The 43330-nt window shown below is 40.4% G+C and carries 33 protein-coding genes (1 of these 33 cut by a window edge); 30 read left to right on the plus strand and 3 right to left on the minus strand.

Going from position 1 to position 43330, the window contains the following annotated elements; all coding sequences use genetic code 11:
* Positions 1–1146: the 3' portion of a deoxyguanosinetriphosphate triphosphohydrolase gene (locus HPK16_RS04865; protein ID WP_181675881.1), read on the plus strand. The gene continues 255 nt to the left of window position 1, outside the view; 1146 of the gene's 1401 nt are visible here — the last part of the coding sequence; its start codon lies off the left edge, out of view; its stop codon occupies positions 1144–1146.
* Between the two features lie 17 nt (positions 1147–1163).
* Positions 1164–1856 carry a hypothetical protein gene (locus tag HPK16_RS04870; RefSeq protein WP_181675882.1) on the plus strand — a complete coding sequence of 231 codons (693 nt, stop codon included), beginning with the start codon at positions 1164–1166 and terminating at the stop codon, positions 1854–1856.
* A 263-nt stretch (positions 1857–2119) separates the two neighbouring features.
* Here the strand turns inward: HPK16_RS04870 and HPK16_RS04875 are convergent, their stop codons facing one another.
* A complete protein-coding gene (locus HPK16_RS04875; protein WP_181675883.1) occupies positions 2120–3274 on the minus strand; it encodes an ROK family transcriptional regulator in 1155 nt (384 codons plus the stop codon).
* 146 nt (positions 3275–3420) lie between these two features.
* Here HPK16_RS04875 and yicI point away from each other — a divergent pair, with 146 nt between their 5' ends.
* From yicI to HPK16_RS04940, 13 genes are all read left to right on the plus strand, one after another.
* Positions 3421–5688, plus strand: a complete 2268-nt coding sequence (yicI, locus tag HPK16_RS04880; protein WP_181675884.1) for an alpha-xylosidase — start codon at positions 3421–3423, stop codon at positions 5686–5688.
* Between the two features lie 57 nt (positions 5689–5745).
* Positions 5746–7131: a glycoside-pentoside-hexuronide (GPH):cation symporter gene (locus HPK16_RS04885; RefSeq protein ID WP_181675885.1), complete on the plus strand. Its 1386-nt coding sequence runs from the start codon at positions 5746–5748 to the stop codon at positions 7129–7131.
* Positions 7132–7367: 236 nt separating this feature from the next.
* Positions 7368–7787: an SRPBCC family protein gene (locus HPK16_RS04890; RefSeq protein ID WP_181675886.1), complete on the plus strand. Its 420-nt coding sequence runs from the start codon at positions 7368–7370 to the stop codon at positions 7785–7787.
* Positions 7780–8244, plus strand: a complete 465-nt coding sequence (locus HPK16_RS04895; protein WP_181675887.1) for a MarR family winged helix-turn-helix transcriptional regulator — start codon at positions 7780–7782, stop codon at positions 8242–8244. Before HPK16_RS04890 ends, HPK16_RS04895 begins: the two co-directional genes overlap by 8 nt.
* Before the next feature lie 657 nt (positions 8245–8901).
* Positions 8902–9141: a hypothetical protein gene (locus tag HPK16_RS04900; protein WP_181675888.1), complete on the plus strand. Its 240-nt coding sequence runs from the start codon at positions 8902–8904 to the stop codon at positions 9139–9141.
* Between the two features lie 267 nt (positions 9142–9408).
* Entirely contained in the window at positions 9409–9801 is a 393-nt protein-coding gene (locus HPK16_RS04905; protein ID WP_181675889.1) for a nuclear transport factor 2 family protein, read from the plus strand.
* Positions 9802–9978: 177 nt separating this feature from the next.
* Positions 9979–10686: a DNA alkylation repair protein gene (locus tag HPK16_RS04910; protein ID WP_181675890.1), complete on the plus strand. Its 708-nt coding sequence runs from the start codon at positions 9979–9981 to the stop codon at positions 10684–10686.
* 384 nt (positions 10687–11070) lie between these two features.
* Positions 11071–14679, plus strand: coding sequence for an AAA domain-containing protein (locus HPK16_RS04915; RefSeq protein ID WP_181675891.1), 3609 nt, complete (start codon positions 11071–11073; stop codon positions 14677–14679).
* A gap of 129 nt (positions 14680–14808) precedes the next feature.
* The gene (locus HPK16_RS04920; protein ID WP_181675892.1) at positions 14809–15105 is read left to right on the plus strand and encodes a TIGR04197 family type VII secretion effector; all 297 of its coding nucleotides are present in this window, start codon (positions 14809–14811) and stop codon (positions 15103–15105) included.
* Between the two features lie 10 nt (positions 15106–15115).
* On the plus strand, positions 15116–15478 hold the full coding sequence (locus HPK16_RS04925; RefSeq protein WP_181675893.1) for a DUF3958 family protein: 363 nt from the start codon (positions 15116–15118) through the stop codon (positions 15476–15478).
* Positions 15475–16956 carry a T7SS effector LXG polymorphic toxin gene (locus HPK16_RS04930; RefSeq protein WP_181675894.1) on the plus strand — a complete coding sequence of 494 codons (1482 nt, stop codon included), beginning with the start codon at positions 15475–15477 and terminating at the stop codon, positions 16954–16956. The genes HPK16_RS04925 and HPK16_RS04930 overlap by 4 nt, the downstream gene beginning before the upstream one ends.
* A gap of 6 nt (positions 16957–16962) precedes the next feature.
* Positions 16963–17214 (plus strand): hypothetical protein, encoded by a 252-nt coding sequence (locus HPK16_RS04935; protein WP_181675895.1) that lies wholly within the window; start codon positions 16963–16965, stop codon positions 17212–17214.
* Between the two features lie 98 nt (positions 17215–17312).
* Positions 17313–19409: a MarR family winged helix-turn-helix transcriptional regulator gene (locus HPK16_RS04940; RefSeq protein WP_181675896.1), complete on the plus strand. Its 2097-nt coding sequence runs from the start codon at positions 17313–17315 to the stop codon at positions 19407–19409.
* A gap of 329 nt (positions 19410–19738) precedes the next feature.
* On the opposite strand, the gene HPK16_RS04945 is transcribed toward HPK16_RS04940, so the two are convergent.
* Positions 19739–20179, minus strand: a complete 441-nt coding sequence (locus HPK16_RS04945; RefSeq protein ID WP_181675897.1) for a GNAT family N-acetyltransferase — start codon at positions 20177–20179, stop codon at positions 19739–19741.
* 72 nt (positions 20180–20251) lie between these two features.
* Entirely contained in the window at positions 20252–21835 is a 1584-nt protein-coding gene (locus tag HPK16_RS04950) for an acetate--CoA ligase (protein ID WP_181675898.1), read from the minus strand.
* Positions 21836–22265: 430 nt separating this feature from the next.
* Here HPK16_RS04950 and tadA point away from each other — a divergent pair, with 430 nt between their 5' ends.
* From tadA to HPK16_RS05025, 15 genes are all read left to right on the plus strand, one after another.
* Positions 22266–22739, plus strand: coding sequence for a tRNA adenosine(34) deaminase TadA (gene tadA, locus HPK16_RS04955; protein WP_181675899.1), 474 nt, complete (start codon positions 22266–22268; stop codon positions 22737–22739).
* A gap of 443 nt (positions 22740–23182) precedes the next feature.
* Positions 23183–24607 (plus strand): cytochrome ubiquinol oxidase subunit I, encoded by a 1425-nt coding sequence (locus HPK16_RS04960; protein WP_181675900.1) that lies wholly within the window; start codon positions 23183–23185, stop codon positions 24605–24607.
* A gap of 1 nt (position 24608) precedes the next feature.
* Positions 24609–25622, plus strand: a complete 1014-nt coding sequence (cydB, locus tag HPK16_RS04965) for a cytochrome d ubiquinol oxidase subunit II (protein ID WP_181675901.1) — start codon at positions 24609–24611, stop codon at positions 25620–25622.
* Positions 25622–27337: a thiol reductant ABC exporter subunit CydD gene (gene cydD / locus HPK16_RS04970; RefSeq protein WP_181675902.1), complete on the plus strand. Its 1716-nt coding sequence runs from the start codon at positions 25622–25624 to the stop codon at positions 27335–27337. The genes cydB and cydD overlap by 1 nt, the downstream gene beginning before the upstream one ends.
* Positions 27337–29076 (plus strand): thiol reductant ABC exporter subunit CydC, encoded by a 1740-nt coding sequence (cydC, locus tag HPK16_RS04975; protein ID WP_181675903.1) that lies wholly within the window; start codon positions 27337–27339, stop codon positions 29074–29076. Before cydD ends, cydC begins: the two co-directional genes overlap by 1 nt.
* 216 nt (positions 29077–29292) lie before the next feature.
* On the plus strand, positions 29293–30357 hold the full coding sequence (locus HPK16_RS04980) for an ATP-binding protein (RefSeq protein ID WP_181675904.1): 1065 nt from the start codon (positions 29293–29295) through the stop codon (positions 30355–30357).
* A complete protein-coding gene (locus tag HPK16_RS04985; protein WP_181675905.1) occupies positions 30354–32591 on the plus strand; it encodes a S8 family peptidase in 2238 nt (745 codons plus the stop codon). The genes HPK16_RS04980 and HPK16_RS04985 overlap by 4 nt, the downstream gene beginning before the upstream one ends.
* A gap of 194 nt (positions 32592–32785) precedes the next feature.
* Positions 32786–33778: an ROK family protein gene (locus HPK16_RS04990; protein ID WP_181675906.1), complete on the plus strand. Its 993-nt coding sequence runs from the start codon at positions 32786–32788 to the stop codon at positions 33776–33778.
* Positions 33779–33794: 16 nt separating this feature from the next.
* Positions 33795–33980: a hypothetical protein gene (locus tag HPK16_RS04995; RefSeq protein WP_181675907.1), complete on the plus strand. Its 186-nt coding sequence runs from the start codon at positions 33795–33797 to the stop codon at positions 33978–33980.
* Positions 33981–34033: 53 nt separating this feature from the next.
* Positions 34034–34834, plus strand: a complete 801-nt coding sequence (locus HPK16_RS05000; protein WP_181675908.1) for an HAD family hydrolase — start codon at positions 34034–34036, stop codon at positions 34832–34834.
* 22 nt (positions 34835–34856) lie between these two features.
* A complete protein-coding gene (locus HPK16_RS05005; protein ID WP_181675909.1) occupies positions 34857–36032 on the plus strand; it encodes an MFS transporter in 1176 nt (391 codons plus the stop codon).
* Between the two features lie 207 nt (positions 36033–36239).
* The gene (locus tag HPK16_RS05010) at positions 36240–36950 is read left to right on the plus strand and encodes a Crp/Fnr family transcriptional regulator (protein WP_181675910.1); all 711 of its coding nucleotides are present in this window, start codon (positions 36240–36242) and stop codon (positions 36948–36950) included.
* Between the two features lie 366 nt (positions 36951–37316).
* Positions 37317–37991: a Crp/Fnr family transcriptional regulator gene (locus HPK16_RS05015; RefSeq protein WP_181675911.1), complete on the plus strand. Its 675-nt coding sequence runs from the start codon at positions 37317–37319 to the stop codon at positions 37989–37991.
* 160 nt (positions 37992–38151) lie between these two features.
* Positions 38152–38826, plus strand: coding sequence for a Crp/Fnr family transcriptional regulator (locus HPK16_RS05020; RefSeq protein ID WP_181675912.1), 675 nt, complete (start codon positions 38152–38154; stop codon positions 38824–38826).
* A 300-nt stretch (positions 38827–39126) separates the two neighbouring features.
* Positions 39127–43330 (plus strand): Ig-like domain-containing protein (locus tag HPK16_RS05025; protein ID WP_181675913.1); only part of this gene is annotated, 4204 nt, incomplete at its 3' end.

The raw sequence follows: 43330 nt of genomic DNA on the forward strand, positions 1-43330 counted from the left end.
AATAAATTAAAGGATTTTTGGCAAGTTAAAGAATTTGTTTCAATTGTTGAAACAGCTAGTTTAGTTCATGATCTGGGGAACCCTCCTTTTGGTCACTATGGAGAAGATATTATTAGAAAGTGGTTTAAAAAGTGGTTTGAATCGTCAGAGTTTGAATCGTTAAAGTCTAAAAATTTAGAGATGAGTGATGAAGAAAAAAAAGATTTTCTTTATTTTGAAGGAAATGCTCAAGGACTAAGAATTTTAACTAAATTACAAATATTGAGTGATGAATATGGAGCTAACTTTACGTATGGTACGTTGGGAGCATTGACTAAATATCCATGGTACTCTACAAGTGAAGAATTAGATCCAGATAAACCAAAGTTCGGATGTTTTCAATCAGAAAAAAAATTATTCGAAAAGATTAAAGAATGCACAGGAATAGGTGGCAAAAGAAAACATCCAGCGACATTACTAATGGAAGCGGCAGATGATATCGCTTACCTTCCAACGGACTTGGAAGATGCTGTGAAGAAAAATGCTGTTTCTTGGGAAAAAATTGAAAAGGCTATACTACCAAAAATAGAAAAAAACCATTTTAGTCTTTATGAAAAACTAAAAGAAAATTTAAACACCCTTGATGAAAGAAAAATTCCAGAAATTGATTTAGTAAAAATGCAAACTTTAAAGATAACAATTCAGAGAATCTTAATAGAAGAAGTAGTTGAAACATTTAAAAATAATTATGATATTATAATGGATAAAGGCTTAGACGGAAAATTGATAGAAAAAAGTAACGCAAATTATTTAGAGGAAATATGCTCTGAGTTATGTGGGGAATTTGTTTTTTCAAACAAGGAAGTACTGACTTTAGAGCTTGTAGGAGATAAAGTTATTACAGAATTGTTAACTTTATTCGTAGGTGCCATTGTAACTATAGAGCGTACTGATAAAACTAAAACAAAAGAGCAAAAATTGTATAATCTTATATCGGAGAATTTCAGGTATGCTAAATTATTTGACAGTGGAGTGCCATATAAACTAGAATATAAAGACTTAAATCTTTATAATAGGTTGCAGTTAGTTACGGATTTTATATCAGGAATGACAGATTCTTACGCCGTAAATTTACATCAGCAATTATTAGGAGTAAAGATGCCTTAAGAAAGGTGGTATGAATCATGAATAGCTTGGATATTGGTAAGAAATTAGACATAGTTTTGAAAAAGGATAAAAGTGTGTTTGATTTTGTTAGTCAATTATCAAATGAAAATGAGTTGATTTTTTTTGGTGGAGCAATTCGTGATTTATATATGAGTTCTGAAATAGTAGTTCCTCGAGATTTTGATATAGTTTTAAATTCGAGCATTGATATTGATGAAGTAGAATCCTACTTTTATAGATCTGGCTATGCTTACAGAAAAAATAGATTTGACGGATTCAAAGTGGAAATTGGAAAAACAGAAGTAGATTTATGGTATCTAGATAATACTTGGGCTTTTAAAAATAATAAAGTAGAACTATCTGTTGAGAATTTAACTAGTACAGTATACTTGAACCTTGATGGTATTGCTTATAACTATAACGGCGGGAGATTATACAATACAGTATTTGAAAAGGCAGAAAAAAATAAAGAAATTGATATAGTATTACAAGAAAATCCTCAAGAAAAGTTAAATTTGCTGAGAGCATTAGTATTTAAAGAAAAGTATAACTACAGTTTGTCTGAAAACTTGATAAAACGCTATCTACATTTTTACGAAAAAGATTCAAAACTAGCTGAAGAGTTAAACAATCTGCAAATTGATCATTATGGACAGGCTAAAATGTTGAAAAATAATATTGATGATGAGTTACAAACAATGTGTTTATAGTTTGGGCTCTATGTCAATTGTCGGGTGGAATATCGAGGTGCCAGCTAGGAAATCAATGGCTAGTACCTCTTTTTAGCCAGCAGAAATGTCAAAATCTTTGATATAGTGCTGAGCCAGTATTTCTTAAATTTGTTCTAATAGACGTTTCAGATTGTCTAGCCATGCTACACCTGTATCACAGAATTTATGTGGTGTAGCGTGAGTAAAATGTTTATGGCAATTTCCAATAGACTTCATTCAATATTTAGATAGAAGCACAGTATTTATTTTTTTAATTCAAATTTAGGAACTTCTAAAAAATTAGAAATTGTGACAACCGCCGCACCGAATAAAATCGCTTCTTCACCCAAACTTGCTTTTTTGATTTCGATATTTTGTGTGGTCAAATGCGGTAATTGCTGTTTTATCTGCTCTGGGAAATCGGGAATGAGGCGGCTGATTTCGCTATGAATGGCAATTACTTTTGGGTTATACAGGGTGATGACATTATGAACGGCGATGCTTAAGTAGTCCAACATATTCTCGATTACTTTCGTAGCAATCGAGTCGTTCGCAGCATAGGCGCGGTATAGGTCTGGGATGATAGCTTCCGGATTTTTTGTGATGTTGCGATACGTATCTAAAAGCACTTTTTCGGAGCTGTAGGTTTCAAGACACCCCTTACCACCGCATGTGCAAGGATTTCCGTTTGCCAGGACAATCATGTGACCAATCTCGCCGCTGAGGCCGTTTTCGCCAGTATAAAGCGTGTCGTTCGTGATGATTCCGGCACCAACTCCGGCGTGAATGCTGATGCAAACGAGGTTGTGGTATGTGCTATGCTTGGCGTGTTCACTGAGTGCGAGCAGATTCGCTTCGTTTTCTAGGAAAATCGGATAGTCAAAGTGTTCTTGTAAGGCTTCGGCTAGCGGGAAATCGGTGAAATCGTAGGCAGGCGTGAAGTTGATCTGGTTATTATGAACAACACCGTGAATTGCGATGGTCATACCAACGATGCCAAAAGGTGATTTTGGAAGCTTGGCGGTAATTTCTTGGATGATAGTGACTAAATCAGCGGTGATTGCTGTTTTTTCGATGGTTCGGAAGGGAAGCAACTTACGATTTCGGACGGTGCCATCTAGGTAATGAATCATGGTATCTATGTAATCGTAGCCAAGATCCACGCTAATCGCGAAACCCGCGGCTTTATTTAATTCGAGCATAATTGGTTTGCGACCGCCTTGGACGGTACTTTCGCCGATGCCAACTTCTTTAATTAGTTTTTGTTCGATCAGACTTTTGACGATGGCGGAAACACTTGCTTTGTTTAGGCCGATTTTTTCGGAAAGATTCGCGCGTGAAAGCGGACCGTCGTTAACGATGACACTCAAAACCATGCGCTCATTGGCTTCTCTAATTCCAGTTCGATTTGCAAACATTGTGGTACCCCCTTGTTCTCTTATCTATTGTAGCGATAAAAGAAGGCTTTGTCTAATAAGAAAGCGCTTGACAAAATGTTACGTTCGTATTATTATGGTGTTAGTTAGTTTATCATGCTAACTAACTTGATGAGGAGGGACCAGTGATGAAATTTACAGATGGTATTTGGCTCGTAAAAGAGGGTTTTGAAATCCAGAATCCGAAAGAAGTATTTGACTATAGTTTGAAAGCGGATACAGTTACCGTTTTTGCTCCTTTTAAAAAAATTAAATCGCGTGGGGATACGCTGAATCTTGGTTTGATGACGACGGAGATTAGTTCGCCGCGAGAAGATGTGTTTACGGTTCGTTTGAAGCATCATGATGGTGGGGAGCGTAAGTCGCCTGCATTTGAGATTAATGAGCAGCAAGTTGCTCTGAAAACGACGGATGACGAGAAAGCGATTACAATCCAAGCTGGTGATTTGAAAGTTGCGATTGATAAGGAAAATTATGCGTTATCTTTTTATGGAAATGAGCAGTTTTTGACGAAATCGGATGTGAATGGCCAAGGTTACGTTACGTCTGCGGATCAGAATTACATACGCGAACGGCTTGATTTGGGCGTTGGAGAGAATATTTATGGGCTTGGCGAGCGCTTTACGAACTTTGTGAAGAATGGCCAGACGGTGGATATTTGGAATAAGGATGGCGGCACGAGTAGTGATCAGTCGTACAAGAACATTCCATTTTTTGTGAGTAATAAGGGGTATGGCGTTTTTGTGAATCATCCGGAACATGTGTCGTTTGAAGTTGGTTCGGAGCACGTGTCAAAAAATCAGTTTAGCGTCGCGGGTGAGGCGCTGGAGTACATGATTATTTACGGTCCGACGATGGAGGAAATTTTGCGGAAGTATACGGATTTGACTGGGAAACCGGCATTGCCGCCTGCGTGGTCGTTTGGTTTATGGCTTAGCACGTCGTTTTGTACGGACTACGATGAGGCGACGGTAAATTCGTTTATTGATGGCATGAAGGAGCGCGATATTCCGCTGGATGTGTTCCATTTTGACTGTTTCTGGATGAAGGATTTTGAGTGGTGTAATTTTGAGTGGGATCGTCGTGTTTTCCCAGAACCTGAGAAGATGCTCGCGAACTTGAAGGCGAAGGGTTTGAAAATCTGCGTTTGGATTAACCCGTACATTGCCCAAAAGTCGGCGCTTTTTGCGGAAGGTAAGGAGCACGGTTATTTCATTAAAAATAAAGATGGATCTGTGTGGCAGTGGGATTTGTGGCAAGGTGGGCAAGCGATTGTTGACTTTACGAATCCGGCGGCGTGTGCGTGGTATCGTGATAAGCTGAGTGCGTTGATGGACATGGGCGTGGATGCGTTCAAGACGGATTTCGGCGAACGAATTCCAACTGATGTGCAGTATTTCGATGGTTCTGATCCTGAAAAAATGCATAACTATTACGCGTATATTTACAATGAAGTCGTGTTTGATCTTTTGAAGGAGAAACGTGGGGAGCAAGAAGCGGTGTTGTTCGCGAGATCGGCAACAGTTGGATCGCAAAAATTCCCGGTTCATTGGGGCGGCGATTGCCTTTCTACGTATAGCTCGATGGCGGAATCGTTGCGTGGTGGCCTATCGTTTATGCTATCTGGATTCGGCTTCTGGAGTCATGATATTGGCGGGTTTGAAGAGGGCGCGACGCCTGATATTTACAAGCGTTGGACGCAGTTCGGTTTGTTGTCATCGCATAGCCGTTATCATGGAAACGTGGAATATCGTGTGCCGTGGATTTTCGATGAGGAAGCGGTGGATGTGACGCGGAAATTTACGAAGCTGAAAATGCGCTTGATGCCGTATTTGTTCAAACAGGCGGTGACGGCGCACAAGGATGGTATGCCGATGATGCGTCCGATGGTGCTTTCGTATATGGAAGATCCAGCTGCGGCAACGCTTGACCGACAATATATGCTGGGTGAGAATTTGCTCGTAGCTCCGATTTTTAACGAAGAAGGTCGCGGCGAATTTTACCTTCCAAAAGGCAAATGGACGAATATCCTGACTGATGAGGTTTATGATGGTGGCACGTGGGTTAGCGAGCATCACGATTACATGAGTTTCCCGCTTTTGGCGAAGGAAAATAGTATTATCGTGTGCGGTTCGCGGGATGATCACGCGGAATACGATTACGCAGAGAACCCGACGATCCATGTTTACGGTTTTGAAATGGCTAGCACAAGCGCAGAAACGGTGATTTACCAAGCGAACGGCACGCAAAAAGCGACAATCCGCGTTGAAAATACCGGTTCTGAAATAACCGTTCACACAGAAGGTTTAGCAAACTACGAAGTCATCTGGCATAAACAACACGAATCGGGTACAAAAACAGTCCAAACATCTGAAAAAACAATCAAACTAGCATAAAAAATCGAGCCCATCTCCGCGTTGAGATGGGCGACTACTAAAAAGGTGGGAAAATATATGGAAGCAACAGGAAGAATATCGACGGAACAGCCATTGAAAGCAATGGTGCCATGGAAAGAACGAATTAGTTATGGTTTAAGCGATACAGCATGTAATCTAGCATTTCAAGTTATTTCGACCTATTTAATGTTTTTCTATACAGATGTATACGGACTAAGCGCTGCGGCAGTAGGAACACTATTTCTAGTTGCGCGTGTCATCGATGCATTTGATGGACCGATTATCGGGATTTTCATCGATCGTACCAATACACGTTGGGGCAAAAGTCGACCATTCTTCCTATGGTTCGCGGTTCCATTTGGCCTCATGTGCGTACTAACGTTTACGACACCAGGCTTTGACGACGCTGGAAAATTGGCATGGGCTTATATCACATATATTTTAGTAGGTATTTTATATTCATGCGTGAATTTGCCAATCACATCGATTTTGCCAAGTTTGACGAATAATCCACAAGAAAGAACAGTACTCGGAACGATTCGCCAATTCGGTGGAACGCTAGGACAAATCATTGTAACCGTATTCACTTTACCAATCGTAGCGGCACTTGGAAAAGGTGACGACCAAAAAGGCTTTTTCCTCACGATTTTGATTTTTTCAATCGTGGCTGTGGTATTATTGCTCAATACTTTCTTCAATACGAAAGAACGGATTGAGAACAGACAAAAAGTTGTGCGTGTGAAAGATAGTATCCAGGCGATTAAGCGCAACTGGCCATGGGCGATTATGATTTTGATGAACTTCATTTATTGGATGGCTATGACGATGAAAAACCAAACGACGATTTACTTTTTCAAGTATAACTTGGGACGTGAAGATTTGGTGCCGATGATTATGGCGCTTGCATTTGGGTCACTTTTGACATTGCTGATGACGCCGGCTGTGGCTGGACGATTGGGCAAACGAAACACGATGGTTGGCGGACTTGTTCTGGCGATTATTGGACAAGCGGTTATGGGCATTGGGGCGTATAGCTTGAGCGTGCCGATTATCATTGTCGGCGTTGTGATTAACGCATTCGGAACTGGCTTTATCTCTGGATTGCTTTCGGTTATGCTCGCGGATACTGTCGATTATGGCGAGTGGAAAAGCGGCGTGAGAGCACAAGGTTTGCTGACTTCTGCATCGAGCTTCGGCGCGAAATTCGGAATGGGAATTGGCGGCGCGATGACGGCAGGAATTTTGGCAGCAGGTGGTTACCAAGCGAATAAAGTTCAATCTACAAGCGCGCTTCATGCGATTGAGTTCAACTTTATTTGGATTCCGATTGTCGGCTTCGCGATTGCAGCGATAGCGTTGATGTTCTATAAAGCCGATAAGCAGGAGAAGATGTATCTTGTAGAGTTGGCGGAACGTAACGCGAAATTGAAGAGTGAAGAATAAACGAATAGGCGCAATCAGAAATTTTCTGGTTGCGTTTGTTTTTGATGCGCTATGAAGACGACTGCGATAGCTACATTAATAAATGGTTGGTTAAAACGCCGAATCAGACAATATATCTAGGAGTAAAGGGCGGTTTTTATGCTTTTTTTGTACGTGTCCCTGATTGGTTATTGACATCTAATTAATAAGTGTATATAATATAAGTGTACTTATCAAAAAGGGGGAAGGTTACTATAATGAAATTTAGCTTTGAATTAAAAACCGAGGCAAGCATGGAACAAATTTGGGGTTTATACGAGGATGTGAATAAATGGTTCTCGTGGGAAGCAGATTTAGAAGAGATAGTTTTAGAAAGTGGATTTAAAACAGGTACAAGTGGCACAATGAAACTAGTTGGGAGACCACAGACGCCATTTGTATTAACTTCTGTTATAGTTAATAAAGAATTTACTAATAAGACAGTGATTCCAACAATTGGAGAAATCTACTTCAGTCATGAACTTTCTAAGGTTGAGAGTAAAACAGTAGTGAAACATTCTGTTGAATTTGTTCCGCTTAATAGAGAGGCTACATTTGAAGATTCGGCCCTTATTTCACGCGTATTTGCCGCAGTACCTAAATCTGTTTTTTCGCTTATAGAGATTGCTAATGGATAGTTTCCCATCTGAATTTCGGTCTAAACCCAATGAGTCAACCGGATTATCATTTATAAAAGTTTATAATCTGTGGCATAAATCAGTAAAAGATGAGCTAAGGCGTGTGAATTTAACTCATCCGCAGTTCACGGTATTAGCATCATTGGGGTATCTTAGCCAAATGGATCAAGAAATATCACAAGCCGATATCGCAAAACAAGCTGATATAGACGCAATGACAGTATCTACAATCATTAGGAAGTTAGAGCAGGCGCAGTTATTAATTCGTCAAGAGTCACCAACTGATACTCGAGCAAAGTCAATTAAATTTACAGAAGATGGACGTGTAGCCTTGTCTAAGGCACTCCCCTTAGTCGAGGGTGTGGATAATGATTTCTTTGGTAGTTTAGAAACAGAACAACAGGAGTTTAACACTTTGTTATTAAAATTGATTGACAGGAATATAGAGGAGAGTTAAGTATTTTCGGTTTTGTATCAAGAATTAGGACAGCTACATGCGAAATAAGCGTCCGTAATGGCATTTTTTCGATATCGAGACACGTCTGAAAAGGCGTGTTTTTCGGTTGGCCTAGCATGAGCAACTCCTATTCAATTTTGAAATACGTTTGCTTTTTGTCTATTTAATAGTTTTCTATGAGCGCAAAAAAAACAAGCTAGCAGGGGAACTAGCTTGAAAAAGGATAGGATAGTCAATTACGAAAAAGGGGGGAAACGTAAAAGCTATCGTGTTTACAAATACTATATTACAGAAAATAGATGAAAACAAAAGGAAGGAAATCTAAGAATTTCATGAAAATGAAAACGTACAAGCTATACTGAAATGCACGATACTATTTTTTCGTCCAGTGAAAACCGTTTTCGAAATATTTGTAACCACTCGCGGCATTACGGTGGCACAGATTGAGCATCCAGAAGGTTACGTCGCGGCGGCATCATTTATTCGGTTTATGCGAGCACGTATGATGAGACGATTGCGACAAAAATATCGCGAACACGGCCTTATTTTAAGAAAAAGAGTGATGATGCGGATAAGGAGTAAATAGAAATTATTTTTTTGCGAATACACGAAATGGGGTTATGTGGTATACTACAATGGCTAATGGAGGTGAGGATATTGTTTAAGAAATTGAATCATTTGTATGATGAGCATCCTTATCGGAGTGTCTTGATAGCAGTTGCTGCAAGTAGTGTGCTAGGTATTTTGATAGAATATATGGTAAATCGTGATTTTATAGGATCAGCAATTTATGGAATGATATTTTATACTATTTTGATGTTGTTACAGGCTAAGAGACGAGTCAAAAAAATGAAGAATAGAAACGAACAAGGCAAATATACAGAAAGGACGCGCTGAAAAAGTGAGGCTCTTTCTGTATTTCAAAATATACGATGTGTCATATAATGTATAGTATTTCTTCCAGTGTTTTCTAATAATTGACAGCGAGGGTGAATGCGGTTACAATGGTGGTGAATCATTTTTTATGGGAGCCTTCAGTCGCGGATTTATATCTTGACTAACGTAGATGGATGCTTAAGTGGCAATAGTAGAATGGCGCGAAAAGAGAAGTCTGCAGTAAGGGAAGTAGCATATTGTCCCAATACAAATGAAAGGACTGTCGTTATGAATAAAGATGCAATGAGTGTATTCAACGCTTACAATGAGGCACTAATCCAAGGAGATTTTGAAGGAGTTTTTGAAACAATGGCTGATGATATAATATGGCATCAACCAGGAAATAGCCCGCTTTCTGGAGTAATTGTTGGGAAACAGGCTTTGGGTCAACATCTTGGGAAATTTGCAGAAAAAAGCAATGGCACATTTAAGGTTATAACTAACTGGGTTTCAAGTAATGATTGTTTCGTTGCGGCAAATGTTACTTTTGTTGCGGAACATAGTAATGGGGACAAATTAGATATGAATGGTATGGACTTATTCAAGATAGAAAATGGTCAAATTCAAGAAGTATGGTTATTTTCTTCCGAGCAGGCGATCGAGGATGTTTTTTGGAGTTGAGGGGAACGGCCTGTTCTTAACACTAGAAATAGCTAGAAAATGAAGTGGAGAATCGCCTTAATCATTTAGGCTCTCCGCTTTTTTTTGAAAGTCTCAAAATTATAGTATACTAATGATATGGGCGTTGGTGAGAAAATGGCTATACTATAAAATAATAAGTCCAAAAAGGAGAACCACATGAATACAAATGAAGTGATGCAGCAACTCGAATCTCTCGGTTCTGAGCAAACGAAAAAGACCCTTTGCAAACATGGTGCGAACGAGCCTATTTTCGGTGTTAAAATTGGGGATATGAAGAAATTTCTAGTTAAGAAAATAAAGGATCAGGATGTCTCGCTGGAGCTTTTTGCAACTGGGAACTATGATGCTCAGTATTTAGCTGGCCTAACGATTAATCCGAAAGAAGTCACCAAAGAAGAGCTGCTTAACTGGGCAGAAACTGCGAATTGTACTGCCATAAATGAAGCTATCGTAGCGAGCCTTGCAGCGGAAACGTCATATGCAACGGAACTCGCACAAATTTGGATGGCGTCTGGTGAAGAACAAATCGAGGACACTGGATGGAGCTGTTACGCTAATTATTTATCACTTGCGCCGAATGAGGAAATTAACGAAACGGAGGTGCTGGAGCTTTTAGAACAGGTTGAAAAGAATATTCATGCTGCCCAAAATAGTGTTAAATATACGATGAATCAATTTGTCATCTGTGTTGGAACTTACTATCCGCCATTACTTGAAAAAGCGATTTCTGTTGCAAAGAATATCGGCCAAATTCATGTAGATATGGGTGATACTTCATGTAAGGTTCCGCTAGCAACGGGTTACATCGAAAAAGTGATTGAAAAAGATCGCGTCGGGAAGAAACGAAAGCGCGCTATTTGTTAGATATAGGCCTGTGAACATGACGTCTTTTAAAAGCTCAGGAAACGGATTGCTATGTAATTGGTTACTGGGCTTTTTTATGTTTCCTTTTCGGACGGTGCATATCGAACATGGGGAAAAAGTGATAAATTAGGATTGCTCGGAGGGGTGGGGTTTTGAGGGCGAGGGTTATGTGAGTAGGATGGCGCGATCAGGGTTTGCTGGTTGCGTCTTATTTTTTCCTAGGCTTTCTGAGTAGCACGAGAACCAGGACTTATATGAAACTACCAATTTAGCTATAGTACGTAACATCATGTACATGTTACTAAGGGAGGGGGTGTACATGTGGAAATATATTGAATATAATGGAGGAAGGTAGTTTTTATATAATCTAAAGGAGATGTCTAAATGAAAGAATCAAATATTGCAGCAAGTAATATCATAGAGTATTGGCGTTTGATAGAATTTCTCAATCAAAAGGCTTTCCCGATACAATCCAAATCAGATCGTGAGCTTAGAATGAAGGTATCTAAAGGTGAGAAATTGCGCTCAAAAATGATAACTTTATATGAGCGAATCCCCTTGGCAGAAGATATAAAAGTGATATTGAGAAATGAAGGGAATTTAACTAATCAATTTCCAATCACAGGCTCTAGTATTCATGTTTTAGTTGGGAAAATTGATAGACAATCGATAATAGATACATTTTTTCAAAAGTTTACAGAAAAAGAATCGGTTGAAAAAACTAATGAAAAGATATGCTTATTTTCACTAAAGGTAAACTCAGAAGGTACGTATACAAAAAGCTCTTTTAGAGTCTCACCATTACTATGGGGGCTTGCAATTTGTTGCAAATATCCAAATACTATAAAGACGCAATTAAGTTTAGATGCGTACCAAAAGACGATGGACACAATTGAAGAAATATTTTTTAAAGATAAGGAAGATATAGTTGTAGATCAATCGGTTTTAGAGAGCATCCATAACTATATATGCCGCGTATTTGTACGTATAAATATGCCAGATGCTAAGGTGCCTTTTGAAGGAACACTTATATACACATGTTTTAAAACTAGGGAGGAATTTGAGAAAAAGGATGACACCCTCGAAGATATCAGTGAATTAATGACAGGTTTTTTTCAAAAAGATTATGAAATGATATTGCATAATTTACAGAATAATATTAGTACTAGCGGCTTTCTCGAATATATCACAATCTTACATAACAAAGGCAACTTAGAAGAAATCAAATCTAAAAGATATAACATCCGAGAAAATAATAATCTAATCGCGGAATACCTTGATCCTATCTATACACCAATGGGGAAATGGCCTTCTAAGTTTGCACCAGCGTTGATGCAGCAAATAGCGATAAACCTTTATCTAGATAATAAGTCTAAATGCTTTTCTGTAAATGGTCCACCAGGTACAGGGAAAACAACACTTTTAAAAGAAATCGTAGCGCATAATGTTGTAGAAAGAGCGCTTATGTTAACAAAATATAGTAAGGCAGATGATGCGTTTATACCAAAGAAATTCAATGATGGGAATAAGGTGAATAAAGGGTACGACAAGGACATAAATAAGTACCATTCCTTGAAAGAGCCAAAAATAGCAGATTATAATATGTTAGTGACGTCCTCTAATAATGCAGCAGTTGAAAATATTACAAAAGAATTACCAAACTATAAAGGAGTAGTTAGTTCACTGGATGCGGAGGGTATGGAGGAAATTAACGATTTATTCAATCAAGCTAAGGATCATAAAAAGCTTACCTTTAAATATACTAGTTTTGATTCAAAGGGTACATCAAAGGAATATGAAGCAACAAAAAAAGATATATATTTCAGCTCATTGGCACATCACTTAAAGAATAGCCGAGATGATTTACAAGAGGTAGAAGTCTTTTCAGAATGGGGATTAATATCAGCACCACTTGGGAAAAGGGCGAATTTAAATAATTACTATTTTAAAGTTATGAAACCGATAATGAAGCATATTAAAAAACATAAGATGGCAAACAGAATAGAGTTCGATTGTGCCAAGACAGATTTTATAGAGCAATACAAACGAGTGGAAAAAATACAACAAGCATTATCAAAAAGTAGTAGAATCAGTGAGCGTAATGAAGAGGCGCTAAAAGATGTTGAGTTACAAAAAAGGAAGTGTAGCCAACACATTGAAAACGTCGAATCAAGGCTTGCTATATCTAAAAAAAATAGCGCTACAATTCAAGAACAAGTGGCTTCAAATCAGTGCCAGTGTTTATTGATGAAAAAACAGATCCAAAATGAAGAGTCCAATTGGAAGAGTATTAAGGGAGAACAAGAACGAATACTAAGGGAGTTAGAACTTCAGAAAAGTATAGTTATGGAATTAGAAGACAAAAGAAAACCTCATGAGATATTACTAGGGAAATGGATCAAGTCACAGAGAATGACAGAAATCCAAGAAAAAAAGAATGAGATAGCAAAAAGCAACAAAGTAAAACATGATATAGATATAAAAGAATCAAAGCAACGAAAACAAATAAAATTAAAAGAGTTAGAACTAACAATAGCCGAGGACCGACTGAAAAATAGCGTAGAAAAGAGGCGTCAAGAAGAAAAAGTTGCCCAACGATATTTCAATGACATCCAGAGAAATTTAGAAAATATTCGTGCACTGAACCAAAGTAAGGTGGAGATAAAAGAAATCTTCCAGGCTGAAATGAAGAATCTAAAAACAAATCTAAGTATGGTTGTTGATGCAGAATTTTTCAATCAACTTCATTCTCAGGATGAAGAAGCCAGATTATCGGTACAACTATCGAATCCATGGATATCAGATTGCTATAATCGAGAACGAGAAAAGCTTTTTTATAGGGCACTGCAAGTCAATAAATACTTTATTTTATCCTCACAATGTGTACGGGAAAACCTTATCAATTTAGGATATCTTTGGCAATTTGAAAAAAACAGTGAAAAAGAGAATTGTCATTTTTCGATAAAGGATAAAAAAAGTGCTTATATTCATCTGTTAAACACGATTTTTTTGATTACACCTGTTATCTCAACGACGTTTGCATCTGTTAGTCGATTTTTAGCGAATATTGAAGAACCTGATAGTATGGGTCAGCTTATTGTAGATGAAGCAGGCCAAGCAACACCACAAATGGCTGCTGGGGCTCTATGGCGATTTAAAAAAGCGATTATTGTTGGTGACCCTAAACAAGTAGAGCCGATTGTAACAGATGATATAAGAATGTTGATGGAGTTATTTGCGGACGAGGAGCTAGTCAATTACAAGGACAGAACCATTTCCGTTCAAAGCTTTGCAGACAATATTAATAGAGTAGGCGCATACTTACCATCAAGTGAAAGAGAAGAGGACGATTGGGTAGGATGCCCATTGTTGATACACAGACGTTGCTTAAATCCTATGTTTCATATTTCTAATCAGCTTTCCTATGATAATACTATGTTGTGCAAGACGATAGAGCCAAAGCAAGAAGTTGCAGATAAGCTAGTATACAGGCAGTCTAGATGGTTAAACATTTTAGGGAAAGAGCGGGGAAACAAAAATCATCATGTTGATGAACAAGCATCAGAAGCATTAAAAATTATTGAACGAGCTTTTGAAAAGCAAAGTGGGTGTGCAGATATATTTGTTATATCACCATTTTCTAGTGTAATCACAGGATTTATACAACATGCCAGTAAGTCAGATGTGTTGAAGTCGCTTGGAAAAGATGACTTGGACAGTTGGCTGAATAATAATTGTGGTACAGTTCATCGTTTTCAAGGAAAGGAAGCTAATGAGGTTATTTTCTTGCTTGGATGTGATGCAACAGCTAAAGGTGCTGTAAATTGGGTGAATGATAATATTGTTAATGTTGCTGTGACAAGAGCAAAGTATAGGCTTTATGTTATTGGAGATGAGACCCTTTGGAGGCAAAATCAGTCTGTTGCATTGATTCAAAGGAATATAGCTGAGTACAGTTCCGCTGAACGTGTTGGGTCGCTCGCCAAGGTTTAGATTGAAAAGTGGATTAATGGAAAGTGAATGTTAGAAAAGGAAAAAGTCACGCAACATTTGTGTGGCTTTTTTGGCTGTACATCTAGGAAATTATTGCATATAATGAAGGTAGATATTGGAGGTCTTTCAATGAGTGAGATACAGAGTAATATTGGTAGCGCAAACAAAATCGCAACTTCGATGGGACATGTGGGGGATCGTGTGCGTCATGCGAGCTCGAAGCCAATTCAAAAGGCAAGTCGGACAACGGTTCGGGTGAATCAGGAGGCGGCGCATAGTGTGGATCAAATGAAAAAAATGGTGACGCAGTTTGGGCAGAGTTTTCAGAATGATATCGCTCATATTCGGTCGGTGGCGCGGGAATTTGAGCGGGTGGATCGGGAAGTTGGACGGGATTTTTCAAATTTGCAGGGGTTAGGAAAGTGAGGCAGCGGAGATGAATGAGGCGGATAAAGAGATGGATCGGTGGAATCAGCGGTTGCGCAATTTGGGGGATGACCAGTTTGCGAATGAGCGGGAGTTGCGGCGCCATGAGCGGTTGCAGGATGAGGTCGATTATGTACATAGGCAAGGTGATCGGCTGTTTCAGGAGCTTGGCAGTGTGTGGCACCAGGACCCTGAAATGGCACGGTTTTTGGATGATCAGCGCGATGGTTATAGTCGGAGGCGGTTTCAAGTGATGGACGGGCTTGCGGAGGAGCGGGCGCGGATGGAACGGGAGAAACGGATGTTATTGGAGAGGGAATCGGATTATTATGAGGCTCGCCGGAAATTGGCGTTAGGTGGTGAGTGGGCGTGAGTTTGAATGTGTTTGTAGGCGAGGTGAAAGCACAGACGGAGAGCATGGTTGCGTTTTACCGAGAGACGATTGCGGCGATGGAAGACGTGATGCGGGTTGTGAACGAATTCGCGTTTGAGCAGGAGTTGCAGGGAAAGACATATGACAGCGCAAAAGGGTATTTTGTCGCGACGTATCGGCCATTGGCGCAGGGCATGATTTGTTTGTGCGAGGAATTGATACGGCAAAATGAGGCGATTCCGCGGGATTTTCAAGGTGAAGTTGCGACGGTGGATGTGATTGAGGATCAGGTTAGGAACCAGATTCGGCAGTTGGATGGGCAGATTCAGGACATGGAAAAGTTAAGCAATAACGTGGTTGGAATGGCGCTGATTACACCGATATTTGTGGATTTGAGGCAGAAATTGCAAGAGAAGTTAGAGGCGCTGTATAGGTTTGATGCAGAAACGGCGACTTCGTTTGAGCGTGCGACAGATTTGGCGGCAAACGTGGTGCGGGGCTTGGCTGAGATTGGGAAAGATAAGGGATTTCAGGTGGGAACTGGGACGTTTAGCCTGATGGGGATGAATATGACGTGGAGCTCGGTGTTGCAGGAACAATGGGCAGCACGGGAAAAAGCGATTGCGCAAGGGTTGAAAGATGCGGAGACGGCGCGCATGATTAAGCTTGCGGAAGATGGGCCGTTGCCGGTGGTGCCGGAAGGGAATCTTGCGGGATTTGTGACGAAGGACGGGAAGTTGGACGGTAAAGCGACGTATGATAACGCGAAATGGCAACAAGCGCATTATTTGGCGGGTATGGAGAATGCGATATTTTTGATAGATATGGTGACGCCGGTGTTTGATGCGTATCGATGGAAAACAGGATTTGATCCAATTACTCAAAATAAGCTACAAGGTTCTGAACAAACGATTGCGGCGGGCTTCACATTGCTGAGTATTGTTCCATTTGGAAAAGTCGGGAAAGTTATCAAATCTACTGAGTTGAGCTCAGTAGTATTAAAAAATGGATTAACTGTACCTAAAAATATTAAATTGACTAGTAATGAGCTGAGTATTGCTAAGAAGAATGTTAAGAATTATGCGGAAACCGGTGGTAGAGATTTAGATTTTGAAGAGTATTTAAGAAATCTAGATAAAGTAGATGCACGATATGATAGTATAAGGGCTAATAAGGCAGATGTATCAATAATTGCGAAGAATACAGAGTGGTCCGAATGGAAAGTGCAAAAAATTAAAGATCATGTCTTCTTGAAAGAGCATAAAAAAGATAGCGGTATCGGCCGATTTGATAGTGATATTGAGATTGCAGATGCTTGGGGAAGATTAGAGAAGGGCACGTACACCAAAAACGATATGAATTTGTTAGAGCATGAGTTATTCGAATCTAAGTTTGAAGGTATTTTTAAAACAGATTATCGAACAGCACATGATAAAACAATTAAATCGGGAAGAATATGGGACCCGTTTAAGGAGTGAGAAATTATGGCGGTTTACGTAATGATGATAAAAGAAATGGAAAATGATAAAAAAGTAGTGTATAAATTTGGACCGAATGAGGATAAGTTAGGGGAAATTGAGTTTGATAAAAAGACTAGAAAATTTGAGATAGCGGAAAAAGTGGACGATGACAACATATCGAATGAAGCATATGAACGTTGGGCTGCTGAGAGGATAGTGCGGGTTGTAGCAAGAGAGGATGGGAAATTTCCAGAGAGGATGTCTGTGGAAAAATGAAAATGTTGGTATAAATCGACACTTTCGTGATTGGTAAGAGAATTGATATTATTGAGATTCTAGTTATTTGTTAGAAAAAAATATTAGGAGTGTGTGTGATGGCATTTACTGAAGAGCAGTTGGATAATTTTAAGAAACTAACAAATTCAATGAAAAAAGCACAGAGGGCTGAAATATTAGAGGGAAATGAGAACGCTATAAAGGCTTTATATGAAGATCCATTACCTCAAACAGGAGTTCTATCTAAGGTATTACATGATGAAACAACTTTTTTGATTGGTAGGAGAGGAACGGGGAAATCGACAATCTTTTCGTATGCACAGGAAACATTGCGAGAAGATAAAGGACAGTTATCTGTATATATAGATGTGAAAAGTTTGCATGGTAAAACGACAGGGATGGGATCCGAAACAAATAATAAAGCAGATGAAATGATATTAGAACAAAATTTTATATCCGAAGTATTAAAAGAAATTATTAAGGAAATAAACACAAGCTTAGAGAAGAAAACAGTATTAAGAAAAATGATTGGGGCTGGAAAGTATACAAAGGCTAAAGGGAGACTGAAGGATATAAAAAATGCACTACTGAAACCAGAATTTAGAGATGTGACAATTACAACAAGTGATTCTGTGGAAGTAAAGGAACGAGAAAAGAGTGTTGAAGGCGAGTCAAGTGGGGCTCAAATAAGCCTAAATCGAGGCTTACCAAATATTACTGCTGGCGGAAATTTTGATAAGCAATATCAAGATGAAAATGAATTTATTAGAAAGACTTCATCCGCTATGGTACGTGATTTTTCTATCACTGAATATATGGAAGATATAAAAGAGACACTTTCAGATTTAAATATAAAAAAAATATTCCTGTTCTTAGATGATTTTTCAGAATTGGGGGAAACTGCACAAAAAGTGTTTGTGAATGTCATTTTAGCTCCATTGAACAATTGGTCAGATAAGTATTTTAGATTTAAGGTCGCTTGTTACCCAGAGAGAATTTACTATGGAGAAATCGATAGAAGTAAAATTGACGAGATATATTTGGATCACTATGATCTTTACAAGGGTGCGAAGCCCGATCTCAGTGAAATTGAAGAGAAAGCACAAGGGTTTTTAAATAAACTGCTAAATAAGCGATTTATCTACTATTTAGATTGTAAGCCAGAAATTTTCTTTAACATCGATAGTGATAACACTTGGGAGGATTATTTAGAGCAACTTTTTTTTGCATCTATGAATATTCCTCGTATACTAGGTAATTTATTAGAGTATGCTTATGATAAGAGTTTGGTTTATGGAAATTTAATTAATAGACAGATAATTCTCCAAGCTTCAAAGCATTATTATGAAGCAAAAATTAATCCGTTTTTTGATAAAGGAACAATGGTGCTAGAGTCATATGAAAGCAGACTAGATCGATTCGGGCAAAAGTTACTGACTAATTCTATAGTTGATGAATCTAGAAAAAAGAAGCGAGAGCTAGCTAAAACAGATTTGCAGATGTTTAAAGGATTAAAAACTATCCCAAGTAGTCACTTTTATATCAGCAAAGAGGAAGAACACTTTTTTAATACCTTAGAGTTAAATTATGTTGTGAATAAATACTTCGAACAGTCAGATAAAGACGGTGTGAAAAGTAGCATTTATTCTTTAAATTACGGACTTTGCGCCGAAAATAATATTGATTATGGTAGGCCAAAAGGGGACTCTAAATATAGAAAGTATTATATAGATAGACAGTTTAATTATAATTCACTACTCTTAGGTTTTATGAGAAATTATAAAGAATATGAATGTAACAACTGTAAGCAGCGTTATGATTTAAGTAATTATAGAAAGGTAGAAATGGTTGAAATGTTGTGCTTTAAAGGGTGTAGAGAACCTTCGACATTTAAAGAAGTATTGTTATTTGAGGAAGGGCTACCTAAAATAACAATACCTGAAGAATATCAATTGCCAGAATCAGAATATGATGCATTAAATGTGATAAATACTTTGAGTAATCCATATGCAAGTACTGTTGCAGGGGAATTAGATTGCTCATATCAAATGGTGAATTCGCTGACAAAGAAATTGGAACAAAAACAGTTGATAGAAAAAGAGGAAGGTTTAATTGATTCTAAGAAAAGAAAAATCTACAAGGTTACTGAGTTGGCGATACAACGATACAATCTAAGCGCAGATATCTTGGTATAGGCAGGTGATATAACGGTTGTCGCATTGTATGACTATGAAAAATATAACTTTCCGTATTAAGCTGTGTTATACTCCCTATATAGATAAGTGATTACTAATAAGGGAGAAGAACTCATGAATAAGAATGATCTATATTTCAAAATTGCCATCATTATCTGTATGGTAGTGTTCTTAATAATCCAGATTTTTATACTAAATGCACTTGTAGACATCTCAGATAGGTTGCTTAATATTGTAGATTCTTTACCAGGTTTTATGACCCAATAAGGACATTCTAGGTTACCAAAACAAAGCCCAAATCTCCGACCAGAGATTTGGGCTTTGTTGCATCATTTATAATCTTTCCCCATCCGATAATGTCCGCCAATTTTCGGAATCACGAACTCTTCTCCAACCGAATAGAATCCCATTTTTTCATAAAATCCAGTCGCAATTACGCGTGCGTTACACCAAAGTAAATCGGCATCACGTCGCGCGAGCTCTTCCTCCGCAAACACAATCACAGCTTTACCAAGTCCTTGCAACCTCGCTTTCGAATCACTCGCCATCCCGCGTAATCGATACTGTTTTTCACCTTCAAAATGATCATCCGACTCTTCATAAAAACTCCCGATCGCGACCAGCCGTCCTTCATCATCAAACACCCCAACATGAAACGTCGTCTCATCCTCGTCTCCCGGATAGACCAGCGCTTCCACTGGATGATCTGGAATCAGCACGCGGTGGCGCAAATCGTGTGTTTCGCTAGCTTCTATAAACCGTGTTTCCATCTATACCATTCCCTCTCTCAAAAGCAAGTTACTTGGAATGATTGTACCCAATTTCGCACGATTTAGCAACGATTATTGTGAGATTTTCGCGAATTCTGTGTCGCGCAATGCCACACGGCGAACTTTTCCAGAATCGGTTTTCGGCAAATTTTCTACAAATTCAATGCGGCGTGGATATTTATACGGTGCGGTGTGTTCTTTCGTGAAGTTCTGCAACTCTTTCACAAGCGCGGTATCTCCCACAAAACCGTCTTTCAAAACGATGAACGCCTTCACAACTGTGCCACGAATCTCGTCAGGGCTAGCCACAACAGCGACTTCTTTTACGCTCGGGTGGTGTGTCAACGCGTCCTCCACCTCAAATGGCCCAATTGTATATCCCGAACTAATAATAATATCGTCGTTGCGGCCTTGGAACCAGTAGTAATCGTCTTCATCACGGTACGCGCGGTCGCCGGACACGAAATAATCGCCACGAATCGCTTTTTCCAGACGCTCAGGCTCTTTGTAATATTCTTGGAACAGCGCTGGGAAATCTTTGCGCATTGCGATATCGCCAATTTCGCCGACACCAACAGGCTGGCCATTTTCATCAATAATCGCCATGTACTCCGGCATAATCGGCTTGCCCATCGAGCCCGGACGAATCGGAAACTCCACAAGCGTCCCAATCAGAAGCGTACTCTCGGTCTGACCATAACCATCGCGAACCTTAATGTCAAAATTGTCTTGGAAAACCGTGATCACTTCGCGGTTCAGCGGCTCACCAGCAGAAACGGCGCTGCGCAAATGACTCAAATCATACGAATCCAAGTGATCCGCCTTCGCCATCAAACGGTATTCCGTCGGCGTACAACAAAGCACGTTAACCTGCTTATCTTGCAAAAGTTCCAACTGTTTCGTGGGACGGAAACGCCCATTATAAATGAAACCCGTCGCGCCTTTGCCTAAAACGGACAAGAACGGCGACCAAACCCACTTTTGCCAGCCAGGTCCAGCAGTTGCCCAAACCGTGTCGCTCTCGCGGATATCCAACCAGTGGTCCGCGGCAATCCGAATATGTGCGAAACCCCAACCGTGCACGTGCACCACACCCTTCGGATTTCCCGTCGTGCCTGACGTAAAGGCCAGCAAACAAGGATCATCCTTGCGCGTCGCTACTTTCTCAAATTCGGCGTCGGCGTCCTCAATCAACCGCTCATAACCCAGCCAACCATCACACCCGCCGTCCGCACCAACAACAATCCGCGTCACGACACTAGGCGCGTCCACAATCTTATCAAACTCCGCCGTACAACGCTCGTCCGCAATCACGGCTTTCACACCGGCATGATGAATCCGATATTCCAAATCATGCGCCTTCAAAAGCTCCGATGCAGGAATAATAATCGCGCCGGTCAGCCAAATCCCCATGTAAACCGCGTACGTCTCAAGCAAGCGCGGCATCATCACAATCACGTGGTCGCCCTTCCCGATACCAGCATCCTTCATCACATTCGCAAACCGGTTCGCCTGCTCTAACAAATAATGATAAGACCATTCCTTCACGTCCCCAGCCTCATTCTGCCAAATTAGCGCTGTTTTCTCCGAGTCAAATTGTGCAATCTCGTCGGTGATATTATAAAATTCAGGTGCAATTAAATTTTCAGATTTCATATTGTAACATCTCCTTGGTTTAGGTTAGTTTTGTGTGCTTCCGTGGATGGCGTAGGTGTCTTCGAGATCTTGTTTAGCGAGCTTCAGGCGCTAGCCCTTCGGAATTTTCGTGGCCTCCGCAAAAAACAAAAGAGGTTTTTCACTGCGGCCCCTAACAAATTCTCTCAGGGCTGAACGAGCGCCTTCAGCATCCTGTTTAGCGAGCTTCAGGCGCTAGCCCTTCGGAATTTTCGTGGCCTCCGCAAAAAACAAAAGAGGTTTTTCACTGCGCCCTCTAACAAATTCTTTCAGGGCTGAACGAGCGCCTTCAGCATCTTTTTTATGACCTACTACTAATACATGGTACTATATCTATCGAATCAAAGCAAATAAAAGACATAAACCGCATACCTATGCTAAAATAAAGAAGATATCGAAAGGGGAAACATCCATGCAAAAAGAAACCTACATGCGCGAGGCTCTGCTTGAGGCCGAAAAAGCACGCGAAAAAGGGGAAGTCCCGATTGGCGCGGTTGTCGTGCTTAACGATGAAATCATCGGACGCGCGCACAATCTCCGTGAAACGACGAAAAATGCTATCACGCATGCTGAAATTCTAGCCATCCAAGACGCCTGCAAAAATAAAGATGCTTGGCGACTCGAAGGCGCGGAACTCTACGTTACGTTAGAGCCTTGCCCAATGTGCAGCGGTGCGATTCTACTTTCCCGCATCGACACGGTTTACTACGGAGCGCCCGATCCAAAAGCCGGAACAGTGGGAACGCTCATGAATCTACTCCAAGATTCGCGCTTCAATCACCAATGCGAAGTCGAATCGGGAATCTTAGCTGATGAATGCGGTGCCATCTTGACCAATTTTTTCCGAGATTTGCGTGCGAAGAAAAAACAGCAAAAGAAGCCTTAATACCTATTTTAATGCAAGTAACATCCATTACATCCTTTTATGTGAAAAAATGCGCAATAAACTGATGCCACTTAAGTGAGCTACCCGTCTCATTTCACGCCTCCACGTTTTCCCTTATGAAAATAGAACCAAAAGAACTAAACAAATCTAGGGTGAAATGAGATAGAATAAGAATTAGGTAAAACTTATTCTAATGAACCGAGCTATACATATTTATGTGAGAAAATAGACAAAGGCTGAAAATATAGATAATTTTCAAGCTGACAGGGGATTTTGACTGCTCTCTTTTCTTGCAATATTATTTGTGAATTAAAACACAACCAAACGTAACAGTATTCACAGTTTTTCACAAGCGATTAACGTGTATAGTATACAATCGGCAAATTATAATAACGCTAACAAAAAGGGTTAAACGCCCAAATAACACAAAAGGAGGAAAAAAGGTGGATAAACTTTTCTTAGCTAGACTTCAATTCGGCTCAACAACCGTGTTCCATTTCTTATTTGTACCACTTTCTATTGGACTTGTATTTATGGTTGCTCTTATGGAAACACTGTATGTTGTGAAGAAAAAAGAAATCTACAAAAAAATGTCGAAGTTTTGGGGACATTTGTTCTTAATTAACTTCGCGGTAGGGGTAGTAACAGGGATAATTCAGGAATTCCAATTCGGGATGAACTGGTCGGATTATTCGAGATTCGTAGGGGACGTATTTGGGGCACCGCTTGCAATTGAAGCGCTACTTGCCTTCTTTATGGAATCGACGTTTATCGGACTTTGGATCTTCGGTTGGGATCGCTTGAACAAGAAATTACATTTAGCTTGTATTTGGCTTGTTGCACTTGGAACGGTTTTCTCCGCGTTCTGGATTTTAGCAGCGAACTCATTCATGCAACATCCAGTAGGGTTCCAAGAAATCAATGGACGTGCGGAAATGAACGATTTCTGGGCGCTTATTACGAATGGACAGTTACTTGTGGAATTCCCACACGTTATCTTTGGTGCGTTCGCGACGGGTGCGTTCTTTGTAGCTGGGGTCAGCGCGTACAAATTACTTAAAAAGCAAGATGTGGACTTTTTCCGAAAATCGTTCCAGATCGCGCTCGTGCTCGTTATTATCGGTGGTTTTGGTACGGCCTTCAGTGGTCACCAACAAGCGCAATATCTTGTTAAAACGCAACCGATGAAAATGGCTGCGACGGAAGGGATTTGGGAGGATACAGCCGATCCGGCACCGTGGACGATGATCGCGGGGATTGATGTTGATAACCAGAAAAACACGTGGGAACTCAATATTCCGTATGCGCTAAGTTTCCTTTCCTACTCGACGTTCTCTGGTAGTGTGCAAGGTATGAAATCGCTACAGGCCGAGTATCAAGAGAAGTATAAAGATCGTTTCGGGGCGGACATGAACTACATTCCACCTGTTAAAACGTCATTCTGGAGCTTCCGGATTATGGTGCTCTCAGGTATGTTAATGATTCTATTCGGCTTGTGGGGAGCTTTCCTTGCTTGGCGCAAACGTTTGACAACTTCAAAATTGTATCTACGTCTGATGATTCCAATGATTGCGTTCCCGTTCATCGCGAACTCGATGGGTTGGATTATGACGGAAGTTGGACGGCAACCGTGGGTAGTATTTGGCTACATGTCAACGGCGGACGGGGTTTCACCGAACGTTTCGGCAGGCGCGATACTGTTCTCACTCATTGCGTTTTCAGCGATCTATTTAGCGCTCGCGATTGTACTCGTATGGCTATTTGTTCGTGAAATTAAAGCTGGGCCATTTGCACACGATCATGATGATAAAAAAGGTAAGAAAACACCAGCGTCTGTTGATCCATTTGATCTAAAGGGGGCGAAATAAGATGGAATTAAACGAACTGTGGTTCCTTTTAGTTGCTGTACTTTTCATCGGCTTTTTCTTCTTAGAAGGGTTTGACTTCGGAGTTGGGATGTCGACTCGTTTTGTGGCTCGGAATGATTTGGAACGTCGTGTTTTAATTAATACGATTGGACCGTTCTGGGATGCGAATGAGGTTTGGTTGCTAACGGCTGGGGGCGCGATTTTTGCGGCGTTTCCTAACTGGTATGCGACGATGTTTAGTGGTTATTATATTCCACTTGTATTCTTCTTACTGGCGCTCATTGGCCGTGGTGTTTCGTTTGAATTCCGCGGGAAACATGATACAAAAGCTTGGGTGAAGACGTGGGATTGGGTTATTTTTATCGGTAGTATTTTGCCGCCGTTCTTGCTTGGCGTCTTATTCTCGTCACTTGTTGCGGGGATGCCGATTAATAGTGAAATGAATATGAATGCAGGTTTCTTTGATTATATTACGCCGTTCTCGCTTATGGGCGGGTTGACAGTGACGCTAATTTGTTACTTCCACGGTTTGCTGTTTATTACGCTTCGTACGCATGATGATCTTCGTGAACGTGCGACTCGTATTGCAAAACGGATGTGGTTTGTAACGGTTCCTGTTCTGGCGATTTTCGTTGTGATGGCGTTCTTCTACACGGATATTTTCCAAGCGCGTCCGATTTTGTTGCCGATTATGATTGGCGCAACGGTCGTGTTCTACGTAATCTCAGCGCTTGCTCTTTGGAAGGGGCGCGAAGGTTGGGCGTTTGCCTTTAGTGGACTTGGAATTGTTGGGACGATTGGCGCGATTTTCGCAGGATTATTCCCGCGTGTCATGGTTAGTTCGACAAGCTCGTTGTATGATTTAACGATTCACAATGCAGCATCCGGCGATTATTCGCTAAAAGTAATGACAATCGTGGCTCTGACGCTTTTGCCGTTTGTACTAGGTTATCAAATCTGGAGCTATTATGTGTTCCGCAAGCGTGTATCCAGTAAGGAGAAAATGACGTACTAATGGGTAGAGATTTATTGAAATACCAAGGTATAAAACCGATCCTTGCTATGTTAGCCGTCCTGACAATTGTTCAGGGCGCGGCTATCATCGCGATGGCAAAATACTTAGCAACTGCGATTACAACACTATTTCACGGGGATCCGTGGGGTGACGCGCTGTTCGATTTAGGCCTCTTTGCGGGGGCTTATCTTGTACGGCATTTTTTGAATGTATGGAAACGCAAAATTGTGTATGATTATGCTGCGAAAACGGGGACGGCGATGCGTGAGGCGTTGCTTTCGAAACTGTTTCTACTTGGGCCGCGTTTTACGAGTGCGGAGGGGACAGGGAAAGTCGTGACGATGGTCATGGAAGGTGTCGCGGATTTCCGACGTTATTTGGAGCTTTTTTTGCCGAAATTGATGAACATGTCGATTATTCCGGTGATGATTTTAATCTACGTATTTATGGAAGATACAACGTCGGGCGTGATTCTGATTTTGACGCTGCCGATTTTGATTCTGTTTTTGATTATGATTGGGCTGGCAACGAAGGCGCAGGCGGATCGCCAGTTTGAGACGCATCGGGTGTTGTCGAATCATTTCGTGGATTCGTTAAAGGGACTGGAAACGTTGAAGTATCTGGGAATTAGTCGCGCGCACGAGGGAAATATTGCGAAGGTGAGTGAGGATTACCGGAAGGCGACGATGGGGACTTTGCGGATGGCGTTCTTGTCTTCGTTTGCGCTGGACTTCTTTACGATGCTTTCGGTCGCGACGGTGGCGGTGTTTCTGGGCTTAGGCTTGATTGAGTCTACGATGATTTTGCAGCCTGCGCTCGCGATACTTATTTTAGCGCCGGAGTACTTTTTGCCGGTTCGTGAGGTTGGCTCGGATTATCACGCGACGCTGGATGGACAAGAGGCTGGGCGCGTGATTCAGGAGATTATTGATAAGGATATGACGGAAGTTGCGACGGGCCAGGTTTTGGATTTTGATGCGAATACGTCGTTTACTTTGCAAAATGTGACGGTGCAACATCAGCCGGATTCGAAGGCTTCGCTTGATGCGGCTAATTTTACGGTGACTGGTTTTGAAAAAGTCGGGATTATTGGTGCAACGGGGGCTGGGAAGTCAACGATGATCGATGTTCTGAGTGGCTTTTTGGAACCGACGGATGGTGCGTTTTTGTGGAATGAGGAGGAGCGTGTGCAGTTGCGTGATGCGGCATGGCAGAGTCAGGTGACGTATATTCCGCAGCATCCTTATTTGTTCCACGAGACGGTGCGGGAGAATATTCGTTTTTATGCGCCGGATAGTGATGACGCGGCGGTGGAGCAGGCGGCGAATGCGGCTGGGTTGCGCGATTTGGTTGCGGAGCTTGATGCGGGTTATGATACGCTTGTCGGTGAGGCTGGCCGTGTGCTGAGTGGTGGCCAGGAGCAGCGGATCGCGATTGCGCGGGCTTTCCTCAGTGATCGCCGGATTGTGTTGATGGATGAGCCGACTGCGCATTTGGATATTGAGACGGAGTATGAGTTGAAGCAGCCGATGCTTGATTTGTTCGCGGACCGTCTTGTCTTTTTTGCGACGCATCGTTTGCATTGGATGCTTGAGATGGACCGGATTATTGTGCTGGATCATGGCGCGATTGTGGAAGTTGGAACGCACGCGGAATTGCTCGCGAAAAATGGCTTTTATGCAAAATTAATCAAAGCCCAATTGGAGGAGATCTGATGAGACAAAGTAGCTGGATTGGGCCTTATATTAAGCAAAATCGGACGCTTTTCCTCTGGGTTATCTTGCTTGGTTTGCTAACGGTATTTTCAACCGGAGCGCTGATGTTTACGTCGGGGTATTTGATTTCGACGGCAGCGACGATTCCGGAGACGATTTTGTTGATTTATGTGCCGATCGTTGGGGTTAGGGCATTTGGAATCATGCGTGCGGTATCGCGATATATTGAACGGCTGGCGAGTCATTCGCTCGTTTTGCGTATATTGGCGAAGATGCGTGTGCGTTTGTACCGAATCATTGAACCGCAGGCGTTGTTGATGCGTTCGCGTTACCGGACGGGGGACATTTTGGGGCTGCTTTCGGATGACATTGAGCATTTGCAAAATTATTATTTGACGACGCTGTTACCGAATATTGTGGCGATGGTTTTATATGGTGGCATTGTGATTTCACTCGGCGTCTTTTCGATTCCGTTTGCGATTTTATTTTTCGCGTATATAGCGCTGCTTGTGCTTGTGATGCCTTGGGTTTCGCTCCTTTACGCGCGCGGGAAAAATGCGTACATGAAACAGGAGCGGAATAAGTTGTATCAAAAATTCACGGACGCGGTGTTCGGGATTAGTGACTGGATGTTCAGTGGTCGTGAAAAAAGCTTTATCGCGGATTATGAGGCGGACGAGAAATTACTGCTTGCCGCGGAGACGAAGCAGGCGCGCTTTGCAACGTTGCGGGACTTTATTGGGCAGCTGATTATCGGTGTTATGGTGCTGTCGATGGTGTATTGGACAAACGAGCAAGTCGTGGATGGCGTTTTTGAACCGACGTTTATCGCGGCGTTTGTGTTGGCGATTTTGGCTCTGTCGGAGAGCTTTATTCCGGTGAGTAATGCGGTTAGTGATGGATCGCTTTATAAGGATTCGATTGCGCGTTTGGAAGAGATTGAGGACGCGGAACTTCTGACTTGGGAAGAGGAAGGCGCACTTGAAAAAATCGCAATCGATACGGAAAATGTAACTTTACGTACGGAAAAACTGACTTTTGGTTACACAGATGCGAAACCTGTTTTGCGTGATTTGGATTTTGAGTTGAAGCAGGGTGAGAAGGTCGCTATTTTAGGTCGTAGTGGTACGGGGAAATCGACCTTTTTGAAAGTGGTGCAAGGTGCTTTGGCGCCGACATCGGGTTCGGTGACGCTGAATGGGGATGATGTCGCGAAGCTTCGGCCGCAGATTTCGGAGATGATTTCGATGCTGAATCAGAAGGCGCATTTGTTTAATACGACGGTGCTGAACAATATTCGAATGGGAAATCAGGATGCAACGGATGAAGAAGTCGCTGAGGTCGCGAAACAGGTGAAGCTACACGACTTTATTATGAGCATGCCAGATGGATATCATACGCAAATGACGGAGATGGGCGCGCGCTTTTCTGGTGGCGAACGTCAACGGATTGCGCTGGCTCGGATTCTACTGCAGGATACGCCGATTGTTGTGCTAGATGAGCCGACTGTTGGACTTGATCCGATTACGGAGAAGGAATTGCTCGGCACGATTTTTGAGACGCTGCAAGGGAAGTCGCTTGTTTGGGTGACGCATCATCTGGTTGGCGTGGAGAAAATGGACCGGGTGTTATTCTTGGAGAATGGCGATGTAATTATGGACGGAACGCATCAGGAGTTGCTAGCGAATGAAGAACGTTATCGTCATTTGTATGAGTTGGATCGACCTATTAGGATTTGATATAGTAGCTAGGTATTGTGATGCACTCTTTTGGACTTTGAGTGCATCATAATACCAATTTTGCATAAAGTGAGAGGTGTACGAAAATGGAAGCTTATGAAATAGATATCGTATTACAAGATGCAACACCGGAAAACTTATAAATGTCCCAAATTATATTTTTTTGTCCCGTTATGTGATATACTTACTGAAGAAGGAAACAGGGGGCGGCGTATTATGAAGAAACAAAATGTATTAAATTTAATCAAATACCATGTGGAAAGAAATGAGAATGCCTTTCGAAATGAAGCGATAACTATTGCTAGACATTTTGATAGCATCGGTGACTACCAATTGGCGGAGTATATCATGGGATTGATCGCTGAATCCAATCTTTATGTCCCACAGGCAAGTGATTCTGAAAGTGAATTTTTAAAGGCGATAGAAGTAAAGATTTCAGATCCATTAAGTTTACCTGCTGAAATAGCGGATGACGTTAAGGGCGTAATTAATGCAATCAATCACAACATGGGTATCAATAAATTTTTGTTTGAAGGACTGCCTGGTAGTGGGAAAACAGAAGCCGCAAAACACGTAGCGAGATTACTTGATCGAACGCTATACTATGTAGATTTTGATAATTTGGTGGATAGCAAGCTTGGTGAAACTAACAAAAATATTACAAAAGTATTTAGCGAAATAAACAGAATTCCCTACCCCGAAAAAACAGTTATTTTATTTGATGAAATAGATGTCATCGCGTTGGACCGGGTTAATAATAATGATGTGCGTGAAATGGGGCGTGTAACTTCTGCTATCTTAAGAGAATTAGATAGATTAACGGATTTAAATGAAGAAATTGTCATTATCGCAACGACTAATTTATTTCAAAATTTTGATAAGGCGCTATCTAGGCGTTTTGATGCTGTCATTAATTTTAATCGGTATAATAAAGATGATTTAATCGAAGTTGCAGAATTATATTTTTCGTCATACGTGAAGAATTTTAAGGGGATTTCAAAAAATATAAGACTATTTAAAAAGCTACTAAAAACTGCAGAACGATTACCTTATCCAGGAGAACTCAAGAATATTATCAAAACATCTTTAGCGTTCAGTGATGTGAACAATAGTTATGATTATTTGAGAAGATTATACAATCATTTAGTCGGGAACCTTGAAAAAACGGATATTGAACAGTTGTCTGAGCAAGGCTTTACGGTAAGAGAAATAGAGATGCTAAAGGGTGAGTCAAAGAGTACCGTATCTAGAAAATTAAATGGGGAGGACAAACAACCATGAATAATGTACTAGAATTGAGAGGGAAAAGGTTTGTTCAAGCATCTAGAACCGGCAGTGGGGGTGGGGCTAGTATGAACAGTAAAGAAATAGTTACTAGCGAGAAGCTCGCTAGATTACAAGCGAAAATCGGTCAAATAAAATCATTTTGGATGCAAGAGACAAAGCCGTTCGATGGTGTTTTAATTAGTGTGCATTATAATAAAATTGCCGCAAAAAGCAATAGGATTGGCGGATTATTTAAAGGTAAGGATTCTAATAGTGCTGTTGTAGGAGCAAAATTTAATGATAATAAGACAAAGCATATTATTACTTATTTTATTAGTATAGATGACTTGGAGAAAAGTATGGATTTACTTGATACTACTAATATAGCCTTAAATAATTTTTTTGCCGGTAGTATAAATAAGGAGATATTTGATGATAAAGAGAAACAATTTAGTCTGTTATTTAAGGATGCCTCCATATCAAAATCAGTGTTTAAGCAAGTGATAGCAGATGTTTCATATATAGATGATTTCGAGATTGAAGCAGCCCAGAAACAAACAAAGCAAAGTATTGTGACGCTATATAACACGAATATAGATATAAAAGAAATGTTAAACAAGCTAGGTATTGATATTTTATCAAGTAGAATTTTGGATGATCAAACGGTTTATTTGGATACCAATCAATTAGAGCTTTTATTTGAAAAAGCACCGTACCTAGTTTCGATGGCAACTGTAGATATATCTGAGTTAGCGCCATCGAATTTTATACAAGACTATCAGCAGAGTACAATACATATGCCTAATCCGAGCATCGAGCCGACTATAGGTGTTATTGATACATTATTTGATGAAAGGGTTTACTTTGGATCGTGGGTGGAGTATAAGGACATGGTGGATGACAATATTCCTAAAAATGCAAATGATTATAAGCATGGCACAGCTGTATCCTCTATCATTGTAGATGGTCCACGGTTAAATCCTTGGCTTAATGATGGTTGTGGGCGATTCAGGGTAAGGCATTTTGGCGTAGCAACAGGATCTAAGTTTTCTTCATTCACCATTACCAAACAGATAAAAGAAATCATAGTGAATAATAGAGATATCAATGTATGGAATATTTCGTTGGGCAGTAATCAAGAGATCAATGATAATTTTATTTCAGCAGAATCAGCAATATTAGACCAAATCCAATATGAAAATGATGTGATTTTTGTGGTTGCGGGTACTAATAAGCCTAATGAAAATATAGAAAAAATAGGCTCACCTGCGGATTCTATTAATAGCATGGTAGTAAATGCAGTGACGAAGAATGGGCTATCAACAAAGTACGCGAGAAAAGGTATCGCACTATCATTTTTTGCAAAGCCAGATGTTAGTTACTATGGTGGAAGTATCGAGCAGTATATTAAAGTTTGTGAGCCATTAGGGGAAGCTAATGTTGCAGGAACCTCATTTGCGGCGCCGTGGATTGCTCGAAAATTATCGTATCTTATTGATATTTTGGGTTTGAACAGAGAGGTTGCGAAGGCATTGATTATAGATGCTGCAAGAGGTTGGAACGAGAGCCCAACTCCAAATGAAATTGCTTTGTATGGACATGGGGTTGTGCCTATTAATATAACAGAAATTGTTGAAACCCAAGATGATGAAATCCAATTCTTAGTTTCAGATATAAGTGAAAAATGGAATACGTATAATTATAGTTTCCCAATTCCGCTTCATAATGATAAATATCCTTATATAGCAAGAGTAACGATGTGTTATTTTCCAATGTGTGATCGAGCGCAAGGTGTAGATTATACGAATACAGAGCTAAATATCAAGTTTGGGAGAATGAAGGATGACGGCGGCTGGAATGATATAAAAGATGATAAGCAAAATTTAGAGGAAGAGTTGGATGGTGAGAAACACTATCTCTTGGAGGGGGAAGCAAGATCGAATTTTCGAAAATGGGACAATGTGAAATATGTAGCTGAAAAGCCCAAAAATAGAATGGAACCAAAAAAGGCGTATGAAAAAAATAAAAACTGGGGCATGAGCGTTAAAACGAACAATCGATTGAATCCAGAAGATGGTGTAGGGGTTCGTTTTGGTGTAGTAGTAACGTTAAAAGAGATTAATGGCATCAATCGAATAGATGAATTTATTAGCAATTGTTATTTAAACGGCTGGCTAGTTAATAAACTGGATGTTCAACTTCGACTTGATATTAATCAAAAAGTAAATGAGGATATTGAGTTTGAATAAACCGATATTTATATTCTAGCAGTTAAATCATCATGAATCCGAAAGCGACTTGAGTAGATGGGCCGCTTTTTTTACTGACTAAAATTGCAAAATGAACGTCATTTACAAAGAAAGGCTTTACAATTTTGCTGAATCCTTATATAATTAAGGTTCTTAATTAAGTGTTCGAAATATATTGTGAGGCGATGAAATGAATGGAAAATAAGCATGTCGTGAAAGCGGCGAATTTGAATAAAGTTAGAAGCGTGTTGTTTAAATACGGATCCGCGACAAAGGCGAAATTGGCTGGCGAGTCGGATATAAGCACGGTCACGGTCAATGGTCTCGTCAAAGAACTGGTGGAGGCTGGCGAGTTTATCGGTGGCGAATTGATCCATCCAAAGCTTGGTCGGCCGTCTGTGCACTATCATTTCAACTATGATTTGGAGCACTATCTCTTAATTTCGATCCAAGAAACGGCTGGGAAATTACATATTGTTGCCAAAGTTGTAAATATGCGTGGCGATATCAAACTAACGCGAAATCAGCCGATGGAAGTCGTGGAAATTGGCGCGGTGATAGAGGTTATTACGGAAATACTCGCTCAAAAACTAGCTATCACGAATATCGCAATCTCGATTCCAGGTAAACAAATCGGTTCCAAAATCGCAGTGAGCTGGCATGATACACTTGACGGCTGGGATTTAGAAGCAGAAATCGGCGATCGATTCGGCATTCCTGTCCGTATTGAAAATGACGCCAATCTAGCAACAGTAGGTTATTGCAAAGAAGCCGCGATCCCGGATCGTGATTATGTAGTTGGGATTTATTATTTGCCAATGAGCATGCCGGGCGCGAGCCTTTTTCACAATAATGGACTTTTTAGAGGGCAGGATGGTTTAGCGGGTGAAATTCGTTATTTGCCGCAGTTTATCGGGCAAGCATTACCTCGTTCGTTCGAGGAGTCGGCGCGAAATTTGCTGGATATCTTATGTATTTACAACAGCCTCTTGGCGCCGCATACGTTTGTGATTCATATGGAAGGGTTGAGTCAGCGGCAGTTGGAAAAGTTGATTTTAGAAAATGATGTTTTGCAGGAGCAGCCAAATAAGCCGAACTTTCATTGTGCGGTTTCGTTTGATAAAGATGTAATGGCGGGATTGCAGTGGTTAGCGATGTCGCATTTAGCATTTATGAATCTGAAATAAGAGGGACTTGCTGCATGTGCAAAAACAAGAATATCGGCGGCAATTTCAGGTGAAATGGTGGTTTTCGACAAACAGCTTGTATATGCTTGCTCTGAATCAAGAAATCAATTATTTCACGATTGTGCCGATCAGAAGAATTTTAGCGACGTGTGAAGTAGCGGGCACGGGTATATTGAATTTTTCGGATGCGGGTTGTAAATAAAGCATTATCAATAGAGATTTAATTGAGAAAATAAGAAGCATGGGGGTAGGGGCATGATTAAATTAGTGATTACGGATATGGATGGGACGTTTTTGGATAGTAAGGGTGCGTATAACCGCGAGTTTTATCAGGAAATTAAGGGCTTGATGGCACAGAAAAATGTGGCGTTTGCGGCGTGTACTGGGAAGCAATGTGACCGTGTGGAGCAACTTTTTGGACCTGAGAATACGGAAGATTTGTGGATTTTGGGAGATAGCGCGGCGCGAATTAAGCATAATGGTGAATTTGTTTATGAGTCGTTGATTAAGAATAAGTTGGGGCTCGAGATGATTGCAAAATTGGAAGCGTATCGTCTGGATTACGTTATTATTGCGTGTACGTCGGCGGGTGCGGTTGTGAAGGATACGGTGCCGGATGCGATATTTAATCGGATGAAGCATTCTTATTCGGAGTTGCGTCGGGTAGCTGATTTTGGCGAGATTGATGTTGATTTTGTGAAAATTTCTGTATATGATGAGAAAGAGGACAGTTTTCATACGCGTACGCAGCTTGCTGATTTTTTTGATAAAGCGTATATCGTTGCGTCGGAGGGTGCTTGGATTGATATTTCGGATGTTGGTGTTCATAAAGGGACAACGGTGGCGCGATTGCAGGAGATTCTTGGCGTGACCCATGATGAGACGATGGTTTTCGGCGATGGGCTGAATGATTTGGAGCTGATGGAGGCTGGGCTTTACAGTTTTGCGATGCGGAATGGTTTTCCTGAGACGAAGGCGGCGGCGAATTTTATTGCGCGGTCGAATGATGAGGATGGCGTATTGCATACGATTAAATGGATGTTGACGCTACAGTAAACAGATAGAAAAGGGAGTTTTTATGGAGAAAAAGTGGTATTATGCGATTTTAGTTATTTTTACGACGTGTGGTTTTAGTTTTTCGAGCTGGATTTCGCGAACGCCGGAATTGCGGGACGCGCTGCACGCGACGACGGGAACGATGGGGATTATTTTACTTGGATTGTCGATGGGATCGATTCTAGGATTGGTGCTGGCCAACGTGTTTGTCCGGGCGCGTGGTGGAAGATTTGCGATTATGACGAGTGTTTTTTTCATGTTTAGCGGATTCATCGCACTCTCGATTGGTGCGCTTGTCGCAAGCCAAATCGTGGTTTTCGCGGCGCTGTTCATTTTTGGAATGGGGGCGGGAATGTGTAACGTCGCGATGAATTTAGAAGGAACCGAGATTGAATACCGGATCAAAAAGACGATTTTGCCGGTGTTGCATGCAGCGTTTAGTATTGGAACACTTGTGGGCGCTGGAGTCGGGGCGATTTGTATCAAGTTAGGCATCTCGGTCAGCCTGCATTTGACGATTGTGGCGTGCTTATTGTTCGCGCTTCTGATGATTTCGACGCGATTTGTGCCGGCGGGAATTGGCAAGGATTCTGCGGCGGATAAGAAGGCGAACGCGGAAGAAAGCGCTGCGGACAAGCGTTTGTGGCTCAATAAACGGACGGTAGCGCTGGCGATTATGGCGTTATGTCTCGCGTTTGTTGAAGGATCGGCGAATGATTGGATTCCGCTTGCGATGGTGGATGGCTACAACGTTTCGCATAGTTTTAGTACAGTTATTTATGGTGTTTTCCTGACGGGCATGATTAGCGGGCGTTTGGTGAGTGGGCGCCTGATTGATACGTATGGCCGCGTGTTGTTGCTCCGCATCGCCGTGGCACTCGCTGCAATCGGCCTACTTCTAGTCATCCTGAAAATTTCCGTCGCGCTCTGCGTCATCGCGATATTCCTGTGGGGACTTGGCGCTTCGCTCGGCTTCCCGATGACGATTTCGGCGGCTGGGGACGAGAGTCAGTATGCGGTGAGACGTGTAAGTTTGGTGACGCTGGCGGGTTATGGTGCGTCGCTTGCTGGGCCGCCGTTGCTTGGTTTCCTAGCGAATTATTTTGGCTTGCTGAACGCGTTTATTTTTGTACTTATCGCGATTTGTGTGGCAGGACTTTTTACGAGTAATGTTGCGAAAATACGCCAAAATGCATAATGAAAAACCGTATCCAGATTTTCGTTGGATACGGTTTTTATTTTTTGTTACATATATTTAGTTTCTGTTTTTTTGTGAAATCAGAGGGTACTTACATTTGTAAGATAGTAACTGATTGTGAGGTGAAAATAGTTGCTATCTCTACACGATGACTAGGTAGTAGAGGCCAGCTCTGGAATTTTTTAAAATAGTATAGGAGGGGAAAAAATGAGTAGAGTATCAAATTTTCCAAATTTTGATGAATATGTAGACACTTTGAAAGTTGTGAAAAGTCATCCAGATTTTTACGGATTTGCTCGTGAAAGGAGAATAAAGCAGGGAGAAGCAATAACGCAGAATAACATGGGAACAAATCTTTTAGCAATAGAAGAAGGAATAATTAAGTTGGGATACAGAAAAAATGAAGATAAGGTCGTGTTTCAATATTTTTTACACCCTGGTGATTTTTGTATATTACCGGAATATGTGGGAGATGTGCCAGCAGATCTTATTTATGAGCCTGTAACAGATGTTCTTGGTTGGGAAATTGATAGCTTATTTTTTCAGATGGTTTTGAGTGAGAAGGATCCACAGAATTCCATCCTAATTCAGCATTTTTTGGGTACACGCAGAAGATTTTTCCGGGCTTCTATCCGAGCAAATCTAACTGCGAAACAACGGATTTACTTCAATTTACAGTTGCTCATGGATATGGGTTTCCACGTGAATTCAAATTGTATCGAGTTGCCGGATTTTATTAACTACGTGGTACTAGCAGATATGTCCAACGTTTCCAAAAGCCTAGTAGCCTCTGTATTACAAATTTTGAAAACCGAGGGTATATTGATATCTAGTGAAAAACCGTGGATTATTACAAATGTGAAGAAGTTTCAGGAGCTAATGGTACAAGAGGAAATACCGATAGATGCTGTGAAGTAAGGGCAGAGGCTAATTTTATAGTGAGTGATTAGTCAAGAGAAGAAGGAATATATGGAATGCACATCTTTGCCAAGAGAGGGGTTAGATGTGCATTTTTGGTATATTTCAACCGAAAACATGCATCTAAAGGAATATTTAGCGAATAATTGCATGATCCATAAATGTCACCAAGCATTCACAATTATGGATAAACGCATACCAAGAGTAGTACATGTGGAGTTTTAAAGTCCATAACTTAGTATAGCTAGAACGGTAATATTCTAACTGTAGACTAAAGGGGGAAAAGCAGGAATTTATAAAAAGGACTATACTGTGTAAGTAAACAAATTGAGACAACATAAAACGAAATTAAAAAGGAGTGTATCAATGATGAACAGTGCTACTATTTTAAATGAAAATCTGCAACAGAAGGAACATATTAATAATGAATTCAAACAATATTTAATAGCAGACGACGCATATAGCATTCCTTATGAAACAAATTATATAGAAGATAATCAAGTTATCCTAGCAGAAAATACGAGGTTAACGGATGTATATATCATTGTTTCTGGTGTTGCTATGGTGATGCAAGATAATATCATTATTCAGTTTTTAGGACAGAATGAATGCCTTGGAGTAGAAAATATCATTGTTAGCGGTGAAATAAGGATGAGTATTGTAGCGCTAACCAAAATGAAATTATATAAAATGACATTACAAGATGTGCATACTAAAATACAAAAAAGAACACAGGGCCTTCGTTTAGTGGCAGATATTATAGCAAGTCGTACAGATTCATTGACACGGCATCTTGTTAGATCAGATGTGGTTCGCAATAAAGTGCTAGATGTAGTGCTAGAACTAAGCTTTTTGTATGGTGAAGAAAGAAACGATTGCATATATACAGAAAAATATTTTTCTAAAAAAATGATTGCTAATTATTTGAATGTAAGTTATACAGCAGTTACCAACGCGTTTAAGTTACTTGTAGTTGAAGGCATCATCCACGACGAACCGCATGGCATGATTGTGTATCTTGATCAGCTTTCCTCCATATAATGATAGACGACATGAAATTGGTTTATAAATCTAAAAAGCTTGCGTTCACAAAAAATATGAAATAAAGTAACTTTTGTGACGTATACTTTCCTTCCGATGAAAAAAAAACATGGTAAGATTAGTATATCGAAAAGGCAATAAAGAAAGGAGCTATCAGGACATGAGTTATATGGCATTATTTGATAAAGACGTCATGAACCAACAATTTGGTAGTACACAGTTATTAAAAGTATTATCAGATACAAGCTCTTATCCGATTAATAAAGAAGAGAAAATATTTTATAAGAAAGAAAAAATACTTTCTGAAAATCTTATACATGACTACATTTATTTTATCCAATCAGGTGTTTGTGTAGCTTGGCGAAATGAACATGCTACTTACTTTGTTGGCGAACATGATATCGTCGGTATGAACGATATATTGGGAAATGAAAAATCTGCAACAAGTGTCATTGCATTGACCGATGTAACGACATGGCGTTTTTCGAAAAAAGAAGTAATGAGCAAGTTGATGTATTCTCAAGAAGGTGCTTTTTACCTTTTTCAATATATGAAAGAAACAAATAAAAAATTGTTGCAGGCGCAAATGTGGCAAATGAAAGATACAAAAGACCGACTTATCTCGACACTCACTCACTTAGGAAAGCTTTATGGAGAAGAAGACGACGAGCACATTATAATACCGAAGTTCTTCACCAAATCGATTGTTTCAAACTACTTGGGTATGTCTCGTCAGCATATGACAACCTTATATCGTAATCTTGTGAACGAGGGTATTTTTACTACTGATCCTCACCAATACATTTTAAATAAGAAAGAGATTGCATACGCATAGAATGAGATCACTTGACTAACAAGCTACTGTATTGCATTGTAAACTAGTTTCCGTATTTCAAAGAAAAATTCGTCAACCGATAGTCTAGTTATTAATATATAAGTATTTTCATTTTTATAAAAAAACGAATTACAATAACTGTCAATGAATTATTTGGACATTTTTTTGAGAAAGGGTGTAAATGATGAAAAAACAAAACAGTCAGATTGATTCAAGTTAACTCTTTTGAATTCAGTCCAAAAAATAGTTGCGCAACTATATTACTAATAATTAATTTAAATCAGAGGAGGACATTTATTAATGTCAACGAAAAAAAATATCATCAAAAAAAGTGGAACCATCGCCTTAGCGACTGTATTGGTAGGGAGCTCATTGTTAAGTACCTTACCTGTTAACGTATTCGCAAGTGAAGCTGCCCTTAAAAGTGCAATCTTAACAGCAGCTCCTGCTAATGCAACTGAGGTAGCAACATTTGCTGAACTAAAAGCAGCATTATTAAATACAAGTGTAACAGACATTAAATTAACAGCAGATATCAAAGTAACAACAAGCTTTAACTTCACATCACAAAAAAATCTATATGGTAATGGACATTCGATTGATATGAGCTTCAACAGAATTGGAATTGCAAAAACCGATTCAGTCAATCGCGTGGAAGATCTAACAATCACAAATCAAAATATATATCCGTTATTCTGGTCAGAATATAAGGGCGTAAAAGTCACTTACAAGGATGTAAAATCTAGCGGTCAACAATTTGTTTATAACGCTAACGGTACAACAGTATTAGAAGGAAACATTACAGCAAGTGCTACATCAGAAGAAGTTTATCAAGGAACAACTTTCATAATTAAAGATGGAGCAAACGTTGATTTCTCTTCTACCTCTTCATGCCCTGCTATTCGTTTATACGGAAGCATGACACAAGAAGCAAACTCTGATTTGAAAGTAAAAGCGAAGGATATGGCTGTTTATGGTCATAACAGCAATACACAAATCACTGTTGCGGGTAACATGGATCTAACATCTACAACTGAGCAAGCAATCTATACAGCAGGTTCAGGCGGAAACATGGTTGTTCAATCAGGAGCTAAATTCAAAGCTACTGCAGGCGACTTGACTGAAGAAGGTATTTCTATTACAAGTGGTAATTTAACAGTTCAAAGTGGCGCAGATTTTGTTGCAACTTCACCAGGTAAACAAGGAACAGTTCAAACAGGTGGAAAATTAGTATTTGAAAATGGTTCGAACTTTGCCATTACTAATACGAATGCTATTGGATCTGTTTTTGCCAACTACGCGGGAAGTTCAACAAGCATTAACATTAACTCCGATAAAGGGTTATCAACTTGGGATTCAGGCCTAATCAACAACGAGCTTCCAACTCATAACTACAACGATTTCACAACAGCGACATTTGCTCTATCTGGTTGGGATAAAAGTAACATCAGTCAAAAGAGCTTAACTTCAAACAGCGCTCAATACCAATCACAATTTGTAAGTAAAACAACAGCGAAACTTTTCGGTGGTAGCTATGCTATGACGAATATCGCACAAACAACTATTGATGAGCTTACAACAGATTCAACACACGCAGTTGGTATAGCAGAACCAAACGCAACAATCGTTATCAAGGATGCTGCAGGAACTACACTTGGAACTGGCAAAGTAGGATCAGACGGTTACTATGACGTTACAATTCCGAAACAAGCTGCGAATACAAAAGTAACAGCAACAGCTACTTCTAACGGAATGACATCTTCTGCTACAACAACAGTAAAACAAGCGACTATTGAACAAACAACAATCGCGGCATTAACAACAGATTCTACAAAAGCAACAGGAGCAGCAGAACCGAATGCAGATATTGAAATCAAAGCAAATGGTGAAGTTATTGGTTCCGGCAAAGTAGGATTAGACGGAAATTATAGTATTACTATTCCACAACAAGATGTTGGCACAAGAGTAACAGCAACAGCGAAACTTGGAGATGTAACTTCTTCAGCAACTGCAATAGTAACACAAGGTGATCTTGCACAAACAACAATCTCAGCGTTAACAACAAAATCTACTTTAGCAGAAGGGGTAGCACAACCTAATGCAACTATCGAAATCAAAAACAGCGCTGGTGATGTACTTGGATCTGGAAAAGTAGGATCTGATGGTAAATACAGTATCACAATTCCAAAACAAGCTGCTGGAACAGTCGTAACTGCAACAGCAACATCAAATGGTAAAACATCTACTGCACAAACAACAGTTATTCGTGGTGAAATTGATACAACAACAATCAACAAAGTAACAACAGAATCAACAACTGCTTCAGGAACAGCAGAACCAAACGCAACGCTTGTTATAAAAGATCAAGATGGTGAGCAACTTGCGACAGGTCGTGTAGGATCGGATGGCGTATACAGCTTAACGATTGCAAAACAAGCAGAAGGAACAATTATCACAGCAACAGCCTCTTTAGGAGATTTGACATCTACAGCATCAACTATTGTGGCACGTGATGGTATTGATCAAACAACAATTAATACACTTACAACTGAATCAACATCAGTTTCAGGAATTGCAGAACCAAATGCAACAGTTGTTGTAAAAGATCAAGATGGTAAACAACTTGCAACAGGCCGCGTAGGATCTGATGGCATTTATAGCATGACGATTGCAAAACAAGCAGAAGGAACAGTCGTAACAGCAACTGCAACAGCTAACGGCAAAACTTCAAGTGCAAACACAACAGTCGTACGTGATGGCATTAACCCAACAACAATTAGCGCACTAACAGCCGATTCAACAACAGCAACAGGAACAGCGGAACCAAATGCTAGCATTGTGATTAAAAACGCAGCAGGAACGACTATCGGATCTGGAACAGTAGGATCAGATGGTAAATATAGCATTACAATTCCGAAGCAAGCAGAAGGAACAGTCGTAACAGCAACTGCTACGAAGAGCGGTAAAACAGAAAGTGCTACTACAACAGTAACAGCAGGTCAAAGCATTGCAAAAACAACAATTAACTCCCTAACAACAGATTCAACATCTGTTTCAGGAACAGCAGAACCTAATTCAACAGTTGTTGTCAAAGACCAAAAAGGTACGCAAATTGCAACAGGCCGTACAGGTTCAGATGGCATTTATAGCATGACAATCGCTAAACAAGCAGAAGGAACTGTTGTTACAGCAACGGCTACTGCTGATGGTAAAACATCGAGCGCAAACACAACTGTCGTACGTGACGGTATTGCGGCAACAACGATTGATACACTAACAGCAGACGCAACAACAGCAACAGGAACAGCAGAACCAAACGCAACGATTGTTATCAAAAACGCTGCTGGAACAACTATCGGATCTGGAAAAGTAGGATCAGATGGTAAATACAGTCTTACAATTCCGAAACAAGCAGAAGGAACAGTTGTTACAGCAACAGCAACATTAGGCGGTAAAACATCAGATGGTTCTACAACTGTAAAAGCAGGCCAAGACATCGCGAAAACGACGATTAATGCTCTTACAACAGATTCTGTATCAGTTTCAGGGAAAGCAGAACCAAACGCAACACTTGTTGTTAAAGTTGGCTCAACAACGATTGCAACAGGAACAGTAGGATCAGACGGTAACTATAGCTTGACGATTCCAAAACAAGCAGCAAATGCAATTGCAACAGCAACAGCAACAAAAGATGGTAAAACATCAAGCGCTTCGACAACAGTAACAGAAGGTAAAGACATCGCGCAAACAACAATTAATGCCTTAACGAATGATTCAACAACTGTTTCAGGAAAAGGCGAACCAAACGCAACAATCGTAGTAAAAAATGGTGCGACAACGATTGCAACAGGAACAGTAGGATCAGACGGTAGCTATAGCTTAACAATTCCAAAACAAGCAGCAGACAGCGTTGTTACAGCAACAACGACGAAAGATGGTAAAACATCAAGTGCTAGCACAACCGTTACAAAACAAGCAACAGGTAGCGTAGTTGTCACTGCTCCTTATTACGTTGGCTATGATTCTAGTGTCAAAGCAACCGTTTCTGGTGACGCAACAAAAGTATATCTACAAGTTGGCGACACAAAATATACAACAGTTCCAGTAAGCGGAAGCTTCACGTATTACGCGAAAGACAAAATTACAGCGACAACACAAGACGCGTACATCGTAGCTCTAGATGCATCAGGTAAAGAACTATCTCGTGCCAAAGTAACATTAAAAGATGGCAAGTTATTAGTAGGTACAGTAACACCAAAAGAATTCATCGTTAGCGCAGACAGCTATGTGACAGGAACTTACACAGGTTCTGTGACAAAAGTAGCCATTTCAGTCAACGGAAAAGTATACCCAGCCGTGGCAGTAACAGGATCAGGTGCGCTACAATATTACGCAAAAGATAAGATTACAGACAAAACAGACGTAGTTAAAATGATTGGTTACAACTCAGAAGGCACTATCATTGATACAAAAGACGTATCTGTTGCTGGACCAGAAAGCTTGG

Origin of the sequence: Paenilisteria rustica (assembly GCF_013820765.1) — a bacterium.
In the GTDB taxonomy this organism is placed as follows: Bacteria; Bacillota; Bacilli; order Lactobacillales; family Listeriaceae; genus Listeria_A; species Listeria_A rustica.

Coding starts and splice junctions, on each gene's coding strand:
- HPK16_RS04870 (WP_181675882.1), top strand. CDS start 1,164: ATGAATAGCTTGGATATTGGTAAGAAATTAGACATAGTTTTGAAAAAG.
- HPK16_RS04875 (WP_181675883.1), bottom strand. CDS start 3,274: ATGTTTGCAAATCGAACTGGAATTAGAGAAGCCAATGAGCGCATGGTT.
- yicI (WP_181675884.1), top strand. CDS start 3,421: ATGAAATTTACAGATGGTATTTGGCTCGTAAAAGAGGGTTTTGAAATC.
- HPK16_RS04885 (WP_181675885.1), top strand. CDS start 5,746: ATGGAAGCAACAGGAAGAATATCGACGGAACAGCCATTGAAAGCAATG.
- HPK16_RS04890 (WP_181675886.1), top strand. CDS start 7,368: ATGAAATTTAGCTTTGAATTAAAAACCGAGGCAAGCATGGAACAAATT.
- HPK16_RS04895 (WP_181675887.1), top strand. CDS start 7,780: ATGGATAGTTTCCCATCTGAATTTCGGTCTAAACCCAATGAGTCAACC.
- HPK16_RS04905 (WP_181675889.1), top strand. CDS start 9,409: ATGAATAAAGATGCAATGAGTGTATTCAACGCTTACAATGAGGCACTA.
- HPK16_RS04910 (WP_181675890.1), top strand. CDS start 9,979: ATGAATACAAATGAAGTGATGCAGCAACTCGAATCTCTCGGTTCTGAG.
- HPK16_RS04915 (WP_181675891.1), top strand. CDS start 11,071: ATGAAAGAATCAAATATTGCAGCAAGTAATATCATAGAGTATTGGCGT.
- HPK16_RS04920 (WP_181675892.1), top strand. CDS start 14,809: ATGAGTGAGATACAGAGTAATATTGGTAGCGCAAACAAAATCGCAACT.
- HPK16_RS04925 (WP_181675893.1), top strand. CDS start 15,116: ATGAATGAGGCGGATAAAGAGATGGATCGGTGGAATCAGCGGTTGCGC.
- HPK16_RS04935 (WP_181675895.1), top strand. CDS start 16,963: ATGGCGGTTTACGTAATGATGATAAAAGAAATGGAAAATGATAAAAAA.
- HPK16_RS04940 (WP_181675896.1), top strand. CDS start 17,313: ATGGCATTTACTGAAGAGCAGTTGGATAATTTTAAGAAACTAACAAAT.
- HPK16_RS04945 (WP_181675897.1), bottom strand. CDS start 20,179: ATGGAAACACGGTTTATAGAAGCTAGCGAAACACACGATTTGCGCCAC.
- HPK16_RS04950 (WP_181675898.1), bottom strand. CDS start 21,835: ATGAAATCTGAAAATTTAATTGCACCTGAATTTTATAATATCACCGAC.
- tadA (WP_181675899.1), top strand. CDS start 22,266: ATGCAAAAAGAAACCTACATGCGCGAGGCTCTGCTTGAGGCCGAAAAA.
- cydB (WP_181675901.1), top strand. CDS start 24,609: ATGGAATTAAACGAACTGTGGTTCCTTTTAGTTGCTGTACTTTTCATC.
- cydD (WP_181675902.1), top strand. CDS start 25,622: ATGGGTAGAGATTTATTGAAATACCAAGGTATAAAACCGATCCTTGCT.
- cydC (WP_181675903.1), top strand. CDS start 27,337: ATGAGACAAAGTAGCTGGATTGGGCCTTATATTAAGCAAAATCGGACG.
- HPK16_RS04980 (WP_181675904.1), top strand. CDS start 29,293: ATGAAGAAACAAAATGTATTAAATTTAATCAAATACCATGTGGAAAGA.
- HPK16_RS04985 (WP_181675905.1), top strand. CDS start 30,354: ATGAATAATGTACTAGAATTGAGAGGGAAAAGGTTTGTTCAAGCATCT.
- HPK16_RS04990 (WP_181675906.1), top strand. CDS start 32,786: ATGGAAAATAAGCATGTCGTGAAAGCGGCGAATTTGAATAAAGTTAGA.
- HPK16_RS05000 (WP_181675908.1), top strand. CDS start 34,034: ATGATTAAATTAGTGATTACGGATATGGATGGGACGTTTTTGGATAGT.
- HPK16_RS05005 (WP_181675909.1), top strand. CDS start 34,857: ATGGAGAAAAAGTGGTATTATGCGATTTTAGTTATTTTTACGACGTGT.
- HPK16_RS05010 (WP_181675910.1), top strand. CDS start 36,240: ATGAGTAGAGTATCAAATTTTCCAAATTTTGATGAATATGTAGACACT.
- HPK16_RS05015 (WP_181675911.1), top strand. CDS start 37,317: ATGATGAACAGTGCTACTATTTTAAATGAAAATCTGCAACAGAAGGAA.
- HPK16_RS05020 (WP_181675912.1), top strand. CDS start 38,152: ATGAGTTATATGGCATTATTTGATAAAGACGTCATGAACCAACAATTT.